This is a genomic window from Streptomyces sp. TAA486 (assembly GCF_000426165.1).
In genome coordinates, this window is sequence record NZ_AUEV01000009.1 from 286,994 (window position 1) to 344,664 (window position 57,671).

A 57,671-nucleotide genomic window follows, 5' to 3' on the forward strand; every position below is an offset into this window, starting at 1 on the left:
GCGACCTGGTAGGGCGGTTCGGGCCGCGGGACGTGCTGCTGTCCACGAAGGAGGGGCGGCTGGTCTGCATCGCCGCGAGCGGCGACCGCGACGTGCTGGAGCATTTCGTGCGCCTGGCGGAGAAGCCCGGTGCGGGCTATCCGGCGGCGCGGCGCATTGCCGTCGGGCGTGAGCACTCCGGCGCGGGCGGCGTGGTGAACAGCTACGAGGAGGCGCTGGGCGCACTCGAACTCGCCGAGCGCCTGGCCCTCGACGCTGTGCGGCTGAACGCCGCGGAGCTGCTCGTCTTCCCGGTGCTGCTCCGCGACCGCGGGGCGATGGCGGACCTCGTCGGCACCGTGCTCGGGCCGCTGGCGAAGGCCCGCGGCGGAGCGCGGCCGCTGCTGGAGACCCTGACGGAGTGCGCAGCGGCCGGCTACGTCAACGCGGAGGCGGCCCGGCGGCTGGGCCTGAGCGTGCGCACCCTGTCGTACCGCCTGGAACGCATCCGCACCCTCACCGGCTATTCGCCGAGCGACCCGTTGCAGCGGTTCACGCTGGAGGCCGCGGTCATGGGCGCCCGGTTGCTGGGGTGGCCCGAGAAGGAGCTGTGAGACGAACCGCGCCACGAGGGAGGCGGCCGACGCGCGGTCAGTTCGGCACGTCGACGTCAGACCCTCGTGATGAGGTGATCCGGCGCGCGTGGGACGGGTGGGTGATCAGGTTGCTCACAGGACGTCAAAAGCGCGTAATGATTGCCGGGTTCTGGCAATGTGTGCCCGCGGCCTCCGGTGTCACGATGAGCGTGCGCCGCCAGGGTGCACAGGCACCGAGTCGATGCCCTCGACGGGGGTGAGGGCATCGACTCGATGCGTTCCGTGGAGGTTGCCGGGCGCCGGGAAGACTGCCGGATGTCGGCACATGCACGGACTCGGCGGGGCGCCCCGCAGGGGGAACGAACGGTCGGTGGAAGGCACACCGCGGCCCGCGCCCTCGGGGGAAGGAGCGCGGGCTGCGGATTCTGGGGCAGGCAGCGGCCTGAGTCAGCCGACCTGCAGCTTCTGACCCGGCTGGATCAGATCGACGTCATTGATGACGGACTTGTTGTCCTTGTGCAGCTTCTTCCAGTCGACGCCGTGTGCCGCGGCGATGGAGGAGAGCGTGTCACCGGCCTTCACGGTGTGGTTGCCCTTGTCCTCTTCCTGCGTGTTGTGCTGCGGCGCGCTCTGGGACTCGTCCCCCTGCGAGTCCTGCCCGCCGGAGCCGCCCTCGTCGACGTCGGCCGGCGCGCCGTCGGAGCTCAGGCCCGCCTCACCGGCGCAGGCCCAGGCGCCCGGGCCCTGCTGGTCGAGCAACTTCTCGGCAGTGGTGATCTGCTGTTCCTTGGTCGCCTGGTCGGCGCGCGGCGCGTACTTCGTACCGCCGGCAGCCTTCCAGCTGGAGTTGGAGAACTGCAGACCGCCGTAGTGGCCGTTGCCGGTGTTCGCCTGCCAGTTGCCGCTGGACTCGCACTCGGCGACCTTGTCCCAGGTACTGACGGAGGCAGCCTGAGCGCCGGGCGCAGTCACCATCGGCAGGGCGACAGCGGCGCCGGCGACGCCGGTGACCACGGCGAGACGGGTGGCCTTCACAGGCCCACGGTTACGGCCGTTGCCGGAAAACAGCATCGTGAGTGTTTCCTAACGATCGAGGAGTTCGCCACATGTTCCGTGGCGAACGTGTCGAGCGGTGGCGACCGTAAGCACACTCTCCCGGGTGGGCAAAAACCGACACGAGTGATCATCAAGAGCGCGGAAGCCTCCATGGGCAACTATCGCCGCAGGTCATGCGGAGAGGTGTGAACCGGACAACCGGGCCTTCCCGGTACGTACGGAGAGAAGGGTCACACCGTGACGGGCCCGTCCCGGACCGCCGACGCCACCCGTTTGCCGCCGACGGCCGTGCAACGGCACTCAGTTGGCGCGCTCCCGTACGACGCGTGCGATGTCGAGTCGCCGGACGGCCCGCAGCGCGGGGATCTGCGAGAGCAGCGACGCGCCCAGGACCGCGGCCGCCGCTCCCACCGCGACAGGCCAGCCGATCTCGAGCCGCACGGAGAACATGTCACTCGAGAAGGAGTTGAGGGACTCCCGCGCCGCCGCGAAGCCCGCCGCCAGCCCTGCCGGCAGAGCGAGCGCGGTCGCGGTGAGATTCTCCGCCGCCAGCAGTCCGGCGATGCGGCGCAACGGCACACCCGCCGCGCGCAGAGTGGCCAACTCACCCGTGCGTTCAGCGATGTTGACCGTCATCGTCACGTACACGACGGTCAGGGCCAGCACCCCGCCGAGAAGCAGCATCACCCCGACGAACACCCGGAACAGCGTCATGTAGCGGTCGACCTGCCGCTCGACGGCCCGGGAGTCGGCGTAGGCGACGACGCCTTCGAGAGCCGTGACGTCCTCGCGAACCCGATCGTGCGACGGGGCAGCCGGTCCCGAGGCGAACCGCAGCGCAAATCCGTTGGGTGCGGCTCCTGTTGCCGCCTCGACTGTGGCCTGCGTGCCGTACAGCGCCGAACCCATCGGCTCGTCGACCAGCCCGGCCAGCCGCACCTGCCTCTCCCGGGAGCCTCCGCTGCCGGAGGTGCGCAGGGTGAACCGGTCGCCGGGGGAGATGTCCAGGCGGGCGGCGAGAGCCTTGCCGGCCAGTACGGAGCCGTCGGCGGGCAACCCTCGCTCCCCTCCGCCGGGTGTACGGAATCCGTGCATCGTGGTGTGCGGCCGGTACCCCGTCAGCGGTGTGCCGTAGGACTCGCCGTCGGCGATGGCGGTGACCTGAGCCGTCGTCACCGGCTCTACCGCGCTCACCCCGTCGACGGCGCTCAGCGCCTTCCTCGGGCCTGGCGCCCGCGCGTCGGCCGTGACGGTGGCGTCCTCGCGCTGCACCGTGTCGAACTGCACGTCCAGCGCGGCCTTCATGCTCGTCGCCATCCCCGCGGAGGAGAGCACCAGCACGAGCGCGAGCACGCTGCCGAGCATCGTGGCCAGCGTGCGGCGCCGGCTGCGCCCCAGTTCGCGCAGAGCCAATCGCAGGGTCAACGGGAGGCGCCGTGCCCGTGCGAGTGCCGTGCTCCAGCGGCCCGGCGGGCTCAGGGTGCCGCCCTCGCCCCGCATGGACTCGGCCGGTGCTGTGCGCGTCGTCGCCCACGCCGGGGCGGCACCGCCCACCAGCCCGACCAGGACACCGAAGAGCAGACCCGTCAGCATGACCGCCGGGCGGCGTTCGACGAGCGTGTACGGGATGCCGAGTTCGGCGGTGTAGGCGTGCGTCATCGCCGTGGTGGCAACCGCGCCGAGGGCCACGCCCAGTACGGCACCGCCCGCACCGGCGAGCACCCCGTGACCGAGGTAGTGCCGCGCCACGGTGCCGCGCGGGGCCCCGGCCGCCAGGAAGGTGGCGATCACCTTGCGCTCCGCCAGCACCAGCCGCGTGATGAGCACGTACGCGGCCACTGCCGCCGCCGAAAGGAACAACACCGGGAAAGCGACGGAGAGTTGGGAGAAGCCTTTCAGGTCCTCGTTCAGAGTGGCGTCGGACGGCTGCTCCGAGCGCGGCTGCACCTCCACGGCTCCCGCGGCGCGCAAACGGTCGGTGACGCGTGCGGCACCGCCGTCCTCGCGGGCGCGGTCACTCAGCCGTACGAGGGTCTGCACGGTGGACGCGTCGTGCGCGGTGCGCGTGAGTTTCCGCACCGTCGCCTCGGGCGCGAAGAGGACGGCGAAGTTGTGCGGGTCACCGAGGACTTGCTGCCGGCTGAGCGCCGGCCACAGATACTCGGGCGAGTCGGCCACACCGCGTACGGTGAGCATCCGCCAACGTGAGCCGTCGTGGACCTTCGTGGTGTCGCCGGGGGAGAGGCCGAAGGTCTTCGCGGTGTGCCTCTCGACCAGTACGCCGCCGGCGTCACCGCTTCGCGGGTAGCGACCCGAGACGACGTCGACCTTGTTGACCCGCGGCTGCTTCGCGGCGGGCAACCCCGTGAGCCTGCCGAGGACTTCGTCTCCGCCGAGGTTCACCGGCAGCCGGCCCTGGGTGCGGGTGGCGACGGCTTCGACGCCGTCGGACGCGCGGGCGGCCGCGGCGACCTTCGCGGCGTCACCTCCCGAGGCCGTCAGATCGGCGAACCCCATCTGCGAATAGGTGTGTTCGTAGCTGGAACCCAGGTTGCGGAAGGCGTCGTAGCTGGCGACGAAGAGCAGCACGCCGACCATCACGGTCACCCCGACGGCCGCGAACTGGGGCAGGCGGCGCCGCAGATCGCGCCGCGTCTTCCTGAGAAGAATCCGGTTCACGCCGCTCACCAGTCCACGTCCGCGACATCGGCCGGGACGGCGTTCCGCTCGACCGACTCCACACGTCCGTCCCGCATCGTCACCACGCGGTGGGCGGTCCGCGCGACCGCGGCGTTGTGCGTCACCATGAGCACGCCGCGGCCCTCGCGGTTGGTCCGCTGGAGGAGCCTCAGCACCGACTTGCCCGTGGCCACGTCGAGGGCACCCGTCGGTTCGTCCGCGAACAGGAGGTCCGGGTCGGTGGCGAGGGCGCGGGCGATCGCCACGCGCTGCTGCTGCCCACCGGAGAGCTGCGCGGGGAAATTGTCCAGCCTGTCGCCGAGGCCCACGGACTCCAGCAGCCCGGACACCTCGCTCCGCTCGCCACGCCCCGTCAGCTCGACCATCACCTCGACGTTCTCCCGTGCCGTGAGGGTCGGCACCAGATTGAAGAACTGGAAGACGAAGCCGATGTGATCCCTGCGGAACGCGGCGAGTTCGCGCGGGCGCCGGCCGGTCAGTTCCACTCCGGCGACGTTCACCGAGCCGCCGTCGGGGGGTTCGATGCCGCCGAGAACGTTCAGGAGCGTCGTCTTGCCCGAGCCGCTGGGACCGAGCACGACCACCAACTCGCCCGCGCCCAGGTCCAGATCGACCCCGTCGAGAGCTGTCACGGCCGCGTCCCCGGCCCCGTACGTCTTCGACAGGCCACGCAGTCGCGACCCGCCCCGGAGCGTGCTCCCGGATCCGGTCCGGGCTGTGCTGGTGTGCGCCACGGATTCCTCCTCTCGCCGGGCCCGGCTTCCCGATCGGGCCGGGCTGTCTGCGGGCCGGTGCCGGGCCGGTCGCCGCGTTCGCGAACGGCCGTGCCCTCCGAAGCCGCCGTGACCCGGACGGATCGGTCAGGGGCACGGCCGGTGCCTCAATCGGTGACGGGCGTGACCTTGGCCAGTCGCGCCAGCGGCCCCGCCACGGAGATCCGCGCGATGGACGGGTCGATGAGCCGGTGCAGTACGAGCCCGTCGATCGCCGCGCCCAGCAGCAGTGCGGTCGCTTCCGCGTCGTCCTCGGAGCCGCCCGCGTCCCCCGAACCGCCCGGCAGCGCCGTGGCGTTGGAGACGCGCAGCCACTCGGCGACGCCCGTGCGCCACTCGGTCATCAGCTCCGCCAGCTGTGTGCGCAGCGGCTCCAGACGGGTCGACGCCAGCAGCATCTCGCTGAAGAGCACCGTCGTCGGATCGGTCCCGGTGTACTCCGACACCGCCTCCAGCACTTTGGCCACGCCCTGCGAGGGGTCGTCCGCCTGAGAGATCGCTTCGGTCGCCCGGGCCATCTCACGCCTCGCCGAAGCCAGCGCGGCTTCGATCAGCAGGTCGGTGACGCTGGAGAAGTGGTAGTGCACCAGCCCCGGCCGCAGTCCGGCGCGGTCCGCCACCCGTCGCGTGGTCACGGCGCCCCAGCCGTCCTCGACGATCAGCTGCGCCGCCGCGTCGAGCAGCCGCTGCCGGGTCTCGTGACCGCGTTCCGCGGATGTCGGTGTCATTTCACTCCACTCGGTTCTCGGACGGGTCGGTTCTTGGACGGACGAGCCCTTGCGGCCCGGTGCGGGACGGACACGCAACGCGGATCGGCCGAACTACTTGGGCAATCGACTTGGTCGTACGTCCAATCTCCCCCCACTGTACGCTCTCGGGCGGCTGAGGAGAACCCGGTCCGTCGAGGGAGCCGGAGCGGCGCGGGCAGCGGCCGACCCGCCGGCGGCACCCGCGTGGCTGAGCGCCGCCCCGCGGCCGGGGGGCATCCTGGAGCCGACGGATGACGACTGGACGGCGGCGACGGGGGTGCGTCCGGAGTGACGGAGACGGAGATCCGCACGTTCGCGGAGTCGGACCGCACCGAGTTGCGGCGGCTGTTCCGCAAGGCCGGCGAGGGCGGCCCGACGGCTTCCCTGTGGGGGCACGAGGAGTCCGAAGCGGAGATCTACCTGCGGGCCTACATGGATCTGGAACCGGAATCGCTGTTCGTCGCGGTCGTGGACGGCGCGTTGGTCGGCTATCTGGCAGGGAGCCTCGACCACTCGACTTTTCCCAGCGAGAGCGAACGCATCGCGACGGCCATCAGGAAGTACCGGCTCGCCCTCAGGCCGCGGCCCGCGGCGTTCCTCGTCCGCAGCGCGCTCGACCTGGGCCTGGCAGCCGTGCGGCGTGAGTCGACCGCGTCCGACGTCGCCGACGAACGGTGGCCGGCACACCTGCACATCAACGTCGTCGCGGCGGCGCGCGGGACGGGCGCCGCCGACGGGCTCATGAACGCCTGGCTCCAGCGGCTGCGGGACAGCGGCTCACCCGGGTGTCATGTGCTGACCCTGGCCGAGAACACCCGGGCGGTGCGGTTCTTCGAACGCATGGGTTTCACCAAGTACGGTGCCACGCCGCTGGTTCCGGGCATCCGCCATGCAGGAAAGCGGGTCCACCAGCAGACGATGGTCTGGAGCCCGTAGTCGCGGACCGTGCTGCCCCCCGTGGCGCGGACCTCAGCCGACGGCGGCGGTGGGCCCGAAGTTGCGCCGCACCTCGCGGATCTCGGCGGCGTTCGGATACGAGTTGGTGCAGGCCGCCCCCGGGGACTTGCCCGACATCACGCTGGAGCACGGTCCGGGCTGCTTGTCCTCCAGCCCGAGTATGTGGCCGAACTCGTGAGCCACGACGCGTATCGCATCGTGGCCCTGGGCGAGGGCCCTGCGGCCGATGGTGACGGTGCCCTTCCCGAGACCGGGTCCCTCGGGGTCGGCGCCCGGCCAGCCCTTCGAGACGACGATGCGGATGTCCGGCTCGGTGCCCGTGCGCGCGGGCTGCAGATTCACCTCGCTGACCCTGTCGTTCCACGAGTCGGCGGCCGCGCGGATCGCTGCTCCGAACCCGTCCCCGGCGCCCGCGTCATAGGTCAGGGTCACGGCGTCCCCGCGGCCCGTGCCGCCCGCTCCTCCGCCCCGCACGGGCAGAGGTATGGCTCCGGTCACGTCGTTCTCCGGCCACTGCCGGGCGGCGGCGGGTCCGCCTTCCGGCCCCGGGCCGCCCGGGCCGGCCGATTCGCCGACCTCCGACGTCCCGCGCGGGCCGGAGTCCCGTGAGGGGATCTCGCCCGATCCCCGGCCCGAGTCCCCGGTCGAGTCGTTCGTGGCGGAGACCTTCGTCTCGTCCACCTGTGACGCCGCGTCGGATTCCGGACCCCCGCAGGCAGTTGCCGCGAACAGAGTCAGAGGCACACAGGCCGCCGCCCATCTCTGGAGTCGGATACGCATCGTGCATCTCCCTGCGTGGTGATGAGGTCCGGTTGAGGGGGTGCCTCACCCGGACTCCGTCCGGGAGGTGCCCCCTGCGGGCGTACGAATGGTGCCCGATGTCGGGCGTCCGCGCAGACGTTTCCTACTCACGCGTAAGGGATTGGGTGCCGTTCCTCGTCACATGGGTGATGTGCATGACATGTCAGGCGCCTTGAACTTACCGTGAGTCACACCGGTCGACGACCGAACGCCGCGCAGCTCACGGCCCTGACCTGCGAGGCCCGGCAACATCGGTGCGCGGGCGGAGACCGGCCGGACGGAATCGCTCAGTGGCGGCTGGCGGGGCGCCGTCCCGGCGGCTGCTTCGGTTCGGGGCGCTGCGGCGCTCGCGCAACCTTCCGCGTGCAAGGCCGCCCGCTCTGCACCGTGAAGCGTTCGCCGTAGTGGCAGATCTCCATCGGCGTACCCTCCACGAGCGTGTACGTGGCCGTGGAGTCGCTCATCTCGACCCGCAGCCGCCGCCCCAGCATCTGGACGGTGAAGGCGAGACGGGACAGCCGTTCCGGGAGCTTCGGCGCGAACTCCAGGGTGCCGGAGGCGTGCCGCATGCCCCCGAAGCCCGCGACCAGCGCCGTCCAGGTGCCGGCGAGGGACGCGATGTGCAGGCCGTCGCGTGTGTTGTTCTCCAGGTCGAACAGGTCCATCAGGGCGGCCTCGCCCAAGTAGTCGTAGGCCAGGCGCAGATGGCCGACCTCGGCCGCCATGACGGCCTGCCAGCACGCGGAGAGCGAGGAGTCCCGCACGGTCAGCTGCTCGTAGTAATCGAAGTTGCGGGCCTTCTGCTCGTCGTCGAACTCCTCCCCGTGGCGGCACATGGCCAGCACCAGGTCGGCCTGCTTGACGACCTGCTTCCGGTACAGGTCGAAGTAGGGGAAGTGCAGCATCAGCGGGTACTCGTCGGGCCGCGTGTTCGCGAAGTCCCAGATCTGGTGCCCGGTGAAGTCGGCCGACTGCTCGTGCACGCCTAGGTCTTCGTTGTACGGGAGGACGATGGCGTCGGCCGCGTCCCTCCAGGCGGCGGTCTCCTCGAGATCGACCTTGAACGCGCGGGCCTGGTCGGGGTGGCGGTCGACGGCGTTCGCGGCCTCCCGCAGGTTCGCCCGTGCCATGAGGTTCGTGTAGATGTTGTCGTCCGCGACGGCGCTGTACTCGTCCGGGCCTGTGACCCCGTCGAAGTGGAAGCCGCCCTGGTGGTCGTGGTGGCCGAGCGAGTGCCACAGCCGGGCCGTCTCCACGAGGATCGGCACTCCTGTGTCGCGCTCGAACTCGTCGTCGCCCGTCGCGGCCACGTACCGCACCACCGCGTCGGCGATGTCGGCGTTCACGTGGAAGGCGGCGGTGCCGGCAGGCCAGTACGCCGAGCACTCCGAACCGTCGATCGTCCGCCAGGGGAACGCGGCGCCGCGCAGGCCGAGTTGCTGCGCACGTGCCCGTGCGGCGGGCAGCGTGTCGTAGCGCCAGCGCAGCGCTTCGGCCACGGACTGCGGCGAGGTGTAGGTCAGCAGTGCCAGTACGAAGGTCTCGGTGTCCCAGAAGGAATGGCCGTCGTAGCCGGAGCCGGTGAGGCCCTTGGCGGGAATGGCGCGCTGTTCGGCGCGCGCACCGGCCTGCAGAACGTGGAAGAGGCCGAAGCGCACGGCCTGCTGGATCTCCGCGTCGCCGTCGACCTCGACGTCGGAGCGCGCCCAGAAGTCGTCGAGGTAGGAGGCCTGCTGGTCGACCAGCCCGTCCCAGCCGGTGCTGCGTGCCCCGGCGAGGGCGGCGTCGACCTGGTCGCGCACCGCGGGCAGGGACCGCACGCTCGACCAGCCGTACGAGACCATCTTCTCCAGCCGCAGGGGGATGCCCGGCTGAAGCAGCGAAGTGACCGTGAGGCGGCTGACGTTGGGGCCGCTCTCACTCGAAGTACGCGTGGATTCGGGGCCGTTCACGACGTGGTCGGCGGCGGCGGCGACGCGTAGCCCGCTGCGGCGGGTGCTGTGCACCAGACGCAGCCGGTTCCCGGAGGCAAGGTGCTCCTCCGGCTCCAGCGGCGATTCGAGTGCGGCCGCGGCACGCGGATCGCCGGGAAGGTGGGGGAGCTGTTCGTTGGCGACGAGTTCCGACTGGATCACCACGCGGACCTCACCGTCCAGCGGTTCCACCTCGAACGCGACGGCGGCGATGGCGCGCTGCGTGAAGGAGACCAGTCGCGTGGAGCGCACCCGCACGGTGCTGCCGGCCGGCGAGGTCCACTCGCAGGTGCGGTGGAGCAGCCCGCTGCGCAGGTCCAGCACGCGCTCGTGGGAGCGCAGCCGCCCGTAGCGCACATCGAAGGGTTCGTCGTCGACGAGCAGACGGACGATCTTGCCGTTGGTGACGTTGATGACGGTCTGGCCCGACTCCGGGTAGCCGTAGCCCGCCTCGGCGTACGGGAGCGGGCGCAGCTCGTGGACGCCGTTGAGATAGGCGCCGGGCAGACCATGCGGTTCGCCCTCGTCGAGGTTGCCGCGCCAGCCGACGTGGCCGTTGGAGAGCGCGAAGACGGATTCGCTCTGCGGCAGCACGTCCAGGTTCAGCCCGGTCTCGCGCAGAGTCCAGGGCTCACAGGCGTACGCACGCTGGGTGATCACGCGGAGTCCTCCTGCCCGTCGTGGTCCGGAAGGCCGGCGAGGTCGGCGAGGTCCGTCACGACGACGTCAGCGCCGTGCCGGCGCAACTCCTCGGCCTGGCCGACGCGGTCGACGCCGACGACGTAACCGAAGCGTCCGTCGCGTCCGGCCTCCATACCGGCCAGGGCGTCCTCGAAGACGGCACATCCGCCGGCTTCCACGCCGAGGTCGCGGGCCGCGGCGAGGAAGGTGTCAGGTGCGGGCTTGCCGGGCAGGCCGCGCTCATCGGCGACGTTCCCGTCGATCCGTACCTCGAACAGCCCCTCGATGCCGACGGCGACGAGGACGTCGCGGCAGTTCTTGCTGGAGGAGACGACGGCGGTGTGAAGGCCGGCGTCCCGCACGGCCTTCACGTAGCGGACGGAGCCGGGGTAGGCCTGGACGCCCTCCTTGTGGATCTTCTCCAGCAGCAGGTCGTTCTTGCGGTTTCCCAGACCATGCACGCTCTCCCGGCCGGGGGGATCGTCGGGGCGACCCTCGGGCAGCTCGATGCCGCGGGAGGCGAGGAAGCCGCGCACGCCGTCGGTGCGCGGCCGTCCGTCGACGTACTTGTCGTAGTCGCCGGAGCTGAAGGGACGGAAATCCTTCCCCTCCCGGCCGCGCAGGAAGTCGTCGAACACTTCTTTCCAGGCGGCCGCGTGCACCACGGCCGTCCTGGTGAGCACGCCGTCCAGATCGAAGAGGCAGGCGCGTACGGACTGTGGCAGACCGAGGGGCATCACCGGCATCGGGTCCCCCGTCGTGGGCCCGGCATGCCTCTTACGCCCGCCCGGGCGTGTACGCGTGCTGCCGCGCCCCATGCATGCCCCTGCTGGGGCCCGGCTGACGGGGCGGGGTCGGCCCGGCTCAGCCGAGCAGCTCGATCTCCGACAGCGCCGTGGAGCCCCCGGCGGGCACGAGCCTGTAGTGCCGGTACGCGCCGGGACGTGCGACGTCGAAGACGCGGGTCTGCCTGTCCCAGGTGAACGATTCGCCGCGCCGGCGGTCCACCGCCTTCCACTTCTCGCCGTCCTCGGAGCCCTCCAGCACCCACCCCTTCGGGGCGTCCGCGCTGTCCGCCGAGGTCAGCGTGTAGGACTTCACCGGCTTGTCCCGGGAGTCCGGTTTCACCTCCATCGCGGCCTCGGAGAAGACGGCCCTGGTGGCGGAGGTGTCGTCCAGCAGCGGCCGGCTCTTCACCGGCACGGTCACGTCGCCGGGCGGCGAGGGCACCTTGTCGTCCTTGGTGATGGAGGACGGCGCGTTCTTCTCGCCGGTGCCCCACCGGGACGGCTTCGGACCCATGTCGAACTCGAGGGTGCCGCCGCGGGCCAGCAGCTTGTGGGGCAGCGAAGTGGAGTGCCACGCCTTGCCGTTGACGCGCAGCCCCTGCACGTAGATGTTGCGCTCGCTGTTGCGGGGCGCCTTCACCACCAGCTTGCGGCCGCCCTCGAGATGAACGGTCGCCTTGGTGAACAGCGGGGAGCCGACGGCGTATTCGGGGGATCCCATCACCAGCGGGTAGAAGCCGAGCGCGCTGAAGACGTACCACGCCGACATCTCGCCGTTGTCCTCGTCCCCGGGATAGCCCTGCCCGATCTCGCTGCCCAGGTAGAGGCGGGAGAGCACGTCGCGGACCTTCTCCTGGGTCTTCCAGGGCTGACCGGCCGCGTCGTAGGTGTAGGCGATGTGGTGCGAGGGCTGGTTGCTGTGCCCGTACATGCCCATGCGCACGTCGCGGGCCTCGGTCATCTCATGGATGACGTCGCCGTAGGAGCCGGCGAACTCCTTCGACGCGGTCTCGGGGGTGGAGAAGTACTTGTCGAGCTTCTTCGCCAGGCCCGCTCGTCCGCCGTACAGGTTCGCCAGGCCCCGGGTGTCCTGGGGCGCGGTGAAGGCAAAGCTCCACGCGTTGGTCTCGGTGTAGTCGTGTCCCCACACGCGTGGGTCGAACTCCCCTGGCGGCAGGCGCCAGTTGCCGTCGCCGTCCTTGCCCTGGAAGAAGCCGATCCGGTCGTCGAAGTGCTTGACGTAGTTGCGGGCGCGGCCGAGGAAGTACTCCGACTCGGCCTTGTATCGGGCCTTGTGGGTCTTGCGGTACAGGGCCTTGCCCATGCGGGCGATGCCGAAGTCGTTGAGGTATCCCTCCAGCGCCCAGGACATCCCCTCGCCCGTCGCGGTGCTGGTGTAGCCGAGGAAGGGCGAGGTGGCCATGCCCTTGCGTCCCACTCCGGAACGCGGCGGCGCGACCGTGGCGTTCTTGACCGCCGCGTCGTACGCGGCCTCCGCGTCGAACTTCACGCCCTTGCCGTAGGCGTCGGCGAAGGCCACGTCCGAACTGGTGCCGGTCATCAGGTCCGCGTAACCCGGGGACGACCAGCGCGATATCCAACCGCCGTCCTTGTACTGCTGGACGAAGCCGTCGGCCATCCGCCCCGCCAGCTTAGGCGTGAGGAAGGAGTAGGCGGGCCAGGTCGTCCGATAGGTGTCCCAGAAGCCGTTGTTGACGTACACGTCCCCGTCGACGATCTTCGAGCCCGTGTGCGTGGGGGTGTCCTCACCCGTGGGCTCCGCGAACGGGCTGGCGTAGCGCTTGCGCGAACCGACCTGCTCCGCGCCCGAGTTGGGGTACAGGTACAGGCGGTACAGGCTGGAGTAGAGCGTCGTGAGCCGGTCGCGGCTCGCACCCTCGACCTCGATGCGGCCGAGCAGGTCGTCCCACTTACCCTGCGCGCGCCGCCGCACCTCGCCGAAGGACGCGTCCGCCGGGATCTCGCGTTCCAGGTTGGCCTTCGCCTGGTCCACGCTGATGAGGGACGTGGCGATGCGCATCGTCACCGTACGGTCCGAGCCCGCCTTGAAGCGCAGATAGCCGGTGACGTCCTTGCCGCCACCGCCCTCCAGCCGGCCGCCGCCCGTGACCGACGAGTCGAAGCGTGCGTAGACGAACATGCGGCCCGCGCCGACCGACAGCTTGCTCTTGACGTCGGAGAAGCCGGTGACGGTGCCCTTGTCCTCATCGAGGGTGAGACCGCCGCGGTTGTCGACGTTGTCGAAGATGAGGTTCGCGTCGTCGCCGGGGAAGGTGAAGCGCATCATCGCGGCGTGGTCGGTCGGGGTGATCTGCGTGCGCAGCCCGCTGTCGGAGGTGACGCCGTAATAGTGCGGCCTGGCCGTCTCGTTGGCGTGATGGAAGGGCAACGCGCGGGCCTTGCGGGACGCGTCGGGCTTGCCGGACGCGGCCGACGGCATCACCTGGAAGGTCTGCCGGTCGCCCATCCAGGGGCTGGGTTCGTGACTGGCGCTGAAGGCCTGCAGGGTGGGCAGGTTGTCGTCGTTGTTCTTGCGCGCGTACTCGTAGAGCCAGTCCGTGGAGCCCGCATTGGTCACCGGGGTCCAGAAGTTGAAGCCGCCGGGGAGCGCCGTTGCGGGGAAGGTGTTGCCCCGGGAGAAGTCGCCGCTGGAGAGGGTCCCCCGAGTGGTCTCGGCATAGTCGGAGAGGTGCGCGAGGCGCTTCTCCGGTGCCTTCGTCGCGATCGAGACGTCGTCCACCCAGCCGCGGAACGAACTCGCGCCCTTGGGGGAGTCGTAGGCGACCAGGATCCGGTCGACGGTCTTGCCCGCCGCGACGGCGCCGATCCGCGACTCCCTGTTGTTCCACTGGTTCGCGTACATCGTCTTCGCGGACGCCTGGCCCTGTGGCGTCAGCGCGGTGCCGTGCTGGTCCCTCGCGCCCAGATCGCTCAGATAGGTGCCGTCGGTGAAGGCGAGGTCGAGGGAGGCGTGCGTCGCGGGGTAGTCGAGGTCGGTCTTCGGCAGCTCCGGGAAGATCTTGTAGGAGAGCGAAGTGCGGGCCCCGACACGGACGTCGACGTCGAAGACGCGGTTGTAGGAGTAGCCCTGGCCGCTCGCCGTGTGCTCGCCCGCGTAGCGCAGGGAGTGTCCGCCGCTGAAGCCCGCGCCGTTCTTCGAGGTGGGGCTCTTTTCAGGGCCGGTGCCGGTGTGGCTGCTCATGCCGGGCGTGCCGGGAGCGGAGTCGCGGTGGACCCCACGGGTCTTCTTCTCCCCGTCGGGCGTGGTCTCGACGCTGTCCTTCCAGTCGGGCGCGGGGTCGTCCGCTTCGAAGGAGGAGCTGAACGAGCCCCCGGGGCCGCCCGGTGCGTGGGGCTGCCCGGGCGGACTCGCCGAGGCGGCGCCCTGCCCCGTCATCACCAGCAGCGCCGTCACCACCAGGGCGGCGCAGGCTCTGCCGGGCCCGCCGGGTCTCCGGGATCTCGTCCGTCTGCCGGGGCCGCCTCGTCCGCTGCGTGCCTGAACCTGACGCACGTGACCGCTCCCCGGAATGTTGACATCGTTGTCCGCTGGTGACACAGGGAACCAGTAATGTCCGTGCGCACGGTGATGTCAAGGGTGCGCTTGGTCACGGTTGGTGCCTGGCCGGCCGGTCATGGATGGAATCCGGACGGCCCGGCCGGAAGGCTGCACGGCCGGGCCGTCCGGAAGTTCAGAGCCAGCCGCGCTTGCTCGCGATGCACGCGGCGTCGAAGCGGTTCCTGCCGCCCAGCTTCTTGATCGCGCTGGAGGTCACATTCCGCACGGTGCCGGGAGAGAGGAACAGTTCCGCGGCAATTTCCCTCACCGGGGCTCCGCCCGCGGTGAGCCGTAGTACCTCTTTTTCTCTGGTGCTGAGTGATCTGCCGCCGCACGCAGGTTGGCGGATAAGAGCCGTATCGATCGGGCCACCGGCATGCTGGGGCGGTCCGCCACCAGGATTGGCAGGGGTGCCGGTATTGCTCGCCACGAGTCCCCGTATGGCATTCACCAGATGCGGCAGGGCCGCGTCGTCCGGTACGACGCTCAGTAATCCCGGCGCCGCCGCCTCCTGCCTCTTGGCGGGGGAGCCCGGCGTGCTGCCGATGACGGCGATCCGGCACCGCGGGACGGCCGCCCGCAATTCATCCGTCAGGCAACGTCCGTTGCGTGCCGTCGTGTTGGAGCCCAGCACAGTCACTGTGGGAAGTTTCCGCAGAACGGCGGGAACTATTTCCTCGCGGTTGTTCACTGTCGCCACGACTTCGAAATCCTGGACAAGATTGAGTGTCGTCGCGATGGCTTCCGAGTAAAGACGTCTCTCGTCGCCGATCACAATACGAGTCTGCATTTCGACAAAGCCCCCGCTTCGGCTTCAAAGGTCATGCCCCAACGGCCGTAGAGTTCCATGCGTCAACCGCCGTGGTCAATGGCCTCTGAGTCCATCAACTGCCCGAGTGGGGCGTGCTTCTGCATGTATGACCGATTTGGAAAAGACATTTTGAGGCGCGTTTGAGGTTTCACTTGTCAATACCACTGAAACCTGTGAAAGCCGATGAAGCCCGCATTGTGAAGATCGAAGAAACGGGAAGGGCCGCAGACCCTCATTCCCCTCGGCAGCGCCCTCAATCCGATTCGGGCAGGGCGGGTCCCGGGGCAGGTCGGTAAGGCCCCGGCGCGGCCCTCGTGGGCGCCTGGGGGCTCGGTGAGGCGCCGGAGCAGGCGTCGGTCCGGGCGAGGGGCGCGTCCGTCGTGCGGGCACGCGGCATGCCCGCGGCACCGGTTCGGGCGATGGTTCGAGTCCCGGTGCGATGGCGGGCGCGGGCCGGTGCGGCAGCGAACTGTCAGCGCGCCGCGGCTTCATGGCCGGATCCGGCCGTGGATTTCCCCTCGGAGCTCGGGGATCCCTGCTCCTGCGACGGCTTCTGCCTGCGCAGGAACAGGAAAAGCACGGGCACCGTGTAGAGCACCCACACACACGCCTGGACGACGGTTGGATCAGGCTGGAAGTTGACGGTGCCCTTCAGCAGGATGCCGTACCAACTGTCCACGGGAACCGCGGAGCTGACGTCGAAAGCCTTGTTCTCCAGGCCGCCGAGGAACCGCGCCTCCTGAAGGTCGTGCACCCCGTAGGCGAGGACGCCCGCGGCCACGATGATGAGCAGCCCGCCCGTCCACGTGAAGAACCGGGCCAGGTTGATCCTCAGGGCTCCCCGGTAGAACAGCCAGCCCATGACGATCGCGGTGAGGATGCCCAACAGCGCACCCACCAGGGGCCGTACGCCGTCGTCGGCGGCGTCCACCGACCTCCACACGAACAGGGACGTCTCGATGCCCTCGCGGCCGACGGCGAGGAACGCCGTCACCACCAGCGCGCCCCTGCCCATGGCGAGAGCCGCGTCGAGCCGGCCCTCGAGTTCAGCCTTCAGATGGCGGGCGGTTCGCCGCATCCAGAAGACCATCCACGTCACCAGGGCCACCGCGGCGATGGACAGCGAGCCGCCGATCGCCTCCTGAGCGGTGAACGTCAGCTCCTGCGTGCCGAATTGAAGCCCCGCACCGAAGGCCAGGCTCACTCCGACGGCGATTCCCACGCCGGCCCAGACGGGCGCCAGCTTGGCACGGTTGTCCGTCTTCACGAGGTACGCGACGAGGATGCACACGACGAGGCTGGCCTCCAGCCCCTCGCGCAGGCCGATCAAGTAGTTGCCGAACACGCCGGGTTCCTTCCGGGTACGAGGTCAGGAGAAGAGCTGCCGGGCCCACCAGTCGCCGGAGTCGCGGACACCGGGCGGCACCGCGAACACGGCTGAACCCACGTGCTGGATGTACTCGTTGAGTTCCGTGTCGTCGCGGGCGAGGTGCCGCTGCAGCGGAACGAAGCCCTCGCGCACATCGCGCTGGTAGGCGAGGAAGAACAGTCCCGCCTCCAGACGGCCCAGCCCGTCCGTGCCGTCGGTGAAGTTGTAGCCGCGGCGCAGGATGCGGATGCCGTCGTTGGTCTCCGGGTGCGCCAGCCTCACGTGCGAGACGGGGGCCATCGCCGACAGCTTCACCGGGTCGCGTTCGCGCCGGCGGCCCGCCGGAGCACCCTCGCCCTTGCTGCGGCCGATGATCATCTCCTGCTCGGCCAGCGGAGTACGGTCCCAGATCTCGATGTTCATGCGGATGCGGCGCGCCACGAGATAGGAGCCGCCCGCCATCCACGCGGTGCCGTCCTTCTTCCCCGCCCACACATGACGCTTCAGCGCCGCGGCGTCGTCGCCGGAGATGTTGCGGGTGCCGTCCTTGAAGCCGAAGAGGTTGCGCGGCGTCTGGGCGGAGGGCGTCGTCGAGGAGGTCTTGCCGAAGCCGAGCTGCGACCAGCGCACCGACACCTTGCCGAAGCCGATGCGCGCCAGATTGCGGATCGCGTGCACCGCGACCTGAGGGTCGTCCGCACACGCCTGCACGCACAGGTCGCCGTCGCTGCGCTTCTCGTCCAGGGCGTCGCCGGGGAAGTGAGGCAGGTCGGGCAGGGCGGCCGGCCGCCGCTTCTTGATGCCGAAGCGGTCCTCGCCCTTGTCGTTCTCGAAGAGGGACGGGCCGATGCCGAAGGTGAGCGTGAGCCGGGACGGCTTGAGCCCCAGGGCCTCGCCGGTGTCGTCGGGCGGCGCCTCGGACGGGCCGCCGACGGCGCCTGTGCCCACGGTGTCGCCCGCCGTCATGCGGGCCGCCGCACGCGTCCACTTCTGAAGCAGGTCCATCAGCGCGGCACGGTCGTCCGTGAGGACGTCGAAGGCGGCGAAGTGGAGCCGGTCCTGCACGGGCGTGGCGATGCCGGCCTGGTGCTCGCCGTGGAAGGGCACGGCACCGGCGGAGTCCGCGGCGACGGACTCGGCGTCGCTCCCGTACTCCAGCGCCGCCGTCGTGCCTCCCGCCGTGGCCGCACCGAGGGCCAGGCCCGCGCCGCCCCAGCCGAGGAGCGCGCGGCGCCCGGGGTGGGCCTTGCGCGGCTCCTCGCCGCCGGAGCCCGCCGCATCGCCGGGCCGTTCCCCGGAGTCCGGTGCGGCCTTGTTGTTCCCGGAGTCCGGTGCGGGCTTCCCGTCCTCGGAGTGTTCTGCTTCCGCTGTCACTGTCTTCCCCTCACGACGCGACGGCGGCGGCGAGCCGCGAGAGCGGTTCGGCGAGTGCGTTCACGCCGTCCGAGAGCTTCTTGCGCTCGCTCTTGCCGACCTTGTCGTACGAGACGAACCCGTCGCCGTCGCGGTGCTCGTCCAGCAGCTTCCCGATGGCGGCGAACTGCTTGTCCAGGTCCTTGGCCAGCTGCGGGTCCTTCTTGGCGGTCACCGGCTTGAGCAGTTCGTACGCCTTCTCGGCGCCGTCGACGTTGGCCTCGAAGTCGACCAGGTCCGTGTGGCTGTAGCGCTCTTCCTCACCGGTGACCTTGCCGGTGGCCACCTCGTCGAGGAGCTCCTTGGCGCCGTTGGCCATGCTGGTGGGGGTGATCTCGGACTTGCCGACGCGGTCCCGCCACTCCTTCAGGTCCTTCATCAGGCGGCCGGCGAGCTTCTTGTCGTGCCCCGAGATCTTCTTCTTCTCCCAGAGCGACCTCTCGAGCTTGTGCCAGCCCGTCCACTTCTGGCCCTCCTCCAGGCCGTCCTCGCGCACGTCGACCTTCGGGTCGATGTCGCCGAACGACTCCGCGACGGGCTCGGTGCGCTCCCAGCCCACACGGGAGACCGCGTACTCCTTCTTGGCCGCCTCGACGTCCCCGTCCTCGACGGCGTCGGCGAACTTCTGCGCGGCCGGAATCGTTTCGTCGGCCTGCTTCTGCACGTAGGTGCGGTACGAGGCGACGGCGGCGTCCAGCTTCGGATCACGCTCGGCAGCCGCTCCCTTGCCGCTGGCGGTGACCTTCTGGCGGATGCCGTCACCCTTCATGCCGGGCTTGCAGGCGATCTCGTACTTGCCCGCCTTGACCTCGGTGGTGATCTCGGCCTTGGTGCCGGGGCCGATGTTCTCCCGCTCGGTGACGATGCGGTCGCCGGGGGCGTAGACGTAGACCTCGGTGACCTTGGAGCCCTTGTTCTCCACGTGGAGCTTCAGGTGCCCGGCGGGGAACTCGTCGTCGGAGACCTTGCATGCCGAGTCGTCCGCGGTGACCCGCACCCCGCCGTCCCCGCCGGCCTTCGACTTCTCCGCGCAGCCGGTCAGAGCTGCGGCGGCCAGCAGCGGAACGGCCGCTCCGGCTATGAGAGTTCGGCTTCGGGCGGAGGCGGACATGTGGACTCCCGGTGGACTGACGGATCGGGCGGGCGGATGGTCACCGTGCGCTGCAGGGCACCAGTTAAGCAAGGCTTACCTAAGTCGGGAAGATAGCAGGGGCGGCGCGAGGGTGCGGGGCGGGGTCGTACGTGGAACGGACCCCGCGGAATGGCGGGCCGGAGGCACCTGGGCTCTAGTGAGGAGGAGAGCCCGTGCAGAGGAGGCCCGATGAGAAGCGGCGTCAGAAGGGCGGCGACCGTCGCCTCCGCCGCGTCGCTGCTCCTCCTGGGCAGCGCCTGCGGTAACGGCGGTGACGGCGGTTCGGGAGCCTCCGAGTCGCCGAGCGAGCACGGAGAGAGCTCCACGAACGCCAAGACGGTGGACGCCCGTTCGGACGGCGGCCTCGGGAAGTACCTGACCGGTGGTCAGCACAAGACCCTCTACCTGTTCGAGAAGGACAAGAGCCCAAAGTCGACGTGCTCGGGCGCCTGCGCGCAGGCGTGGCCGCCGATGATCGTCAAGAGCCGGCCGGTCGCGGGGGAGGGCGGCGTGAAGAAGGACCTCCTCGGCACGTCCAAGCGCGGCGACGGCAAGACGCAGGTCACCTACGAGGGCCGCCCGCTGTACTACTACCAGGGCGACCAGAAGGCGGGGCAGGCCAACGGCCAGGGGCTCGATCAGTTCGGGGCCAAGTGGTACGTGCTCGGCACCGACGGAAAGGCCATCAAGAAGAAGGCCAAGAACGGCGGTGGTGGCGGCGGCTACTGACCACAGGCGCCCCGCGCGCGCCTCGCACCGTTTCCTGCGGGCCCTCGCCAGAGTGCTGGCCGCGGCCGGTCTCGCCGTGAACGCATATGTGCACGCGCACCTCGCGCCCACGTTCGACGGCGTCGCCGCGTCCGTCAGCCAGGGCGACCTCTTCCGTCTCGAGGCCGCACTCGGAGCGCTGGCGGCGCTGCTGGTACTCGTGTGGCGGCGGCTGCCGGCGGACTTCTTCGCCTTCGTCGTGGCCGCCGGCGGGCTTGCCCTGCTGCTGATCTACCAGTACGTCGACGTGGGAGAGTTCGGCCCGTTCCCCGACATGTACGACCCGTCGTGGAGCGGGAACAAGTCGGTCGCGCTCGTCTCCCAGGCGGTGGCCGTACTCGCCACCGCGGTGCTCATGCTCACCACGAAGCGCCGACGGCGTCCCGGTGCCCGGGACCGGTCCATGGAGTCCGGCGGATTCACCGGATGATGTCCTCGATCATGATCGGCATCTTCCGGATGCGGCGGCCCGTGGCGTGGTGAATGGCGTTGGCGATGGCGGCGTTCGCTCCGACCTGCCCGATCTCGCCGACGCCCTTAACGCCGAGCGGATTGACGATCCGGTCCTCGACCTCGACGAGTTCGACCGTGACGTCGGGCGCGTCGGCGTTCACCGGAACCAGGTACTCGCCCAGGCTGTTGCAGACCCAGCGGCCCGTGCCGGGATCCATGCGGTTGAACTCCAGGAGCGCCTGCCCCAGGCCCCAGAGCATCCCGCCCATGAGCTGGCTGTGCACCGTACGCGCGTTGAGCACACGGCCCGGCGCGAAGGCACCGGTCATGCGCCTCACCCGTACCAGGCCCAGCTCGGGATCGACGGCCACCTCCGCGAACTGCGCGCCGAAGGTGAGCATGGCGTACGGGGTGTCCATGCCCGGCGGGTTCCACGTGCCCGGAGCCTCGGCGTCGGGTCGGAGGGTGCGCCGCAGCAGGTCCGCGTACTGCTCGGAGGACGTGCCCGCGCTCATGGTCCCGTCCCGCACGACGACGCTTGCCGGGTCCGCGCCGTGCAGCGGTGAACCGCTGTCGGCGACGGCCTCGCCGATGAGCTGCTCGCGCAGAGCCGTCGCGGCGGCGTGGACCGCGGCGCTGATCATCCCGGCGCCCGCCGAACCGACAGCGGAGGCCATGCCGGGGAAGTCGGTGTCGCCCTTCTCGAACCGGCAGCGCTCCACGGGGACTCCGAGGACGTCTGCGGCGACCTGCGCCATCACGGTCGCCACCCCGGTCCCGAACTCGGGGGTCGCGCCCTGCACCACGACGCTGCCGTCGGCGTAGATGCGCGCCCTGGCACGCTGCGGGGTACCGGGCGGCGGAGCCGGATAGCCCGCCGCTGCCACGCCCGTGCCGATCAGCCAGTTGCCCTCACGCCGCGAACCCGGCGCCGGGTCGCGGTCGTGCCAGCCGAAGCTCGCGGCCCCGCGCTCGTAACACTCCTTCAGACCGTTGCTCGACCAGGGGTTCCCCGAGACCGGGTCCGCGTCGGCGAAGTTGCGCAGCCTCAGCTCGATCGGGTCGATGCCGGCACTCGCGGCGAGTTCGTCCATGGCGCACTCGAGGGCGAACATGCCGGTGGAGTCGCCGGGGCCGCGCATGAAGGTGGGGGTCATGGTGTTGGCGCGGATGAGCCGGTAGACGCCCTCGTAGTTGGGACAGGCGTACATCTGTGCCGCCGAGTTGAGGGACGGCTCGGCCCAGTCGTCGAAGTGCGAGGTGGGGGAGAGCTTGTGATGGCGCAGCGCGGTCAGCCGGCCGTCGTTCGTCGCCCCGAGGGTGATGCGCTGCTCCTGCTCCTCGCGGTGGCCGCAGGCGGTGAACATCTGCTCGCGCGTGAGAGCCAGCTTCACGGGACGGCCCACCTCTCGTGCCGCCAGCGCTGCGAGTGCGGGGTGGTGCCAGACCATGGCCTTCGAGCCGAAGCTGCCGCCGACGAACTGGCTGAGAACGCGGATCTTCGAGAGCGGGATCCCGAGGAGGGCGGCCACCGTGAGCTGGGTGGCGTTGACGCCCTGGGTGCCGTCGTACAGGAGCAGCTCGTCGCCGTCCCAGATCGCCGTGGTGCCCGAAGCCTCCAGCGGATTGTGGCTGTTGGCGGCGTAGTCGAACGTCGCCTCCACCACGATGTCCGCCTTCTCGATCCCCTCCTCGATGTCGCCCCGCGCGCTGCGGCCGGGAAGGAAGCCCCCGAAGATCTTCTCGGCCTCGTACGCCTGGTCCCGGCCCCGGTCGATGGTGGTGAGCGGCTCGGACGCCTCGTACTCGACGCGCAGCAGCGACGCCGCGTGCTGGGCGCGTTCGTGGGTGTCGGCGACGACGAGGGCGACGGGCTGGCCCCCGTAGTGCACGACGTCGTCCTGCATCGGGAAGAACGTCTCGCCGGGTGCCGGGCCGCCGAAGAGGGAGGGGACGAGCGGAGGCTGGCTGGCGATCCGCGGCAGGTTCTCGTGGGTGAGCACCGCGAGGACACCGGGCTCCTCCCGGGCGTCCGAGGAGTCGACCGACCTGACGCGGCCGCTGGCGATGCGTGCTCCGACGAGGCAGGCGTGGGCCATGCGGGTGGCCGGGATCTCGGTCGAGTAGCGCGCGGAGCCGGTGACCTTCTGGCGGCCGTCGACCCGTTCGAGCGGCGCTCCGATCGCCGTGGTCATGAGGTTCTCCCGTTCGCCGTGAGGGTTTCCAGGACGCGTACGATCACGCGCTGCGCCAGCTCGGTCTTGAAGGCGTTGTGGGCGGTGGTCCGGGCGTCGGCCAGCTCCATGCGTGCCGCCTCGGCGAAGCTGTCCCTGCCGGCGGGCGCCCCCAGCAGGACGCCTTCGGCGCGGTGGGCGCGCCAGGGCTTGGTCGCCACGCCGCCCAGTGCCAGGCGTACGTCCGCGATCGTGCCGTCCACCAGGGACAGCGCGCAGGCGGCGGAGACCAGCGCGAACTCGTAGCTCTCGCGGTCGCGGACCTTCAGATACACCGAGCGGCGGCCGATCGGCGCGGACGGCACCTCGATCGCGGTGATCAGCTCGCCGTGCTCCAGGGGGTGTTCGCGGTGCGGGGTGTGTCCCGGCGTCAGGAAGAAGTCGTCGACGCCGTAGGCCTGTTCGCCGCTGGTGCCCCGGGTGTGCACGCGCGCGTCGAGGGCGGCGAGTGCCACAGCGACGTCGGACGGGTGAGTGGCGATGCACTGGTCGCTCGTGCCGAGCACGGCATGACCGCGGCTGAAGCCCTCGATGGCGGAGCATCCGGTGCCGGGCTCCCGCCTGTTGCAGGCCGAGACGGCGTCGCGGTAGTAGGGGCAGCGCACCCGCTGCAGCAGGTTGCCGCCCATGGAGGCCATGTTGCGCAGCTGCGGCGAGGCTCCCGCCTCCAGCGCCTCGGCGATGACCGGATACCTCTCCCGTACGAGGGGGGAGGCGGCCACCTCGCTCATGCGGGCGAGGGCGCCGATGCGCAGCCCGCCGTCGGGTGCCTCCTCGATGCCGGTGAGCGGCAGGTCGTTGATGTCGACGAGCCTGCGGGGTGTGAGCACGTTCTGCCGGAGGAGGTCGACCTCGGTGGTGCCGCCGGCGAGGAACTCGCTCGTGGGGTCGGTGCTGACGGCCGTGATCGCGCCGGCGGCGTCGGCGGCGCGGGAGTAGGTGATGAGCCGCACGGGACGTACTCCGTTTCTCGGGTCTCAGGACTCGTCGCGGACGGCGCGGACCGCGGCCCGGATGTGGGGGTAGGCGGCGCAGCGGCACAGGTTGCCGCTCATCCATTCCTTGATCTCGTCGTCGCCGGTGTGGCCCTCGGCGGTCAGTGCCACGGCGGACATGATCTGGCCGGAGGTGCAGTAGCCGCACTGGAAGGCGTCCTCGGCAATGAACGCCTTCTGCATGGGGTGCAGTTCACCGTTCGGTCCGGCCAGGCCCTCGATGGTGGTGACCTCGCGGCCCTCGCAGGAGAGCGCGAGAGTGAGGCACGCCAGCACGCGGCGCCCGTCCACCCAGACGGTGCACGCGCCGCATGCGCCCTGGTCGCAGCCCTTCTTGGAGCCCGTCATATCGAGGTGCTCGCGTAGCGCGTCGAGCAGGCTGACCCTCGGTTCGATCTCCAGCGGACGCTCGGCCCCGTTGACCGACAGCGTCACCGGCACCGGCCCGGGGCCGCGTTCTCCGAGACCCGGACCGCGCTCGGTGATCGAGGGGCCGCGTACGGACATGTGCACCTCCGGGAGGGCTCTGACGAATACCACCGCGAGGGGCACATACTAGGGCAATACTGCTCAAATCAGACTGCGTTGCGACCCGTGGGACGCATTACAGGGGAAGCCGGTGACAGGGACGAGCGACGGCGCGACGCCTCGACAGAAGGCGGTGACAGTGGTCTTCAGCTGGGAAGTCGCTCCCGGGAAGCACGCGGAGTTCGAGCGGTGGGCCCACGGGATCGAGGCCGTTGCCGCGGCCTTCCCAGGCCAGCAGGGAGTCACTTGGCTCAAGCCCGAGGGTGACAGCACGCGCTACCACGCCGTCGTGCGGTTCGCGGACACCGCGAGCCTTCAGCAGTGGATGGAGTCGCCCGAGAGAGCCGAATGGCAGGACCGGGTGCAAGACCTCGCCCGGGACGTCGGGCCGCAGACCGCGACGACCGGGCTGGAGGCCTGGTTCGACGTCCCCCGTCTCGTGGCGCGGCCGCCCGCCCGCTGGAAGATGTCGCTGACCACCATCCTCGGCGTGTATCCGTTCGCCCTGCTCTACGACGCCGTCTTCGCCGAGTACTTCCGGGAGTGGCCGCTGTCGGCGAGCACGATGGTCTTCCCCCTCTTCCTTGCCCCGCTGCTCACCTACGCCGTCATGCCCGGACTCAGCCGGGTGCTGCGGCGCTGGCTCTACCCGGGGTCCTGAAGCCGGGGCCGGGGTAGGGGCGCTCAGCCGCCCGTGAGCCGCTGGAGCTTCACGGCGGTGGCCCGCAGCAGTTCGAGATGGGCGCGGGCCTGCTCGTCGTCGCAGCGGAACGAGGGCATCGAGACCGACATGGCGGCAACGGCCTCTCCGCCGGGGCCGAGCACCGGCACCGCCACGCACCGGCAGCCCTCGACGTACTCCTCGTGGTCCTCGGCGTATCCGGCCTCGCGGACGGAGTTCAGAACGTCCATCAGTTCGTCGACGTCCGTCACGGTGCGGCCGGTGAGCCGGGGGAGCTCCGCCGCGGTCAGCCGGCGCCGGGCCTCCTCGGGGGAGAGGCCGGCCAGCAGCATCTTGCCCACGCCGGTGGCGTGCGCGTGCAGCCGGGAGCCGACGTGGGAGACGAGCTTCATCGGCCGGGGCGAGTGGGCGATGGCGATGTAGACGTTGTGGACGCCTTCCAGGCGGGCCAGTTGGACGGTCTCGCCGCTCTCCGTCGCCAACTCCTCCATGAGCGGGCGGGCGTGCCGTTCGAGGTCGCCGTGGCCGGAGTACGCCTGGCTGAGCCGCCAGGCGCTCAGGCCCAGGCCGTAGCGCCTCGTCTCCTCGTCGAACTCCAGGTAGTTGCGGGCGGCGAGCGTCGCCAGCAGCCCGTGTGCGCTGGAGCGGGGAAGGCCGAGGCCGGATGTGACGTCGGTGAAGCGGATGGGGCCGCGGTCGGCGACGAGGTCGAGGATCGCCAGCACCCTGTCGGCGGATTTCACCGCGCTCGTCTGGTCGGCCATGGAATCCCCCTCGGGTCTTGACAGCGCGGGACGCCGTCACGTCACATGAAACTGTTCTTGGATGAGAACCGTAGTTCATGTAGGAGAACTTTCTCAAGAGCCGGAGAGCAGCGATGACAGAGACCCGGGCCACCGGTGAGCCTGAGGTGGCCTCAGCAGTGGCCAAAGCGATGCGCCGCCTCGTGCCGTTCCTGCTGCTGATGTACGTGCTGGCCTTCCTGGACCGCGTCAACATCGGCTTCGCCCAGGAGTCGTTCCAGGCGGACACCGGGCTCGGCGACGCCGCCTACGCCTTCGGCGCCGGCGTCTTCTTCCTCGGCTATGTGCTGCTGGAAGTACCGAGCAACCTGCTGCTGCGGCGCTTCGGCGCGCGGAGGTGGATGGCCCGCATCATGATCAGCTGGGGCCTGGTCTCGGCAGCGCTGATGTTCGCGCACACGGCTCCCGTCTTCTACGGGCTGCGCTTCCTGCTCGGCGTCGCCGAAGCGGGCTTCTTCCCCGGAGTGATCTACTACCTGACCCTCTGGGTGCCCGCGGCCCACCGGGCCAGGGCGATGGCGCTGTTCTACTTCGGCGCCCCGCTCGCGTTCATCTTCGGCAGCCCTCTGTCCGGGCTGCTGCTGGAGATGGACGGCATCAGCGAACTGCACGGCTGGCAGTGGCTCTTCCTCGTACAGGGCCTGGCCACCGTCGTCGTCGGGCTGATCGCGCTGCGCGTCCTTCCCGACTCGCCCGGATCCGCACGCTGGTTGACGCCCACGGAGAAAGCAGCCCTCACAACTGCGGTCGCGGCGGAGGACGGCGAGAAGGAGGAGAGCAGCGTGCTGCGGGCGCTGCGCAGCGGCCGGGTGCTGTACCTGTCGCTGATCTACTTCGTCATCCAGGTCTCCGTCTACGGTGTGACGTTCTTCCTGCCCACCCAGGTCGGTGAACTGCTCGGCACGACCGTCGGGTTCGAGGTCAGCCTCGTGACGGCGGTCCCCTGGGTGTGCGCCATCGTCGGCTCCGTCGTCGCCGGCCGCGTCAGCGACCGCACCGGGCGGCGCCTGCCGGTGGCCGCCTGCTGCCTGATCGCGGGCGCTGCCGGTATCTCCGGATCGGCGTTGGCCGGGTCCCCGGCGCCGGCGCTGGTCGCGCTGTGTGTGGCGGCGGCCGGATTCATCGCCGTGCAGCCCGTGTTCTGGACCCAGCCCACCGCGTTCCTCACCGGCGCCGCGGCAGCGGGCGGCATCGCACTCGTCAACTCACTGGGTTCGATCGGCGGGTTCGTCGCTCCGAACGTCAAGACCTGGGCGGACGGGGTGGCCGGTTCCCCCAGCGCCGGGCTCCACGTCATCGCCGGATTCACCCTGTTCGGTGCCGTGCTGATCGCGGGACTCGGCGCATGGCAGCGCGGCACCCCGGAGCCCGCGGCGAACCGGCCCGGTGAACGGCTCGTGGAGACCGAGAAGGAAAGCAGGATCCGCTGATGCGCGCGCTCGTGATGAAGGACCACTGGCAACTCGAGGTCGAGGAGCTTCCCGAACCCCGCGCCGCCGAGGGCGAGGTGGCGATGTCCGTTCTCGCCACCGGCATCTGCGGTTCCGACATCCACGGCTTCACCGGTGAGAACGGCCGCCGGTTCCCGGGCCAGGTGATGGGACACGAGACGGTCGGACGGATCACGCAGCTCGGCGACGGCGCGGACCGGGCGAGGAGTCTGGCCGGCCAGGAGGAGCTCGCCGTCGGGCAGCTGGTGACCGTCAACCCCGTGATCTCCTGCGGCAGTTGCGAGGCCTGCCACGCCGGGGCGCAACAGCTCTGCCCGTCCCGCCGTGTCATCGGCGTCGACCCGGCGCTGCGGTCGGCCTTCGCCGAGACGATGACCGTTCCCGCCGCGAACGTCGTCGTACTGCCGGAAGGCATACCGCCGGAGTACGGCGCACTCGTGGAACCCCTCGCCGTCGGCCACCACGCGGCCGTACGCGGCGGGTGCGGCCCCGACGATCTGGTCCTCGTCATCGGCGGCGGTCCCATCGGGCAGGCGGCAGCGCTGGGAGCCCTGCGGCTCGGGGCGCGGCGCGTGGTCGTGAGCGAACCGCACGCCGGGCGGCGCGTCCTCCTGGAGAAGCTGGGTCTGCAGTCCGTCGATCCCCGGGACGGTGAACTGGAGCCGCGCGTACTGGAGTTGCTGGGAGGGCGGCCCACCCTGGCCCTGGACGCGGTCGGCGCGGAGGAGACCGCCGGTCAGGCCCTCGGCGTCACGGCGCTCGGCGCCAGGATCGTCCTGGTGGGCATGCACGCGCCGCGGATGGCGCTTCCGGCGTACTCCCTGAGCACCCAGGAACGCTCGCTCATCGGCAGCTTCTGCTACACGGCGGACGAGTTCACCCGCACTGCCCTGTGGGTGGCCGGGACGGAAACCGATCTGTCCGTCCTCATCGAGGGGCGGGTGGACCTGTCCGGCGCGGCACGCAGCTTCACGGCCCTGGCGCGGGGCGAGGACCAGGCGAGCAAGGTGCTGGTCCACCCGCGCGGAGTGCCCGCATCCACCACCACCGAGGAGGTCTCCCAGTGAGCACCCGTACCCCGCGCATCCGTCATCTGCGCGCCTTCACCGTCGACGCGCAGGGCGGAGCCGACTACCACGACCAGCCGGCCGGCCACTGGATCGACGACCACATCGCCACCCCGATGTCCGTCTACCCGGAGTACCGGCAGAGCCGCCAGAGCTTCGGGATCGATGTCCTGGGCTCGCTCGTCGTCGAGGCCGAGGCGGACGACGGGACCGTCGGGTTCGCCGTGACCACCGGAGGTGAACCCGCCGCCTGGATCATCGAGAACCACCTGGCCCGCTTCGTCGAAGGCGCACCCGCCCGTGACCTGGAGCGGATCTGGGACCAGATGTTCCGGTCCACCCTCTTCTACGGCCGGAAGGGCCTGGTTCTCAACGCCATCAGCGGAGTCGACCTCGCGCTGTGGGACCTCCTCGGGAAGCTCCGCGAGCAGCCTGTCTGCGAAATGCTCGGGGGGCCCGTCCGCGACGAGCAGGTCTTCTACGCAACGACTGCGCGCCCCGACCTGGCGGAGGGCATGGGCTTCATCGGGGGCAAGCTGCCGCTGCGGCACGGCCCCGCCGAGGGCGAGGAGGGGCTGCGCGCCAACGTCGAGGTGATGCGCTCCATGCGCGAGAGGGTCAGCGACGACTTCTTCCTCGCCTGCGACTGCTGGATGTCGATGGACGTCCCGTACGCCACCCGTCTCGGCCACCGGCTGGACGGACTCGGAGTGCGCTGGATCGAGGAGGCCCTGCCACCGGACGACTACTGGGGCTACGCCGAACTGCGGCGCAACCTGCCGCCGGGGATGCTCACTTCGACAGGTGAGCATGAGGCGGGGCGGCTCGGCTTCCGGATGCTGCTGGAGATGGGATGCGCCGACATCCTCCAGCCCGACGTCGGGTGGTGCGGCGGGCTCACCGAGCTGCTGAAGATCTCGGCGCTCGCGGACGCGCACGGAAAGCTGGTCGTGCCGCACGGATCGAGCGTGTACTCGTACCACTTCGTGATCACGCGCCACAACAGCCCGTTCGCCGAGTTCCTGATGATGGCTCCGCAGGCGGACGAGGTCGTGCCCATGTTCAGCCCGCTCCTGCTGGACGAGCCCGTACCGGTCGGCGGACGGCTGACGCTGCCCGACACCCCCGGGTTCGGGGTGCGTCTCAACCCCGAGTGCGCGCTGCGGCGGCCCTTCCAGCACTGACACTCCTTCACGGTGTGCCGGGGCGGCACGTGAGTGCACGCCGCTCCGACCGAACGACCGAGCGACCGAACGACCGAGCGACCGAATGACCGAGCAAGGAACGTAGATCTTCATGCGTCTGATCCGCCTGGGAGAACCCGGCGCCGAGCGCCCCGCCGTTCTCGACGACGACGACCGGGCCTTCGACCTGACACCGCTCACCCGCGACATCGACGGCAGCTTTCTCGCGGGGGACGGCATCGCCAGGGCCCGTGCGGCCCTCGCCGCGGGGGAGCTGCCCGCACTCGAGACCGCCGGGCTGCGCATGGGCGCACCGGTGGCCCGCCCGGGCGCCGTCCTGTGCATCGGCCAGAACTACGCGGCGCACGCTGCCGAATCGGGCGATGCGCCGCCGCAGCAGCCCGTCGTCTTCTTCAAGACCCCGAACACGGTGGTCGGCCCGTACGACGACGTGCTGATCCCCCGCGGGGCGGAGAAGACCGACTGGGAGGTGGAGCTCGCCGTCGTCATCGGCCGCCGGGCCCGTTACCTCGACTCGCCGGAGGAGGCGCTGGCGCACGTCGCCGGGTACGCGGTCTCCAACGACGTCTCCGAACGCGCCTTCCAGATCGAGGAGTCCGGAGGTCAGTGGTCCAAGGGCAAATGCTGCGAGACCTTCAACCCACTGGGTCCGTGGCTGGTGCCGGCCGACGACGTGGGCGACCCGCAGCGGCTCGGGCTGCGGTCCTTCGTGAACGGTGAGCCCCGGCAGGACTCCTCGACCGCGGACATGATCTTCTCCGTCGCCTTCCTGGTGCACCACCTGAGCCAGTACCTGGTGCTGGAGCCCGGCGACGTCGTCAACACCGGCACCCCGCAGGGTGTCGCCCTCTCGGGGCGCCATCCCTACCTGGCGCCCGGGGACGTGATGGAGCTGGAGATCGACGGACTGGGGGCCCAGCGGCAGGAGCTCGGCACGGCGTGAACGGATGTGCGGCCGGCCCGGACATCCGGCTCCGGTACGTGACCCTGGTGTGACGCAGAGGCGCGCGGGGGAGAAACCCCGGGCGCGGGAGATCGCGCTCGGCGCCGACGGAAGGCCGGTACATGGGGGACGAGTGCACGGTCGGCACCGGGGATCGCGGGGCCGGCCCCGTCGATCCCGGTGACCTGAGGATGGACCGGCCGCACATCGCTCGCGTCTACGACTACTACCTGGGCGGCAAGACCAACTACGAGGTGGACCGCGAGGCCGGTGACCAGGTGATGGCGGTCTGGCCCGGCGTGCGCATCTGCGCCCGTACCAACAGGGCGTTCATGCACCGCGCGGCCCGCGTGCTCTGCGCGGAACTGGGACTCGACCAGTTCCTCGACATCGGTACGGGCATACCGTCCGAGCCGAATCTCCATCAGATCGTCCAGGGCCAGAACCCGCGGGCCCGCGTCGTGTACGTCGACAACGACCCGCTCGTGCTCGCACACGCCCGCGCTCTGATGAGTTCGCCGGACGGGCGCACGGCCTGTCTGGAGGGCGATCTCACCGATCCCGACTCCATCCTGCGGTCGCCGGAGCTCGGGCGGGTCCTGGACATGACGCGCCCGGTCGCGCTGAGCGTGCTGGCGCTGCTGCACTTCGTACCGGACGCCCAGGACGCGCACGGGATCGTGCGGCGTTTCGCCGCTGCGCTGCCGTCCGGTTCGGCCCTCGTCCTCACCCACGGCACGAGCGACTTCGCGCCCCTGGAGACCGGCCGGGCCGGGCAGGTCTACACGCAGCGCGTGGCACGGGCGCAGACACGCGGCCGGGAGGAGTTCGCCCGCTTCTTCGACGGCCTGGAACTCCTCGAGCCGGGCATCGTGGTGCCGCACCGCTGGCGTCCGTACCGGCAGGCGGGGGCCTGCATCGGCGGCGACCAGGACGTCTCGGACGCCGAGGTCGGGCTGTGGGCGGGGCTGGCGCTCAAACCCTGAGCGGAGCCGGGGCAGGCACACCTGGCGCCCGGTGCCCCCGACCGGCTCAGCTCCACGGGCCCCTGGCGCCGGGTGCCCGTAGGTTCGCGGCAGAGGGCCATCCGCGACCGCTGCCCGGGAGGCGCTGACACATGTCGCTGCACAAGGGCCGTATCGCTGACCGCACCGGCGACGGGACCGGCGACGGGAAGCGGACCCGTGCGGAACCCCGCGCGGTCTCCGTCAACCCCTTCTACGGCGCGGCCGACCCCGTCAGCGGAATGACCACGGAGCCGCCCCGCCACCGGCTGCCCGACGAACCCATGGCACCCGAGGCTGCCCGTCAGCTCGTGCACGACGAGCTGATGCTGGACGGCAACTCCCGCCTGAACCTGGCGACTTTCGTCACGACGTGGATGGAGCCGCAGGCAGGCGAGCTGATGGCCCTGTGCCGCGACAAGAACATGGTCGACAAGGACGAGTATCCGCGCACGGCCGAGCTGGAGCGGCGCTGCGTGGCGATGCTCGCCGCCCTGTGGAACGCCCCGGATCCGTCCGCGGCCGTCGGATGCTCGACGACCGGCTCCAGCGAGGCGTGCATGCTCACCGGCATGGCTCTCAAGCGCCGCTGGGCCCGGCGCGCCGGTGACCGCTATCCCGCCTCCGCCAGGCCGAACCTGGTGATGGGCTCCAACGTGCAGGTGTGCTGGGAGAAGTTCTGCAACTTCTGGGAGGTGGAGGCCCGTCAGGTCCCCATGGAGGGCGAGCGGTTCCACCTCGACCCGGAGGCGGCGGCGCGGCTGTGCGACGAGAACACCATCGGGGTCGTGGCCGTCCTCGGCTCCACCTTCGACGGGTCGTACGAGCCGGTCGCCGAGCTGTGCCGGGCGCTCGACGCCCTCCAGGAGCGGACCGGCACCGACGTACCCGTGCATGTGGACGGCGCGTCCGGCGCGATGATCGCGCCCTTCCTCGACCCCGAACTGCTCTGGGACTTCCGGCTTCCGCGGGTCGCCTCGATCAACACCTCCGGTCACAAGTACGGCCTCGTCTACCCCGGTGTCGGCTGGGCCCTGTGGCGCTCGCAGGAGGCGCTGCCGGAGGACCTGGTCTTCCGCGTGAACTACCTGGGCGGCGACATGCCGACCTTCGCGCTGAACTTCTCCCGGCCCGGTGCGCAGGTCGCCGCGCAGTACTACACGTTCCTGCGGCTGGGGCACGGCGGCTTCACCGCCGTACAGCAGAACGCCCGCGACGTGGCCCGGTCGCTGGCGGTCCGCATCGGGGAGACGGGCGACTTCCGGATGCTGACCCACGGCGACCAGCTCCCGGTCTTCGCCTTCACGACGGTGCCGGAGGTGAGGAGCTACGACGTCTTCGACGTCTCCCGTCGGCTGCGTGAGCGGGGCTGGCTGGTGCCCGCCTACACCTTCCCGCCGAACCGGGAGGACCTGTCCGTGCTGCGGATCGTGTGCCGCAACGGCTTCACGGCGGACCTCTCCGACCTGTTCCTCGACGACCTGACGGAGCTGCTGCCCGAACTGCGAAGCCAGGGCGGCCCGTTGGGACGCCCGCCCTCCGAGGCGACGGCCTTCCACCACTGAGCGCGAGCCGGGCGAGGGCCGGGCGTCGCGCGGGCGGCGGCCAGCGCCGGGACGGGACGTCCGGTCACCGGCAGTGCCGGCGCACTGACATCGCGTGCGGAGCCCCTGACATCGCGGTGGCGGCATCGACGCCGCACGGCCCCGCGAGGACGCAGGCCACCGGGAGCGCACGGCGTGAACCGCGCCGAAGGGGTACCCGGCGGCACGAGGCACCGAGGAGCCGCGCTCGGCTCGTGCGGAAGGAGAGCGAGGACATGGCCCGCCCGATATGGAGCGGAGTGATCACCTTCGGTCTGGTGACCGTTCCGGTGCAGCTGTTCGCCGCTGTGGAGGATCACGCGGTCCACTTCCATCAGCTTCAGCGCGGTACCGGCGACCGCGTGCGCAACCGGCGCGTGAACGAGCGAACGGGCAAGCGCGTCGACTACGAGGAGATCGTCAAGGGCTACGACGTGGGCGACGGCGAGTACGTCGTCGTCGAGCCGGAGGAGCTGGAGGAGATCGCACCCGGCAGGTCGCAGGTGATCGAGGTCAGCGGCTTCGTCGACCTGGAAGAGGTGGAGCCGGCCTTCTTCAGCCGCACGTACTACCTGGCGCCGAGGAGCGACGAGTACTCCAAGGTCTACCGGCTGCTGCGCACCGCCCTCGCCGAATCGGGAAAGGCCGGAGTCGCCACCTTCGTGATGCATGCCAGGGAGTACCTCGTCGCGCTGCGCGCCGGCGACGACGCGCTCGAGCTGCACACCCTGCACTGGGCCGACGAAGTGCGCGACCCGGAGGGGGAACTCCCCAGGCTGCCCGGGCGGGAGCCGGCCGGGAGCAAGGAGCTGGACAGCGCGAGGCAGCTCATCGACGCCATGGCGGTCGACTGGCGCCCCGAGGACTACGAGGACAGCTACGAGAAGAAGGTGCGCCGGCTCGTCGACGCCAAGCGCGACGGCAAGGAGGTCGTCGCCGAGCAGGAGCCTCCCCAGGGCACCAACGTGGTCGACCTGGAGGACGCCCTGCGCCGCAGCGTCGACCAGGCCGGCTCGCGGAAGGGATCGGGCAAGGGCCCGCAGAAGGAGTCCCGCCCGGCGGGGCGCTCCCGGCGGCGGACGGGTTCGGGCGCCGACGGCGGGCGGGGGCTGTCCGAGCTGAGCAAGCGGGACCTGTACGAGCGCGCTACCGACCAGGGCATCCAGGGCCGCACGCGGATGAACCGGCAGCAGCTCATCCAGGCCCTCAGCGGCAGGCGGTCCGGGAAGGCATCCTGACCCGCACGGTGCACCGACCGCTCGGTCCGAGATGCACCTTTCGTCACTCGATGCGAAGCTCTGGGGAGAACCCGCCGTGCGTCTGCCGGGGGGAGGATCCGGCCGAGCACGCAAGGTGGTCCCGCGATGAACACTCCCGCCGCGTACTTCGAGCAGCTCTACAGCGACTCGTCGGACCCCTGGAGCCTCTCCGAGCGGTGGTACGTACAGCGCAAGTACGACCACACGCTCGCCGCCCTGCCGCAGCTCCGCTACCGCAGCGCCTTCGAGCCCGGCTGCTCCGTCGGCGTCCTCACCACCGCGCTCGCCGAACGCTGCGACAGCCTGCTGGCGACCGACCGCGTGGCCGCCGCGGCCGAACTCACCGCCGCCCGCACCCGGCACCTGCCGCACGTCCGGGTAAGACACCTGGCCGTCCCCGAGGCGTGGCCCGAGGGTCGCTTCGACCTGATCGTGCTCTCGGAGCTTCTCTACTACTTCGACGACCGCACCCTGCGCGACGTGCTCCATCGCACCGTCGAAGCCCTCGAACCCGGCGGCACCCTCGTCACGGTCCACTGGAACCACCCGGCGCCCGAACACTTCCGCACGGGCCGCTCCCTCGCTCCCGTACTCAGCGCGGTCCCCGGCCTGACGCTGCTGACCGACTGCCGCGATCCGGACTTCACGCTCCATGTGCTGGGGCGCCCGGACGACGTCGGCCGCGGCCCGTACTCGACGGCGGCGCGCGAAGGGCTGGTGTGAGGGTGAGGCCCACTCAGTGCGCGGTTGCGGTCACGGCAGCGGCGTGCCCCCGGTGGCGTTGACGATCTCCGCGGTGATGTAGCTCGACTCCTGCGAGGCCAGGAAGACGAACGCCGGCGCCATCTCGGCAGGCTGAGCGGCACGTCCGAGCGGGCTCTGCTTCCCGAACTCGGTGGTGTCGGGAAGCGTCGCCGGGATCAGGGGCGTCCACACCGGTCCCGGGGCCACCGCGTTGACGCGGATCCCGGAAGAGGCGAGGTCGGCGGCGAGTCCGTGCGTGAACGTGACGATCGCTCCCTTGGTCATGGCGTAGTCGAGAAGGTGAGGGCTGGGCTTGTACGCCTGCACCGAGCTGGTGTTGATGATGCTGCCGCCCTCGGGGATGTACGGCAGTGCGAACTTGCAGAGCCAGAACATGCCGTAGAGATTCGTGTGCACCACCCGGTCGAACTGTTCCGTGGAGATCGACCCCAGCCCGTGCGGCTGCGACATCTGGTAGGCGGCGTTGTTGACCAGCACGTCGATGCGGCCGAACTCCTTCACCGCGCGCTCGATCAGACGCTTGCACTCCTCCTCCGTACGCACATCGGTCGGCAGCGGCACCGCCCGGCGCCCCGCGTCCTCGACCAGACGTGCCGTCTCGCGGGCCTCGTCCTCCTCCTCGGGCAGGTACGTCAGCAGCACGTCCGCGCCCTCGCGGGCGAACGCGAGGGCCACCGCGCGGCCGATGCCGGAGTCCCCTCCGGTGATGACGGCCTTGCGGTCGCTGAGCCTGCCGCTGCCCCGGTAGGTGGCCTCGCCGTGGTCGGGCCGTGGTTCCATGCGCCCCGTGAAACCCGGGTGCTCGTCGTCCTGCGCGGGGAAGGGCGGCTCGGGATGGCGGTGCGCGGGATGTTCCGTACCGGATCCGGAGGACATGCGGCGGCTCCTTCGGGCGTGGCTTCGCGAGTGGTACGGCAACCGCGGTACCCGTGCTGCGCACCGGGTAACAGCCTCTGCCGGGAGGCCGCCCGCCCGGCAGAGGCTGGGCAGCCGGGGGGCCAGCAGCAGCTGCCTGCTGCGCAGCGTCACTCGACGCGGTCCCCGAGGTACCAGCGGCTCAGCGCGACGCGCAGCCGCTCGACGCGCCCGTCCGCGTGCCCGTCCGCCTCGCGTTTCCGCGCCGGCTCGAGGGGACGGGGCGCCTCACGCATCAGCAGCGTGTAGCGCTCCTGGACCGGGATCGGACGGTGCTCGGGTTCCATGCCGCCCTCGATGGTCTGCCGCACCTCGCCCGTCTCCTCGCCCTCCCGTACACGTTCGAGCTCGTGCGCGCGCAGCGCCAGGCACAGCCGCCGGGTGACCATGAACGCGATCACCGGGGCGAGTACGAGTGCCACGCGGAAGGTCCAGGTCAGACCGTTGAGCGAGACGCCGAAGAGCGTGGCGATCACATCGTTGCCGCCGCCCAGCAGCAGTACGACGTAGAAGGTGATCCCGGCGACGCCGAGGGCGGTACGGGCGGGCCGTTCCCGAGGGCGGTCGCACACGTGGTGCTCCCTGTCGTCCCCCGTCAGCCACCTCTCCAGGAACGGATAGAGGTAGATGCCCATGAAGAGCAGCGCGGGCAGGATCACGGTGGGGACGAGGACGTTCCACATGAAGGTGTGGCCCCACAGCGTCGTCTCGAACCCCGGCATCATGCGCAGCGAACCTTCGAGGAAGCCGATGTACCAGTCGGGCTGGGAGCCGGTGCTGACCTGGTCGGTGCGGTAAGGGCCGTAGTTCCAGACCGGGTTGATCTGCGCCACGGCGCCCAGCACGGTGATCACCCCGAAGACCATCAGCTGCAACCCGGTCGACTTGGCGGCGAACTGGGGGAACATCGGCTGCCCCACGACGTTGTTGTTCGTCCTGCCCGGCCCGCCCCAGTGCGTGTGCTTGAGATAGACGATCAGGATCAGATGGACCACGAGCAGGGCGACCAGGAGCGCCGGGATGAGCAGGATGTGCGCCGTGAACAGCCGCGGGATGATCTCCGTGCCCGGGTACTCGCCGCCGAAGAGGAACAGGCTCAGGTAGGTGCCGACGACCGGGATGGACAGCAGCAGGCTCTGGACGACCCGCATTCCGGTACCCGAGAGCAGATCGTCCGGGAGCGAGTAGCCGCAGAAGCCCTCGACGATCGCCAGCAGGAACAGCGTGACTCCGACGACCCAGTTGATCTCCCGGGGCTTGCGGAAGGCGCCCGTGAAGAACACCCGCATCATGTGGACGCCGATCGCGGTGATGAAGACCAGCGCAGCCCAGTGGTGCACCTGACGGATCAGCAGCCCGCCCCGCACGTCGAAGCTGATGCGCAGCGTGGAGTCGTACGCCTCGGAGACCAGCTGTCCCCTCATCGGTGCGTACGAGCCGGTGTAGCGGATCTCCGTCCCCACGGGGTGGAAGAAGAAGGTGAGGAAGACGCCCGTCAGGATGAGCAGGACGAGGCTGTAGAGCGCCAGTTCGCCGAGCAGGAACGACCAGTGGTCGGGGAACGTCTTGCGCAGGAGAGAGCCGCCCTCGGTGGCCGGCAGCCGGGCGTCGAGGTACGTGAAGCCGCCCTTCGCGGCCCTGCCCGCCCTGGCACCGGGTTGCACCCTCTTCCGCTGCTGGAGCATGCGCCGTCCTCCTCACTTCTCGTACGGGCGGATCAGCGGTCGTTGTGCTGGAAGACGAATCCGGCGACGCCGGGGGCGACGATCCCGATCCCGATCAGGAAGAGCCACATGCCGAAGATCACCCCGAGTCCGGCGATCGCCGTGCCCAGGGCGGTGAAGACGGGGTAGTAGCTGCGCGGCGAGAAGAAGGCGAGCGGTCCGGCGCCCTCCCGTACGTCCGCGTCGGGGCGGTCCTGCGGGCGGTCGCCGTGCCGCAGGTACTGCACCCACAGGAAGAGGGAGATGAGAGAGGACATCAGGAAGGAGACCAGCAGGGCGGCGTTCCCCGCGGCGTCCCGGGAGAAGGGCACGTAGCAGGCGGAGACCACCGCGAAGAAGGTGGCCACGCCGGTGAAGAGCAGCGCCTCGACCTTCATCGCGCCGCCCCCTCCGCCTCGCGCGGCCCTGACGTGGTCCGCGCCATCTCCGGGTGGTGCAGGTCGAAGGCGGGCGATTCGGAGCGGATGCGCGGCAGGGCCTCGAAGTTGTGCCGGGGCGGCGGGCACGACGTCGCCCATTCCAGGGACCGTCCCCAGCCCCAGGGGTCGTCCTCGGTGACGCGCTTGCCGTACCTGGAGGTGTGCCACACGTTGTAGAGGAAAGGGAGCGTGGACAGGCCGAGGACGAAGGCGCTGACCGACGAGACGGTGTTGAGCGCGGTGAAGCCGTCGGCCGCCAGATAGTCGGCATAGCGGCGGGGCATCCCCTCCTCGCCGAGCCAGTGCTGGACGAGGAACGTGCCCTGGAAGCCGGCGAAGAGAGTCCAGAAGTGGATCTTCCCCAGGCGCTCGTCCAGCATCTTCCCGGTCATCTTCGGCCACCAGAAGTAGAAGCCGCCGAACGTCGCGAAGACGATGGTGCCGAAGAGCACGTAGTGCAGATGGGCGACGATGAAATAGCTGTCGGTGAGATGGAAGTCCAGGGGCGGCGAGGCGATGAGGACTCCCGTCATCCCGCCCAGCAGGAACGTCACGAGGAAGCCGACGGCCCACAGCATCGGCGTCTCGAACGACAGGGACCCGCGCCACATCGTGCCGATCCAGTTGAAGAACTTCACGCCCGTCGGCACCGCGATCAGGAACGACATCAGCGAGAAGAAGGGCAGCAGCACCGCGCCCGTCGCGAACATGTGGTGGGCCCAGACCGTGGCCGACAGACCGGTGATGGCGGCTGTCGCGGCGATCAGGCTGATGTACCCGAAGATCGGCTTGCGGCTGAAGACGGGCAGGATCTCGGTCACGATCCCGAAGAACGGCAGCGCCACGATGTAGACCTCGGGATGCCCGAAGAACCAGAACAGGTGCTGCCAGAGGATGGCGCCGCCGTTGGCGGAGTCGAAGATGTGCGCGCCGTACTTGCGGTCCGCCTCCAGGGCCAGCAGCGCCGCAGTCAGCACGGGAAAGGCGAGCAGCGCCAGGATCGAGGTGAACAGCACGTTCCAGGTGAACAGCGGCATCCGGAAGACGGTCATGCCCGGCGCTCGCAGGCAGATGATCGTGGTGATGAAGTTGACGGAGCCGAGGATCGTGCTCAGACCCGCCACGGCGAGCCCCATCGTCCACAGGTCGCCGCCCGAACCGGGCGAGAACGTCGCGCTGTTGAGCGGCGCGTACGCGAACCAGCCGAAGGACGCGGAACCCTCAGGGGTGAGGAAACCGCTGAGGACCATCAGGCCGCCGAAGAGGAAGACCCAGTACGTAAAGGCGTTCAGGCGGGGGAAGGCCACATCCGGCGCGCCGATCTGCAGCGGCATGATGACGTTGGCGAACCCGGTGAACGTGGGCGTCGCGAAGAGCAGCATCATGATCGTGCCGTGCGTCGTGAACAGCTCGTTGTACTGCTGCGCGGAGAAGATCTGCAGCCCCGGGCGGGCCAGTTCGGCCCGCATCAGCATCGCCATCAGACCGGCCACGAGAAAGAACGCGAAGGACGTGGCCAGATACATGTTCCCGATCACCTTGTGATCGGTGGTGCTCAGATAGTTCAGCAGCCTCTTGCCGAAGGTGAGCCGCCGGCTGGTCGCCGGCGGCCTCGCGTCCGATGAGCTCCGTGCTGTGTCGTCCTCAGCTGCTGTGCTCACCCGGCGCCCTCCCCGCCCGCCGTCCGCGGAGCCGAGTGTCCGAAGAGGTGCGATCCATGCTGGAACACCCTGGAGAAGGCGTGCGGGCACGCTCGGCTGCCACGCCGGTGGGCGGGGCGGGGGTCACCCGGACGCGGGTCCGGGTGACGTAAGGGCCTCAGCCCAGGTGGACGGTGAACTCCGGTCGCTGGACGCGCAGAACCGTGCGGCCGCCCTCCCGCGAGGACTTCGCGCCCTGGCAGTCGGCGCCGCCGTCGACAGCGACGACGGAGTCCGTACCGCCCACGGCGCGGAAGGTCACCCTGCCCTTCTCCACACCGGTGATCTCGGCGGTGGCGTACGCGATCCGTCCACCGCCCGCCTCCAGTCCGAGCGGCAGCATCGCGCCGCTGCGTCCGGGGATCCGCAGCTTCTCGCCGCCGAAGAGCGCCTTGCCCTTCTCGGAGACGGTGAACTCCTGGTCCAGCCCCGACGTGACGTTGAGCGCGTGCAGAAGACGCCCCGCGCCGCCGTCCTTGCCGCCGACCGAGCGGGTGGTGAGCAGGAAGAGACCGGGGTCGGTCGCGCTGTGGGTGATGGCGGGGCTCGCACCGAGCGCCTTGAGAGCGCTTCGCCAGAAGTCCAGATCGCAGCGGTAGTCGGTCGTGATCACGACGGCCCGGCCCTTGCCGACGGGGATGTCGAAGCCGCAGCCCTTCCCGGTGGAGACCTCCCGCAGCACCGTCACGCCCCTGCTCGGGGTGCACAACTGCGCCTTCGCCACGCGGATTTCGGCGCGGGGCGCCGCCCAGCCGTGCGAGGTGGCCGAGAGCCAGAAGCGGTCGGCGTCGGTGAGCGTCTTGCCGACCTTCAGGCCCACCGCGTCGCGCAGTTCCGTACTGGCCTTGCCCGCCATGTCCTCCTCAGGCACCCGGCCGGAGAGCAGCAGCCTCCCGCCGGCCTCGAGATAGCGGACGAGTTCGCGCTGCAACTTCGTCGCGAGGTTCTTGCCGGTCGCCAGCGCCAGTACGGGCGTACGGGACGGGTCGAGGCGCCCGGACTGGAGGTCGAGGGCCCCGTAGCGGAAGCCGCCGAGCAGCATGGCGCGGGAGAGGGCGCCGCGCGGACCGAAGCCCCGGATCTCCTCGATGTCGGAGAGGATCGCGTCGACGCTCGCGCGCCCGGGCGGGTGGTACTCCGTCAGATAGTGGTCGGGGACGAAGCCCAGTGCCAGGTCGTCGTACTCGGGCACCATGTCGGCGAGGACACCGGCCAGGCCGCCGACCGCGTGCACGGTCTCCTTCAGCGGCTCGTAGCTGAGGTTGCGCCGGCCTTCCGGGTCGACGGGTGCGGAGAAGCCGTGGCGCTCGCCGGTGATGCCGATGCGGTCGTTGCCGTCGCCCACGGGCTTGTCCAGCCTCGGGTTGAAGCCACCCGCGAAGAGGTAGTAGTTGATCATCTTCACGCCCTGCGCGAGGCAGAGCCGTGTCTTCAGGTCGCCGCTCTCGGCGTCCTCCTGGTTGTCCAGGTTGTCGCCGTAGTCAGCGTGGCCCGCGTCGAACTCCAGGGCGCTGAGCGGCTGGTCGGCGTTCTGGACGGACTCGGTGAAGGCGTTGATGAGGTAGAGGTCGGTGACGTTCTTGACCGTGAGCCCGCCGAGGTAGAAGTCGGAACCGGCGAATATCCCGGACTCGCCCGACCAGGTCTCCATCAACTGGCTGATGCCGATGGGGAACTTCCTCGCCCCGCCGTCCGATGTGCCGTGGATGTTGATGAGGAACGGGATGCCCTTGAGCCCGTTGCCTTCGGCGGACTTGCGGAGCGCGCCGACGTAGCGCGCGAAGCGGCCGCGTGTGAACGCACCGAGGTCGTGCATGAGAGCGGCCGCGTAGGAGTCCTTCGGCGCGCGGATGGCCGCGTCGCGCTCGTCGGCCGGCTTGTCCGCGAACGGGTAGCGCTCGCCGAGCTTCGGACCGTAGGTCTCATCGAGCCATACGTTGAAGGCCTTGAGCGTGCCGTCGGTGAGGGCGGGATGGTTGCTGACCCATGGCAGCATGCCGATCTCGTTGTCGAGCTGGCAGGCGATGACACCGTGATTGCCCTTGCGGTGCTTGCGCTTGGCGATCACCGGTATCACCGCGTCGTACCAGCGCCGCACCTCCTTGAGGAAGGCGGGCGCGAGATAGTCGATCGTCTGGGCGGTGTCCTTGCTGCCGTCCCAGCCCTTCGGGACGATCTCCGGGTGCTCCTCGCGTACGCGCCGGGGGATGCCCTCGCCCTTGAGCTCGGCCATTGTGAACGGGCCGGGGCGGGCGATGACATGGAAGCCGTTGTCGATGCACAGGTCCAGGAACGCGCCCAGGTCGCGCTCCTTGCGGGTCCTGCCGGTCACGTCGATCGAGCCGCCCGCCGTCTCGTGCCACATCCAGGGGATGTAGGTGGCGATGGTGTTGAGCCCGGCCTCCTTGGCGAGGTCCAGACGGGACTGCCAGTCGGAGCGCTTGAGCCGGAAGTAGTGGATCTCGCCTGCCAGTACGAGCACGGGCTCGCCATCGATCAGCAGCCGTTTGCGGTCGTACGACACGGACGGGCCGGAGGCGGTGGGCCTGTTCTGCGCCCCTCCCGTCGCGGTGGCGGCGAACGCGGGCGTGTCACCGAGGCCGGTGCCTCCCGCGGCGGCGACGGCGAGGGCCCCGGCGCCGCCGAGTACGGCGCGGCGGCGCATGTCTGCCGGATGTGACGTCATGACGGGCTCCGTGAGTCAGTGGGCGTGCGTGTGGCGTGAGACGCGCGGCGTGTGGCGTGTGCGACGGGAGATGGCTGCTCGGCGCGGTGCGCCGAGACTGTATGCGCTTACAGGAAGCGCATACAAGAGGTCGGAGCGAAGGAGTTCGCGGCCTGCCGCGGCGTCAGAGCGCGACGCGGAAGCCGGTGTTCCCCGAGGAGGAGTCCGGCGTGTTCCCCATGCGCGCCGAGGTGCGGTAGCGCAGGCAGTACGACTCGTGGCACAGATGCGAACCGCCGCGCAGCGCAACCGCGTCGGAGCCGTCGACGAAGGCGCCGTCGCACCATTCCCAGACGTTGCCCGTCATGTTGAACAGGCCGTACCCGTTCGGCGGGAACGCGTCGACGGGGCAGGTGCCGGCATAGCCGTCCGCCGCGGTGTTGCGGTCGGGGAAGGAGCCGCGCCAGATGTTCATCCTGAACTCGCCTGCCGGGTCGCGCTCATGGCCCCACGGGTACGGCATGCCGCTCAGCCCGCCACGCGCTCCGTACTCCCACTCGGCCTCGTTCGGCAGGCGTGTGCCGGCCCAAGAGCAGTACGCGAGCGCGTCGTTGTGCGACACGTGCACCACCGGGTGGTCCTCGCGGCCGTCCAGGCCGGACTGCGGGCCCTCCGGGTGCCGCCAGTCAGCTCCGTGCACCTGCCGCCACCACGGGGCGGCGGCCGCGGCGCGCGTCGCCGGAAAGCCGGGCGGCAGGAAGCCCCCGAACACGAAGGACCAGCCGAAGTGTTCGGCGTCCGTGCGGTGGCCGGTCGCCTCGACGAAGGCTGTGAACTCGCCGGCGGTGACAGCGGTCGCCGCCAGCAGCAGCGGAGGCAGCGTCACCTCACGCACGGGACCTTCGCCGTCCGCCGGGTACGGGGCGGCCTCGCAGCCCATCAGGAAGGTGCCGCCGGACAACGGACGCCAGCCGCCGAGCGGGCCGGGGACGCCCTCGGTGCGGTACACCGCAGCGAGGTGGGGGCGTGCGGAGGCCGCACGGGAGGGCGTGCAGCACGCCCGCGGCGCCCGTCTCTCCGGGCCCGCGTCGGTCGTGTCCGTCACTGAAGCTCTCTCCCTCCGCCTTGCGTCACTCCCGCACGGGGAGCACTCCCTCGGGGGTGTCCCCGTAGCTGCGCTGAAGTTCTGCGAGCTGCTCGGTCAGCTCCTCGGCGACGGCGGCGTATTCGGGGTCGCCGTAGCGGTTGTGCAGTTCGTCGGGATCGCGTACGAGGTCGAAGAGTTCCCACTCCGGCTCGCGCCGCTCCGCTCCGGCGCCCGAGGCTCCGGAGCCGTGCCCCGGGTAGTGGATCAGCTTGTGCGTGCGGGTGCGGATGCCGTAGCAGGCCTGCACGTTGTGGTCGTGGTCGAGGTGCATGTAATAGCGGTAGTAGACGCCTTCGCGCCAGTCGTCGGGCGTCTCTCCGCGCAGCAGCGGCACCAGGCTGCGTCCCTGCATGCGTTCCGGGGGCTCGATCCCGGCGAGGTCCAGGAGCGTCGGCGCGAAGTCCACGTTCGCCACCAGGTCTTCGTTGACGGAGCCGGGCGCGGCCACGCCGGGCCACCGCATCACCAGCGGGATGCGCATCGACGGGTCGTACATGAACCGCTTGTCGAACCAGCCGTGTTCACCGAGGAAGAAGCCGTGGTCGGAGGTGTAGGCGACGACGGTGTCATCCGCGAGGCCGGAGACCGTCAGATAGTGCAGGACACGGCCGACGTTCTCGTCCAGCGCCGCGACCACCCGCAGGTACTCCTTGATGTACCGCTGATACCGCCACTCGCGCTCCCCACGTTCCGAAAGTCCTTCCGGCACGGGCTCCTTGAGGTCATCGGGCACGAGATCGGCCATCCGGAGCCGCGCCTCGGCGGCCGCGGTGGCGCGCTCGCTCAGGTCGTCGTGGAGGGTCGGGGGAGCGGGGATGTCCTCGCCGGAGTAGAGGTTCCGGTGACGTCCGGCCGGTTCGAAGTGCCGGTGCGGTGCCTTGTGCTGGACGAGCAGCGCGAAGGGGCGGTCCCGGTCCTGCCCGTCGAGCCAGTTCAGGGCCAGGTCCGTGATGATGTCGGTGACGTAGCCGGTGTACGTGCGCTCGCCGTCGGCGGTCAGGAAGGTCGGGTCGTTGTAGACGCCGTGCTCGGGCAGGATCTCCCAGTGGTCGAAGCCGCGGGGGTCGCTGCGGCCGCCGTGGCCCAGATGCCACTTGCCGACGATGGCGGTCCGGTAGCCGGCCTCGCGCAGCATCTCGGGGAAGCTCGGCTGCCTCGCGTCGAAGGTGTGGTCCGGCCCCTCCAGCGAGGTCATGCCGTTGACGTGGCTGTAGGTGCCCGTCAGCAGGGTCGCGCGGGCCGGTGAGCAGATCGCGTTGGTGCAGAAGGTGTTGTCGAACCGCATTCCCTCGGCGGCCAGTTGGTCCACAGCCGGGGTCCGGTTGATCACGCTGCCGTACGCCCCGATGGCGGGGACGGCGTGGTCGTCCGTCATGAACAGCACGATGTTGGGGCGCGCGTGCTGTCCAGAGGGAAGTGTGGGCGGCGTCACGGAATCCTTCCCGGGGGCGGTGCGGTGCGGGGGCCGTCCACCGTCGTGCGGGCCGGGACAGCGCCGGGGATGAGCCGGCGGCGCTGCCCCGGCGTTCCGGGGCGGCGGGCAGCCGCGTGAGCTGCCAGGGGGTGTCTGACAAATCCCGTCTGCTCCACGGTGGCTTGCACGCACGCTTGCGACGTTGTCGGTCGTCGGCGCAGCCCGCTGCGCTCTCCTCCCTCCGCCTTGCATTCGCACGCACCAGTCACCGTGGAGCCCGCCCTGACGGGCGGACGACGCCATTCGTCAGACACCCCCTGGGGGATCAGCCTATGCCGAAGTCCTCCTTGGCCAGCAGCGGGCGCACGTTCTTGGCGAAGCCGCCCGAGCGGAAGGCGCTCTGCAGCAGGCCGGGGCTGAGCACCTGGGCGAGTCCGGCGGCGACCATGCCCTGGTCGAGCGCGAGCATGAAGTCGCTGACCGTCCCCTCCTTCACGTCGACGGAGTCGCGGAAGCCCAGACCGTCGTGGTACGCGCCGAAGTCATCGGCGATCTTCACCAGGTTGGCGACGGACGCCCCCGGCTCGAACTGCATTGCCAGGAACGACGCGTGGGGCGTCACGACGCCCTTGGGGAAGTAGCCCTCCACCGTCATGCCGATGGCGTCGACGCCGTACTCGCTGTAGCCGCCCGCGGGGATGTTGGCGGGGGAGAAGCCCCAGTACCCGTACTTCTCCTCCTCCAGGCCGTGCTCGATCTGGCTGCGGATGTAGCGCTTGTGCGTCACACCCCAGGCCTTGGGGGCCCACTCGCCCTCCGGCACGAACAGCGGCACCATCAGGGCCTCGAACATCGAGCCGCCCCAGGTGGGGATGAGCTTGCGGCCGCGGTAGGTGTAGTGGCCGCGGAAGAGGCGGACGCCGTCGACCGTGACGTACTCGCCCTCGGGCTGCTGCTCCTGCTCCCACTCCGGGAGCATCGTGCGGAAGGTGCGCCAGTAGTGCTCGCCCGGCAGGCTGCCGTCCCCGATGCCGAGGTAACTGGCCATGCGGGGCTCGGTGTTGAGCGCCCCGTACCAGTGCCCGGTGAAGGTGTTGTCGTCCGTCCAGTAGCCGCCCTTGATCTGGCCGGGGTGCTGTGCCGGGTCGCTCTCGTCGTACGGGGTGTAGTAGAAGGACCAGTCGGCGTCGGCGAGGAGCTTCTTGACGCGTCCCGCCAGCGAAGGGTCGGCAGCGGCCGCGATGCGCAGCCCCGTCACGAGCCAGGCGTTGTCGACGGACGAGAGGAACGGCCGCACCTCGTCGCCGGTCTCCGGCCACTTGGTGAGCACCTCGCCCGTGGCGGCGTCGTACCAGTTGAACCAGAAGCCCTTGGCCCGCTCCAGCTTCTCCACCGCCGAGACGGTGCCCGCCAGCCGCTTGCGCATGGTGGGACGGCTGATCACGCCGAGCCCGGCCGCCGCGACCGTCGACCAGAGCCCGCAGCCGATGTTGGTCGGTGAGGTCTGTACGCTGCGCTTCGGCTTGGCGCCGCTGACGTCGATCTTGTCGGCGGCGAGGCCCATGTCCGAGTGCATGGCCTCCATCGAGGCGTACGTGTCACGGAACCAGCGGTGCAGCAGGGCCGTGGTGGCCCGGCTGCGCGCGGAGGCCGGGGTGGCCGTGGCGCCGCCGAGGGCGAGCGCGGCTGTCGCACCCGCTCCGGCGGTGAGGATGGTCCGTCGTTTCATGGTGTGCGACTCCTTCGTCTTTCGGTGGACGTGCAGTCGTTGGGGCCCGTACGGAGCCGGGGGTCTCAGCTCCTGACGAGGCGGAGGGCCCGGATGCCGGGCATCGGCAGATCGACGGTGAGGGAGAGCGAGCCGTCGCCGTCGGCGGTCACTGTGCCGCCGCATTCCTCGAACAGCTCGTCGGCGGTGTGGAGTTCGTCCCACTGCCGCTCGTTGGGCCAGTCGCTGTGGCCGCCGTTCATGGCGTCCCACACGGCCTTGATGTTGGAGTGATTCTCATCCACGCGGCGCACGGTGACCGCGTAACTCGCCCCCGGGGCGAGCCCGTTCACCTCGACGCGTGCGTCGCGGTTCAGCGAGGCGGCACCGTCGATCTTCGTCTGGTCGAGCGTGCCGTTCCAGCACAGGACGTCGACGCTCGAGGCGTCGTCCGTGCGCGTCGCGAGGGATTCCACCAGTGCCTCCGCGCCGTCACCGGAGACCGCCGCCGGGATGCGGCCGCCCTCCAGCTGCGAGAGCATGCGCAGCGCCCAGAAGCGCGGCTTGCGCAGATTGCCGACGGTCAGCAGCCCGAAGCCGCCGTGGAAGAGCTTCGGCGGCCGGCCCAGCTCCTCGAAGTGGTCGGTGGCCACCCAGTAGGCCAAGGCGTCCGTCGAGGCCAGCGCGCTCTTCATGCCGCGCAGCACGAACGGGGCGGAGAAGACCGAGTCGCTGACGCGGTGGAAGTGGGTGGGAGTCACGCCCCACTCCGTCCACAGGATCTCCGGCTCGGGCAGGCCCGTGGCCTCCGCGAAGGAGCGCGTCTGGGGACGGAAGTCCAGCGGGGCGTTGCCGTAGGTGTGCGTCGAGACGAAGTCGATCGGCACGTCGTGCTCGCGGCAGTGCTCCAGCAGCGGGCCCACCCACTTGGCGGCGGCCGAGCCGGGACCGCCCACCCGGATCCGCGGGTCCACGCTCTTCACGGCGCGCACCGCGGTCTCGTAGAGGAGGTGGTACTGGGCCTGGGTGCCGTTCCAGAACACCTCCAGGTTGGCCTCGTTCCAGACCTCGAACTCCCAGGTGGCGACCTCGTCCGCGCCGTAGCGCTCGCGCAGGTGCACCGTCAGCTCGCGGCAGAGTTCGCTCCACCGCTCCCAGCTGCGCGGTACGGAGGCGATGCCCTTGTACTCGAAGATCGTGTATTCGGGGTCGAGCGCCAACTCGGCGGGCATGAAGGAGAGTTCAACCACGGGCTTGAGCCCGGTGGCCAGGAAGCGGTCGTAGACCTCGTCCGTGCCGGAGAAGTCGAAGGAACCGTCCTCGCGCACAGTCACGCACTCGGGGAGGAACGTGCCGTGCGCCCGCACGGTGCGCACCCCCAGCTCGTCGCGGACGATGCCCAGCGCGTCGGCGTACTCCCGCGCGACGTCCGCGCCGCCCGGACCCGGCTCGTCCCACACCAGCATCGACAGGTGCTCGGCGCCGATCATCCGGTTCCACACGGGCGGCAGCGGCACGGGCGTGGAGGAGGCGTCGACGGTCACGGTGACGGCGGGCGGCCTGGTTCCCGGGGCCCTGGGGCAGCCGCGCACGGGCTCGGCGGTGAGGGGTCCCGCACCCGCGTCCGTCCAGGAGGCGACCTTGTACCAGTAGCCCTGTCCGGGCTCGACGAGCGAGTCCGCGTACGGCGGTTCGGGCACCGCCAGTACGTCGCCGCCGCGGTGGTCGAGGGGTTCGTACGGGCCGTCCACGGTGTCCGCGCGGTGCACGAGATACCCCAACGCGCCCTCCACCGGCTGCCAGTCGAGCAGCACATGGCCGGTGCCGTCCTCAGAACGCAGCCCCGCCGGCGCCGGCAGGTCGGCGGTGCCGGTCAGCGGCTGGTCGCTGGGGAGGCCGATGCGCTGCTCCCAGTCGAGGCGAGCGGCGTTCTTCTCGGTCATGTCGGGGTCACCTCTCGATGGATGCGCATACACGGGGTGCGCTGGTGTGGTGCTGTGTCGTGCGGGGCGGTGCGCGGTCCTGCTGTGCTGCGGTCCTGCTGTGCTGCGTCCCTGCTGTGCTGCGTCCCTGCGTTCCTGCGGCCGGTCGTGCGGGCCTACTTGAGGCCCGCGGTGGCGATGCCCTGTGTGAAGTAGCGCTGCAGGAGAATGAAGACCAGCAGCACCGGCAGGACGACCAGGAACGCGCCTGCCATGAGCACCCCGTTGGAGCCGTTCGTCTTCGTGGGATCGATGGCGAAGGTCGCCAGGGCCACGGGGAGCGTGTACTTGTCGGCGTCGTTGGTGGCCACCAGCGGCCACAGGAAGTTGTTCCAGGACTGCAGGAAGGTGAAGATGGCGAGCGTCGCCAGGGCGGGCTTGACCAGCGGCATCGCGATCCGCCAGAAGATGAACCACTCCCCGGCGCCGTCGATGCGTGCCGCCTCCAGCAGTTCGTCCGGGATGGCCGTCATGAACTGGCGCATCAGGAAGACGCCGAAGGCGCCGGCAGCGAACGGCAGGATCAGTGCCGCGTAGGAGTCGATCAGGCCCATCTTGCTGACCATCACGAACATCGGCATCAGCATCAGGTTGCCCGGCACCATCAGCGCGCACATCACCAGCGCGAACACCGGCCGCTTCCCTGCGAAGTTCAGCTTCGCCAGCGCGTAGCCGAGCATCGAGCAGAAGACCAGGTTGCAGACCGTGACGACGACGGCGACCAGTGTCGAGTTGAAGAAGTGGGCGCCGATGTCGAGCAGCTTGACCAGCTTCTCGAAGTGGATCAGCGTCCACTCGTCCGGGATCCATACCGTCGGGCTCGCGCCCAGGTCCTTCTCGGACTTGAAGGCGGACACCGCCATCCACAGGAACGGTGCGATCATCACGATCATCCCGGCCCACAGGACGGCCAGGAGGAGCCTGCGGCGTGTGGCCTCGCCCTGGTGCAGGCGCGGTGCCGAGTCTGATGCGTTGGCGGGGGCCGTCATTTCGTCTTGTCCTTCAGCAGACGGAGCTGGAGCAGGGTGACCGCGAGAATGATGGTGAACAGCACGTACGCCATGGAACTCGCGTAGCCCATGTGGAAGTAGCTGAAGCCTTCCTTGTACATGTCGAGCGAGACGGTCAGCGTCGAGTTGTCCGGCCCGCCCTCGGTCATCACGAACGGCTCCTCGAAGACGTTGAGGAAGCCGATGGTCGTCATGACGCTGACGTAGAGCATCGTCGGGCGCAGCAGCGGCACCGTGATGCTGCGGAACTCCTGCCAGATGCCGACGCCGTCCAGCCGCGCGGCCTCCCGCACCTCGGTGGGTATGCCCTGCAGGCCGGCGAGGAAGAGGACCATCGCCGTGCCGAGGTTGCGCCACACGGCCATGATGATCAGCGACGGCATCGCGAGGACGTTTGAGCCGAGGAAGTCCGGTGAGTTCAGGCCGACTTCGGAGGCGAGCCCGGAGATGAGCCCGTCCGCCGGGTCCAGTACGAAGCGCCACACGACGGCCACCGCGACGATGCTGGTGACGACGGGCGCGTAGAAGCCGACGCGGAAGACGGTCCGCATGCGGCCGATGCCCCGGTTGAGCAGCACGGCAGCGAGAAGCCCCGCGCCGACTGTGAGCGGCACGCCCAGAAGGACGAAGTAGAAGGTGTTGAACAGCGACGTCAGGAACTTCTCGTCCTCGAAGAGACGGGTGTAGTTCTCCAGGCCGATGAACTCGGCGGAGAAGGGGTCCGCGACGTTCCGCAGTTCGAACTGGGTGAAGCTCATGAGGAACGTGGCGACGATCGGCACCGCCATGAACGTCAGGAACAGCACCAGGAAGGGTGTGGAGAACAGCCATCCCGGGCCGTTCTGCACGCTGAGCCGGTCCCGCCGGAGCCTCGGCCCCCGCTTCCGGCCCGTTCCGATTCCGGCCCCGGCCCCGGACCGCACCTTCGAGGTGCGGTCCGGGACCCCCCGCCGGGATGGGGTCGTGGTCGCCATCGAGTCAGTCCACCAGGCCCTCGGTGGCCTTCTGCATCCATGCAGCGGCCTTCTTCGGGGACTCGCCCTTCTGGGAGACGCGAGCGACGCCTTCGTCGATCTTGGCGGAGAACTCCTCCCACTTGGCGAGTGGCGGGACGGTCTTCGCCGTCTTGAGCTGCTTCTCGAAGGCGGCGAGCTGCTCGGGCGCGTTCTTCAGCTGCGGCTCGTCGAAGGCGGACTCGTTGGCGGGCAGGGACTTGGCCATCTCGTACCAGGCCGCCTGCTGCTTCGTTTCGGTGAGGTACTTCGTGAACTCCTTGGCGGCGGCCTTGTGCTCGCTGTCCTTGAAGGAGACGAGGCTCGCGCCGCCGACCCAGGAAGTGCTCGACTCGCCGGCGGGCAGCGGGGCGGTGGCGTACTTGCCCTTCAGCTGCGGCTGCTGGTCCTGGATGTTCTGCACGATCCAGGGGCCGGAGATGAACATCGGGGCGTCACCGGTGCCGAAGTCCTTGACCACGTCGTAGTCGGGCGGCGAGCTCTTCCTGGAGAGGCCCTGGTCGAAGTAGGCCGCGTACTCCTCGAGCGCCTTGACGGACTCGGGAGAGTCGAGGGCGGGCTTGCCGGAGCTGTCGAGCAGGTCGCCGCCGGCCGAGTAGAGGAAGGGGAGCCAGGTCTGCCAGGCGCCGACGTTGGCGGGCTGGTTGTACGTGCCCCACTTGGTCTTCGCCTTGTCCTTGTAGGCCTTGGCGAGGTCCATCTGCTCCTTCCAGGTGGCCGGAGGCTTGTCGACCCCGGCCTTGTCGGCCAGGTCCGTGCGGTAGTAGAGGGCGCGGGTGTCGACGTACCAGGGGACTCCGTAGGCCTTGCCGTCCTTCACGGCGCCGTTCCAGGCGGCGGGGAAGAAGTCGTCCTTCTTGAAGGTCTTCTCGTCCACCGGCTCCAGGGCGTCCAGCTCGATGAACTCGCCCATCATGGTGCTGCCCATCTGGGCCATGTCGGGAAGCTCCCCGGCGGCGACGGCGGAGACCAGCTTCTGGTGCACGACGTCCCAGCCGACCGGGGTCACCTTGACGGTGATGTTGGGATGCTTCTTGGTGAACTCCTTGCCGATCTTGGCAAGGTGCTTGCCCTCCTCACCCATGCCCCAGACGGTGAGGGTCTGCTTGTCCTTGGCTGATGTCTGCTCCTCGCCGCCGCTGCCGCAGGCGGAGAGCAGCAGCGCGAGGGCGGTCGTTGCCGCGGTGGCGGCGGCGATGCGTGGTATGGGCTGCATGGAGGGTCTCCTCCTCGTTCACGGAGCGGCGGTGGCGCCTTGACGTGGCCTGAAGTGACGGGCCGGACAACCGGGCACGGAAGCTTGGCTGTAAGCGCATACATACTCTGTGAGTGACGGTCCGGGCGTGCAAGGGCCGAGGAGATTACGACTGTGTAACGGAAGCGCGTCCGGCGGTGCCGTCAGTGGCCTACGGAGCGTTCCGGGGCGGGCATCCGCAGCTGGCCCGGCGGACCACCGAGACCGGCAGCACCTGCGACACCGGCTCCCGCGTGCGGTCCTCGAGCCTCGCGACCAGCAGCTCCACCGCTTCCTCGCCGATACGCCGCATCGGCTGCCGCACGGTCGTCAGCGCCGGCGTCACCAGACGTCCGAGCGGAATCCCGTCGAAGCCGACGACCGCCAGGTCCTCCGGAACGCGCACATCGCGCCGGCGCAGCTCCGAGAGCGCGCCGACCGCCATCTGGTCGTTGGCGAACGCCACGGCCTGCGGCAGCTCGCCCCCGCGGTCGAGGAGCTGTGCCACGGCGCGCTCGCCCTCCGCCTGTGTCAGGTCGGACCGTACGTCCGGGCCATCGGGGACCGGCAGGCCGGCCTCCAGGTGCGCCGCCTGAAAGCCACGGAAGCGGGCCTCGCCGTCGGGGGAGTCCTCCGTGCTGCCGGCGAAGGCCAGCCGGGTCAGTCCGTGATCGGCGATGAGGTGCCTGGTGAGGGCGAGTTCGCCGTCGAAGTTGGCCACTTCGACGTGGTCGAGGTGGTCCAGCGGCGCGTCCTCGCGCGGGCCCGCGAGCATCACCACGGGCAGCCGCCGCGAGATGACTTCGAGCTCCTCCGTCGGGACGGTACGGGCGAGCACCGCGAAGCCGTCCACGCGTCCCGCGACGTCGGCGACCAGGCTCGCGGGGCCCTCGGCGAGGGAGGCCGCGATGAGCAGGGCATAGCCGTGGCGGCGGGCTGCCCGCTCCATGCCGCGGATTATCTCGTCGGAATAGAGCATCAGCTCGGCGTCGTCGCCCAGGTCGGCGTCCGGGTCCTCGGCGTCCGGGTCGGCGTAGTCGGGGAAGCACAGGCCCAGCACGCGCGTGTTGCGGCTGGCCAGTCCCCGTGCGTTGCCGCTCGGTACGTAGCCGAGCTCGCGAGCGGCGGCCAGGACCTTCTCCCGCGTACCGGCGCGCACGGAATCGGGGGCCCGATAGACTCGCGAAACCGTCGCGATCGAGACGCCCGCTTGTCCGGCGACGTCATACACGGTGGGAGCATTCACGCGACCATGCTCTCCTGCCTGGCTCAGGCCGTGGGGGCCGCTGGATTGAAAGCGCATTCATCGTACGCCGCGTGCGGAAGCGGCGGCAAGAAGTCCCCTCCTGAGCTCCCGGGACACCCCAACTCACCCACGTCAGGGCTGATTTCGGCCACGGCCCACGGTCTGCCGACCCCCTCTGACCACGTGCGGGGCCGCGCCGGTGCCCGTACCAGGGGGCGTGAGTACCGGAAAGCGCGTACCTACTCCCGGTAACCCCAGCTCATGCGGTCCAGCTCAGGGGTGTGCGGACGGCCGGGGCTCCGGTCTTCACGCGGCCTCCCGGATCCAACGGCCGGGGTTCGGCGGAAAGTTGTCTGCGCGAAACCTTGCCGTGCAGGCCCGGTGTCCATAACCTGACTCGCCAGTAACTCTTCCGCACAGCAGGGTCTCCTTCTGTGCGATCCCCCCTCGCACCACGCACGGGCTTCACATCCCCCACGCAACGGTCACGACGCCAGTCATTTCACAAGGGGACACACCATGAAGGATGCGCACGGCAGAAAGCTGACGGGACGCACGAGCTGGCGGAGATTCGCCGTCCTGTGCGTGCCGGGCTTCGCCGCGACCGCCGCGCTCGCGATCGCACTGGCCAACGGGGCGCTCGCCGCGTCGTTCGCCGTTTCGGGACAGCAGTTCAAGGTGTCCGCGTCCAGCCTGGACGGAGACGGCTTCGCCCAGTACGGCAGCGTCGACCGCAACGCGCGGGGCAAGCTGATCCCCGTCGCGGTCACCGCCATCAAGACGGCGAAGATGAACGACCTGTGCCAGTCGGTCGTCACGGACCTGCCTGTCATAGGCAGCATCTCGCTGAACCTCACCGCAGGCACCGGCAGCAAGCCGGTCGAGGCCACCGACCTCTTCGTCGACGCCACGCAGCTCTCCGGCAACGCGTCCTTCAACAAGATCGAGATCGGGCGCGACGCCTCCACTCTCGACAAGGGACCGAAGGGCGGCCAGGGGCTGCAGGACCTGTTCGGACAGCAGGCCGACGACGTACGGATAACCAAGCTGGAGCAGACGGCTTGGGCCACCAACGCAGGCAAGTTCAGGCTCAACAACCTGAGCATGAAGGTGAACAAGGGCACCAAGGAATGCTTCTGATCTGGCGCAAGTGGCGCGGCTGGCGCCGTGGACGGCCCTTCTGGGGCGGCCTGCTCACCGTCGTCTCGGGTGTGGAGATCGGTGTGCTGCCGCTGGCACCGATGAAGGTGATGCTTCATGAGGGGACGGCCGGCTTCCCGTCGGTCGTCCTGGCGGCCATCATCGTCGTGCTGGGGCTGAGCGGCTGGTTCGCGCCCCAGTTCCGCGCGCTCGCGGGCATCATCACCGTCCTGCTCGCGGCCGCCGCCCTGGTGATGTCGAACCTGGGCGGGTTCATGATCGGCACGCTGCTGGGCGTCATCGGGGGCGCCCTGATGTTCGCGTGGCGGCCCGACCCGGCGGAACCGGCCGGGAAGCCGGCGAGCGGGGACGAGGGCGGCGCGGCGCACGCACCGGCAGCCGCCGAGACCGCGGTCCTTCGCTCGGAGGCGCCCGAGTCCCGTACGGCGACGGTCAGTTCGGGAGTCGCGACCTCAAGCGGCACCACGGGCACGACCGGTACCTCGGACACGTCCGGTACATCCGGCACGACAGGGACCTCCGACACGTCCGGCAAGGCCGGGACCTCGGGCCAGGCCGACTCCGCGAACTCGTCCCTCGCGGAGGCCTTCGGAGTCGACGACGACCCCTTCCCACCGCCCCGCGGCAGCTGACCGCGGACGCGAAGGGCGGGACTGAGCGCACGAGTGCCATCGCATCTCCCTGCACCACCCCCATGAATGCAGTGAAGGAGCCCATGATGAGCACGCGTCCTCTGCACACCGTGTCCTTACGGGTCGCGGTGACCGCCGCCACGGCCGCCGCCGCGCTCCTGCTCGCCGGCTCGGCGAACGCGAACGCCACCGTCACCGGTCTCTCGGGCGCACCCGCGAAGGCCGGTGACGCGGCGGCCGCCGGGTCGACCACCGTCACGCCCGCCGGTGACGAGTACGCCGCCGAACTCACCGGCGGCGCCTCGTTCACCGCGGGCTCGGTGACGGTGACCTGCACCGTCTCCGAGGCCTCGGGCAAGATCCCGGCCGCCCCGGACAACCACAACGACGCCGGGCCGGTCACGTCGGCCGTGAACGCGCCGACGTACGACTCCTGCACGGCGAGCCTGCCCGGCGTCGAGGCGTCCGTGACGACGAGCGGCGACTGGACCGTGTCCATGCAGCACGGGGACCCCAGCACCGCGGGACTCACCATGCCCACGGGCGGATTCGTGCTGAAGACGAGCGGCCTGGCCGAATGCACCGTGACCGCCGCACCGGACGGCGCGGCCACCGCCACCGGCAGCTGGGCCAACGGCTCACCGTCGACGCTCACCTTCGACGCGGCCGAGGTCCCCGTGAAGGTCGAGGGCGGCTTCGGCTGCCCGACCAGCGCCACCACTTCCGAGTTCAGCGCCGTCTACGAGATCACCGATACGACGGACACCGGCGCGGACGTGGCCGTGAACTCCTGACCACGCCGCAGCGGCCCGGTCCCTCCCCCTGACCCCCGCTTCACCGGGGAGCCGCAGGGGTGGCCCCCCAAGCCGGTGCCGCCGCGTGGACAACGGCCGTCCGTTCTCCGGCCCTCCTTCGCTCCCGTGCCCGGGGCGACGGGGGGCCGGAGGGTTTCCGGGGCTGAATGGCACGACGGAACGCGCTGGATCTCGAGGACCGAGCGGGACGGAAGGCGACTGAACGAGCCGGACGGAAGGGCAGTTGCAGCGTGAGCAAGGGGGAGCCGGCTACCGGTCCTCTTCGTCTTCGCCCTGCTCGTCGTCCAAGTCCTCGTCCTCGTCGGCGTATTCGTCACCGGCCTCGTCGCCCTCTCCGTACTCCTCTTCCTTTCCCTCTCCCTGCTCTTCCTCGTCCTCGGCGAGCACGTCCTCGTGGCTGCGCACGACTTCGCCCTCGCGGATCTCACCGCGCCAGCCCTCCGGCACCTCCTGGACGCCCAGCGTCACGTAGCGCTGGAAGTGCTTCAGGTCCAGACGGAGTCTGCGGCCCTGCGCCCGCCACAGGTTTCCCGTCTTCTCCAGGAATCCGCCGGGGGTGTATTCGATGACGACCACGACCCGCGTGAGGCTGGGCGCGAGTTCGTGGAAGGAGACGGCGCCATGCGTCTTCGTCTCGCCCTTCGTCTCCCAGACGATGCGTTCGTCGGGCACCTGCTCCAGCACTGTGGCCTGCCAACTCCGCTTGGACGGCCCGACCTTGAGCGTCCAGTCGGACACCTCTTCGTCCTCGTCCGAGCGCGAGGCCTCGACCACGCCCTTCATGAAGCCGCTGAACTCCTCGAACTCGGTCCAGTGGTCGTACACGCGCCGCAACGGCAGTCCCACGTCGAGCACTTCGACGATGTTCGTGACCTTCTTCTCCCCGGCCTTGCCACCACCCGAGAAGAGTTCCTGGACCTTCCCGACGGTCTTGTCCTTCACCGTCTTGGCCATCTGGCCGCCGACCGCCTTGGCCGGTGTCTCGCCCTTGAGCATCTTGCCGACCGGCTCCGCGAGTTTGCCTCCGTCCCCTCCCGAGACGGCCTTCTCCGCGAACTCGCCGGTCTTCTTGCCGGCAGTGCTGACGAGGTTGTTGGCCTTCGCCATCACATACTTGGAGAGTTCCTCGCGCACCCTGTCGAGGCCCCCGCCCGAGTCCCCGTTGCTGCCCTTCTTGGCTGTTTCCGGCATGGGCTTCTACCTCCGGCGACGGGTCGACTCGGCAGGCGGCTTCCGGGCGGTCTTCCTGGCTGCCTTCCTCGGGGGCGCCGTCTTCGCTGCCTTCTTCGCGGGGGCCGAGGACGCCTCGGCGTCGCGGCGCGGCCTGCGGGGCCTGGCGCGATTCTCCGCCGGTTTCGCGGCGCTGCGCTCCGCACCTTCTTCGCCCTGCCCCTTCTCGCCCTCCTCTTCGTCCTCTTCCTCTTCGCTCGCGGCTTCCAGGATCTGGCTCATCGACTTGGTCCGGTCGGCGAGCGCATCGGCGAGGCGGCCGAGTCGCTGGTCGGCCATTGCCTTGAGCGCTTCCCGTCCGACACTCAGCACCTCACCGCGCACCTGCTCGACGAGTTGCGACAGCTCCGGTGATTCGCTGAGCCTCCCGGCGCCCGCCGCGAGAAGTTCCCGTGGTTTGGTCTGGAGTCTTCTGCTCGCCAAGTACGCGGCGAGGGTCATCGCGAGCTTCGCCTTGCGGCCACGTCCCAGGACGTAACCGAGGGCGACGCTCGCGGCCAGGGCAGCTTTCGTGCTCTCACTCATGCGCACCCATCCCGTCGTGCCCTGCGCCGTGGT

Annotated in this window: 47 protein-coding genes (1 of these 47 cut by a window edge); 16 read left to right on the plus strand and 31 right to left on the minus strand. The window is 70.0% G+C overall.

Features of this window, described 5'->3' with window-relative positions; all coding sequences use genetic code 11:
- A protein-coding gene (locus I004_RS0115780) for a helix-turn-helix domain-containing protein (protein WP_028436297.1) crosses the window boundary here: on the plus strand, positions 1 to 593 show its 3' portion. Its footprint begins 538 nt before the window's first position; only the last 593 of its 1,131 coding nucleotides appear in the window; the start codon falls outside the window, past its left edge; the stop codon is at positions 591 to 593.
- Positions 594 to 1,022: 429 nt separating this feature from the next.
- Here I004_RS0115780 and I004_RS0115785 read toward each other — a convergent pair whose 3' ends face one another.
- The 4 genes from I004_RS0115785 to I004_RS0115800 all read right to left on the minus strand — a co-directional run bounded on the left by I004_RS0115785 (position 1,023) and on the right by I004_RS0115800 (position 5,832).
- Positions 1,023 to 1,646 (minus strand): LysM peptidoglycan-binding domain-containing protein, encoded by a 624-nt coding sequence (locus tag I004_RS0115785; protein ID WP_028436298.1) that lies wholly within the window; start codon positions 1,644 to 1,646, stop codon positions 1,023 to 1,025.
- Between the two features lie 285 nt (positions 1,647 to 1,931).
- On the minus strand, positions 1,932 to 4,310 hold the full coding sequence (locus tag I004_RS0115790) for an FtsX-like permease family protein (RefSeq protein ID WP_106965360.1): 2,379 nt from the start codon (positions 4,308 to 4,310) through the stop codon (positions 1,932 to 1,934).
- Positions 4,311 to 4,315: 5 nt separating this feature from the next.
- Positions 4,316 to 5,065: an ABC transporter ATP-binding protein gene (locus tag I004_RS0115795; RefSeq protein ID WP_028436334.1), complete on the minus strand. Its 750-nt coding sequence runs from the start codon at positions 5,063 to 5,065 to the stop codon at positions 4,316 to 4,318.
- A gap of 146 nt (positions 5,066 to 5,211) precedes the next feature.
- Entirely contained in the window at positions 5,212 to 5,832 is a 621-nt protein-coding gene (locus I004_RS0115800; RefSeq protein ID WP_028436300.1) for a TetR/AcrR family transcriptional regulator, read from the minus strand.
- A gap of 309 nt (positions 5,833 to 6,141) precedes the next feature.
- On the opposite strand from I004_RS0115800, the gene I004_RS0115805 reads away from it, so the two are divergent.
- Positions 6,142 to 6,789, plus strand: a complete 648-nt coding sequence (locus I004_RS0115805) for a GNAT family N-acetyltransferase (RefSeq protein WP_028436301.1) — start codon at positions 6,142 to 6,144, stop codon at positions 6,787 to 6,789.
- A 33-nt stretch (positions 6,790 to 6,822) separates the two neighbouring features.
- On the opposite strand, the gene I004_RS37570 is transcribed toward I004_RS0115805, so the two are convergent.
- The 8 genes from I004_RS37570 to efeO all read right to left on the minus strand — a co-directional run bounded on the left by I004_RS37570 (position 6,823) and on the right by efeO (position 19,337).
- Positions 6,823 to 7,590, minus strand: a complete 768-nt coding sequence (locus tag I004_RS37570; RefSeq protein ID WP_078511257.1) for a snapalysin family zinc-dependent metalloprotease — start codon at positions 7,588 to 7,590, stop codon at positions 6,823 to 6,825.
- A 308-nt stretch (positions 7,591 to 7,898) separates the two neighbouring features.
- Entirely contained in the window at positions 7,899 to 10,244 is a 2,346-nt protein-coding gene (locus tag I004_RS0115815; protein ID WP_028436302.1) for a glycosyl hydrolase family 65 domain-containing protein, read from the minus strand.
- Positions 10,241 to 11,005, minus strand: a complete 765-nt coding sequence (locus I004_RS34175) for a beta-phosphoglucomutase family hydrolase (protein ID WP_106965361.1) — start codon at positions 11,003 to 11,005, stop codon at positions 10,241 to 10,243. Before I004_RS34175 ends, I004_RS0115815 begins: the two co-directional genes overlap by 4 nt.
- Positions 11,006 to 11,129: 124 nt before the next feature.
- On the minus strand, positions 11,130 to 14,471 hold the full coding sequence (locus I004_RS0115825; protein ID WP_037976461.1) for a GH92 family glycosyl hydrolase: 3,342 nt from the start codon (positions 14,469 to 14,471) through the stop codon (positions 11,130 to 11,132).
- A gap of 295 nt (positions 14,472 to 14,766) precedes the next feature.
- Positions 14,767 to 15,408 carry a response regulator transcription factor gene (locus I004_RS38210; RefSeq protein ID WP_486580013.1) on the minus strand — a complete coding sequence of 214 codons (642 nt, stop codon included), beginning with the start codon at positions 15,406 to 15,408 and terminating at the stop codon, positions 14,767 to 14,769.
- Positions 15,409 to 15,916: 508 nt separating this feature from the next.
- Positions 15,917 to 16,789: an iron uptake transporter permease EfeU gene (gene efeU, locus I004_RS34185; protein ID WP_037976339.1), complete on the minus strand. Its 873-nt coding sequence runs from the start codon at positions 16,787 to 16,789 to the stop codon at positions 15,917 to 15,919.
- 24 nt (positions 16,790 to 16,813) lie between these two features.
- Complete coding sequence (efeB, locus tag I004_RS34190; protein WP_078511259.1) at positions 16,814 to 18,187, minus strand: iron uptake transporter deferrochelatase/peroxidase subunit; 1,374 nt, start codon at positions 18,185 to 18,187, stop codon at positions 16,814 to 16,816.
- 10 nt (positions 18,188 to 18,197) lie between these two features.
- The gene (gene efeO / locus I004_RS0115845; protein WP_051345065.1) at positions 18,198 to 19,337 is read right to left on the minus strand and encodes an iron uptake system protein EfeO; all 1,140 of its coding nucleotides are present in this window, start codon (positions 19,335 to 19,337) and stop codon (positions 18,198 to 18,200) included.
- A gap of 210 nt (positions 19,338 to 19,547) precedes the next feature.
- Between efeO and I004_RS0115850 the strand changes: the two genes are divergently transcribed.
- Together I004_RS0115850 and I004_RS34195 are read left to right on the plus strand one after the other, a co-directional pair.
- Complete coding sequence (locus I004_RS0115850) at positions 19,548 to 20,087, plus strand: hypothetical protein (RefSeq protein WP_028436305.1); 540 nt, start codon at positions 19,548 to 19,550, stop codon at positions 20,085 to 20,087.
- The gene (locus I004_RS34195; RefSeq protein ID WP_486580014.1) at positions 20,071 to 20,556 is read left to right on the plus strand and encodes a hypothetical protein; all 486 of its coding nucleotides are present in this window, start codon (positions 20,071 to 20,073) and stop codon (positions 20,554 to 20,556) included. Before I004_RS0115850 ends, I004_RS34195 begins: the two co-directional genes overlap by 17 nt.
- Here the strand turns inward: I004_RS34195 and I004_RS0115860 are convergent.
- The 3 genes from I004_RS0115860 to I004_RS0115870 are packed head-to-tail and all read right to left on the minus strand — an operon-like array spanning position 20,546 to position 24,315.
- On the minus strand, positions 20,546 to 22,774 hold the full coding sequence (locus I004_RS0115860; protein ID WP_028436306.1) for a xanthine dehydrogenase family protein molybdopterin-binding subunit: 2,229 nt from the start codon (positions 22,772 to 22,774) through the stop codon (positions 20,546 to 20,548). The genes I004_RS34195 and I004_RS0115860 overlap by 11 nt on opposite strands.
- Positions 22,771 to 23,766 (minus strand): FAD binding domain-containing protein, encoded by a 996-nt coding sequence (locus tag I004_RS0115865; RefSeq protein ID WP_028436307.1) that lies wholly within the window; start codon positions 23,764 to 23,766, stop codon positions 22,771 to 22,773. The genes I004_RS0115860 and I004_RS0115865 overlap by 4 nt, the downstream gene beginning before the upstream one ends.
- A 24-nt stretch (positions 23,767 to 23,790) precedes the next feature.
- A complete protein-coding gene (locus tag I004_RS0115870) occupies positions 23,791 to 24,315 on the minus strand; it encodes a (2Fe-2S)-binding protein (RefSeq protein WP_028436308.1) in 525 nt (174 codons plus the stop codon).
- Positions 24,316 to 24,427: 112 nt separating this feature from the next.
- On the opposite strand from I004_RS0115870, the gene I004_RS0115875 reads away from it, so the two are divergent.
- Positions 24,428 to 24,997, plus strand: a complete 570-nt coding sequence (locus I004_RS0115875) for an antibiotic biosynthesis monooxygenase (RefSeq protein WP_028436309.1) — start codon at positions 24,428 to 24,430, stop codon at positions 24,995 to 24,997.
- Positions 24,998 to 25,020: 23 nt separating this feature from the next.
- Here I004_RS0115875 and I004_RS0115880 read toward each other — a convergent pair whose 3' ends face one another.
- On the minus strand, positions 25,021 to 25,782 hold the full coding sequence (locus I004_RS0115880) for an IclR family transcriptional regulator (RefSeq protein ID WP_028436310.1): 762 nt from the start codon (positions 25,780 to 25,782) through the stop codon (positions 25,021 to 25,023).
- 113 nt (positions 25,783 to 25,895) lie between these two features.
- On the opposite strand from I004_RS0115880, the gene I004_RS34200 reads away from it, so the two are divergent.
- From I004_RS34200 to I004_RS0115920, 8 genes are all read left to right on the plus strand, one after another.
- Positions 25,896 to 27,251 carry an MFS transporter gene (locus I004_RS34200; RefSeq protein ID WP_051345067.1) on the plus strand — a complete coding sequence of 452 codons (1,356 nt, stop codon included), beginning with the start codon at positions 25,896 to 25,898 and terminating at the stop codon, positions 27,249 to 27,251.
- The gene (locus tag I004_RS0115890; RefSeq protein WP_028436311.1) at positions 27,251 to 28,339 is read left to right on the plus strand and encodes an alcohol dehydrogenase catalytic domain-containing protein; all 1,089 of its coding nucleotides are present in this window, start codon (positions 27,251 to 27,253) and stop codon (positions 28,337 to 28,339) included. The genes I004_RS34200 and I004_RS0115890 overlap by 1 nt, the downstream gene beginning before the upstream one ends.
- Complete coding sequence (gene rhmD / locus I004_RS0115895) at positions 28,336 to 29,523, plus strand: L-rhamnonate dehydratase (RefSeq protein WP_028436312.1); 1,188 nt, start codon at positions 28,336 to 28,338, stop codon at positions 29,521 to 29,523. Before I004_RS0115890 ends, rhmD begins: the two co-directional genes overlap by 4 nt.
- Before the next feature lie 112 nt (positions 29,524 to 29,635).
- Positions 29,636 to 30,487: a fumarylacetoacetate hydrolase family protein gene (locus tag I004_RS0115900; protein WP_028436313.1), complete on the plus strand. Its 852-nt coding sequence runs from the start codon at positions 29,636 to 29,638 to the stop codon at positions 30,485 to 30,487.
- Positions 30,488 to 30,609: 122 nt separating this feature from the next.
- Positions 30,610 to 31,473 (plus strand): SAM-dependent methyltransferase, encoded by an 864-nt coding sequence (locus I004_RS0115905; RefSeq protein ID WP_078511261.1) that lies wholly within the window; start codon positions 30,610 to 30,612, stop codon positions 31,471 to 31,473.
- A gap of 131 nt (positions 31,474 to 31,604) precedes the next feature.
- Positions 31,605 to 33,056, plus strand: coding sequence for a glutamate decarboxylase (gene gad / locus I004_RS0115910; protein WP_028436315.1), 1,452 nt, complete (start codon positions 31,605 to 31,607; stop codon positions 33,054 to 33,056).
- A 254-nt stretch (positions 33,057 to 33,310) separates the two neighbouring features.
- Positions 33,311 to 34,312: a non-homologous end joining protein Ku gene (gene ku / locus I004_RS0115915; RefSeq protein ID WP_028436316.1), complete on the plus strand. Its 1,002-nt coding sequence runs from the start codon at positions 33,311 to 33,313 to the stop codon at positions 34,310 to 34,312.
- A gap of 126 nt (positions 34,313 to 34,438) precedes the next feature.
- Positions 34,439 to 35,056, plus strand: a complete 618-nt coding sequence (locus I004_RS0115920; RefSeq protein ID WP_028436317.1) for an SAM-dependent methyltransferase — start codon at positions 34,439 to 34,441, stop codon at positions 35,054 to 35,056.
- A gap of 30 nt (positions 35,057 to 35,086) precedes the next feature.
- On the opposite strand, the gene I004_RS0115925 is transcribed toward I004_RS0115920, so the two are convergent.
- From I004_RS0115925 to I004_RS0115985, 13 genes are all read right to left on the minus strand, one after another.
- Positions 35,087 to 35,974, minus strand: coding sequence for an SDR family oxidoreductase (locus tag I004_RS0115925; protein ID WP_028436318.1), 888 nt, complete (start codon positions 35,972 to 35,974; stop codon positions 35,087 to 35,089).
- Between the two features lie 149 nt (positions 35,975 to 36,123).
- Complete coding sequence (gene qcrB, locus I004_RS34205; protein WP_037976474.1) at positions 36,124 to 37,698, minus strand: cytochrome bc1 complex cytochrome b subunit; 1,575 nt, start codon at positions 37,696 to 37,698, stop codon at positions 36,124 to 36,126.
- Positions 37,699 to 37,730: 32 nt separating this feature from the next.
- Positions 37,731 to 38,114, minus strand: coding sequence for an aa3-type cytochrome oxidase subunit IV (gene ctaF / locus I004_RS0115935; protein WP_028436319.1), 384 nt, complete (start codon positions 38,112 to 38,114; stop codon positions 37,731 to 37,733).
- The gene (gene ctaD, locus I004_RS34210) at positions 38,111 to 39,727 is read right to left on the minus strand and encodes an aa3-type cytochrome oxidase subunit I (RefSeq protein WP_486580019.1); all 1,617 of its coding nucleotides are present in this window, start codon (positions 39,725 to 39,727) and stop codon (positions 38,111 to 38,113) included. Before ctaD ends, ctaF begins: the two co-directional genes overlap by 4 nt.
- A 247-nt stretch (positions 39,728 to 39,974) precedes the next feature.
- Positions 39,975 to 42,542, minus strand: coding sequence for a beta-galactosidase (locus tag I004_RS34215; RefSeq protein WP_051345069.1), 2,568 nt, complete (start codon positions 42,540 to 42,542; stop codon positions 39,975 to 39,977).
- 163 nt (positions 42,543 to 42,705) lie between these two features.
- The gene (locus tag I004_RS34220; protein WP_051345088.1) at positions 42,706 to 43,530 is read right to left on the minus strand and encodes a formylglycine-generating enzyme family protein; all 825 of its coding nucleotides are present in this window, start codon (positions 43,528 to 43,530) and stop codon (positions 42,706 to 42,708) included.
- Positions 43,531 to 43,651: 121 nt separating this feature from the next.
- Positions 43,652 to 45,100, minus strand: a complete 1,449-nt coding sequence (locus I004_RS0115955; RefSeq protein WP_486580015.1) for a sulfatase family protein — start codon at positions 45,098 to 45,100, stop codon at positions 43,652 to 43,654.
- A gap of 307 nt (positions 45,101 to 45,407) precedes the next feature.
- A complete protein-coding gene (locus I004_RS0115960; RefSeq protein ID WP_028436321.1) occupies positions 45,408 to 46,811 on the minus strand; it encodes a glucoamylase family protein in 1,404 nt (467 codons plus the stop codon).
- Between the two features lie 65 nt (positions 46,812 to 46,876).
- Positions 46,877 to 48,733, minus strand: a complete 1,857-nt coding sequence (locus tag I004_RS0115965) for a GH39 family glycosyl hydrolase (RefSeq protein ID WP_028436322.1) — start codon at positions 48,731 to 48,733, stop codon at positions 46,877 to 46,879.
- Positions 48,734 to 48,888: 155 nt separating this feature from the next.
- Positions 48,889 to 49,665 (minus strand): carbohydrate ABC transporter permease, encoded by a 777-nt coding sequence (locus tag I004_RS0115970; protein WP_486580020.1) that lies wholly within the window; start codon positions 49,663 to 49,665, stop codon positions 48,889 to 48,891.
- A gap of 92 nt (positions 49,666 to 49,757) precedes the next feature.
- Positions 49,758 to 50,756 carry a carbohydrate ABC transporter permease gene (locus tag I004_RS0115975; RefSeq protein WP_037976344.1) on the minus strand — a complete coding sequence of 333 codons (999 nt, stop codon included), beginning with the start codon at positions 50,754 to 50,756 and terminating at the stop codon, positions 49,758 to 49,760.
- A gap of 4 nt (positions 50,757 to 50,760) precedes the next feature.
- Complete coding sequence (locus I004_RS0115980) at positions 50,761 to 52,011, minus strand: sugar ABC transporter substrate-binding protein (protein WP_028436325.1); 1,251 nt, start codon at positions 52,009 to 52,011, stop codon at positions 50,761 to 50,763.
- 190 nt (positions 52,012 to 52,201) lie between these two features.
- Positions 52,202 to 53,275 (minus strand): LacI family DNA-binding transcriptional regulator, encoded by a 1,074-nt coding sequence (locus tag I004_RS0115985; protein WP_028436326.1) that lies wholly within the window; start codon positions 53,273 to 53,275, stop codon positions 52,202 to 52,204.
- Between the two features lie 519 nt (positions 53,276 to 53,794).
- On the opposite strand from I004_RS0115985, the gene I004_RS0115990 reads away from it, so the two are divergent.
- The 3 genes from I004_RS0115990 to I004_RS0116000 all read left to right on the plus strand — a co-directional run bounded on the left by I004_RS0115990 (position 53,795) and on the right by I004_RS0116000 (position 55,862).
- On the plus strand, positions 53,795 to 54,415 hold the full coding sequence (locus tag I004_RS0115990; RefSeq protein ID WP_028436327.1) for a DUF6230 family protein: 621 nt from the start codon (positions 53,795 to 53,797) through the stop codon (positions 54,413 to 54,415).
- Positions 54,406 to 55,068, plus strand: coding sequence for a DUF6114 domain-containing protein (locus tag I004_RS39870; protein ID WP_199779400.1), 663 nt, complete (start codon positions 54,406 to 54,408; stop codon positions 55,066 to 55,068). The genes I004_RS0115990 and I004_RS39870 overlap by 10 nt, the downstream gene beginning before the upstream one ends.
- A gap of 86 nt (positions 55,069 to 55,154) precedes the next feature.
- Positions 55,155 to 55,862, plus strand: coding sequence for a hypothetical protein (locus I004_RS0116000; RefSeq protein ID WP_028436328.1), 708 nt, complete (start codon positions 55,155 to 55,157; stop codon positions 55,860 to 55,862).
- Between the two features lie 270 nt (positions 55,863 to 56,132).
- Here the strand turns inward: I004_RS0116000 and I004_RS0116005 are convergent, their stop codons facing one another.
- A complete protein-coding gene (locus I004_RS0116005; RefSeq protein WP_028436329.1) occupies positions 56,133 to 57,074 on the minus strand; it encodes an SRPBCC family protein in 942 nt (313 codons plus the stop codon).
- A gap of 6 nt (positions 57,075 to 57,080) precedes the next feature.
- Positions 57,081 to 57,638: a hypothetical protein gene (locus tag I004_RS34230; RefSeq protein ID WP_051345071.1), complete on the minus strand. Its 558-nt coding sequence runs from the start codon at positions 57,636 to 57,638 to the stop codon at positions 57,081 to 57,083.
- Between the last annotated feature and the right edge of the window lie 33 nt (positions 57,639 to 57,671).

Coding starts and splice junctions, on each gene's coding strand:
- I004_RS0115890 (WP_028436311.1), top strand. CDS start 27,251: ATGCGCGCGCTCGTGATGAAGGACCACTGGCAACTCGAGGTCGAGGAG.
- I004_RS0115975 (WP_037976344.1), bottom strand. CDS start 50,756: ATGGCGACCACGACCCCATCCCGGCGGGGGGTCCCGGACCGCACCTCG.
- I004_RS0115785 (WP_028436298.1), bottom strand. CDS start 1,646: ATGCTGTTTTCCGGCAACGGCCGTAACCGTGGGCCTGTGAAGGCCACC.
- I004_RS0115920 (WP_028436317.1), top strand. CDS start 34,439: ATGAACACTCCCGCCGCGTACTTCGAGCAGCTCTACAGCGACTCGTCG.
- ctaF (WP_028436319.1), bottom strand. CDS start 38,114: ATGAAGGTCGAGGCGCTGCTCTTCACCGGCGTGGCCACCTTCTTCGCG.
- I004_RS37570 (WP_078511257.1), bottom strand. CDS start 7,590: ATGCGTATCCGACTCCAGAGATGGGCGGCGGCCTGTGTGCCTCTGACT.
- I004_RS34215 (WP_051345069.1), bottom strand. CDS start 42,542: ATGACGTCACATCCGGCAGACATGCGCCGCCGCGCCGTACTCGGCGGC.
- efeO (WP_051345065.1), bottom strand. CDS start 19,337: ATGTCCGCCTCCGCCCGAAGCCGAACTCTCATAGCCGGAGCGGCCGTT.
- gad (WP_028436315.1), top strand. CDS start 31,605: ATGTCGCTGCACAAGGGCCGTATCGCTGACCGCACCGGCGACGGGACC.
- qcrB (WP_037976474.1), bottom strand. CDS start 37,698: ATGCTCCAGCAGCGGAAGAGGGTGCAACCCGGTGCCAGGGCGGGCAGG.
- I004_RS0115880 (WP_028436310.1), bottom strand. CDS start 25,782: ATGGCCGACCAGACGAGCGCGGTGAAATCCGCCGACAGGGTGCTGGCG.
- I004_RS0115925 (WP_028436318.1), bottom strand. CDS start 35,974: ATGTCCTCCGGATCCGGTACGGAACATCCCGCGCACCGCCATCCCGAG.
- I004_RS0115850 (WP_028436305.1), top strand. CDS start 19,548: ATGAGAAGCGGCGTCAGAAGGGCGGCGACCGTCGCCTCCGCCGCGTCG.
- I004_RS0115825 (WP_037976461.1), bottom strand. CDS start 14,471: ATGACGGGGCAGGGCGCCGCCTCGGCGAGTCCGCCCGGGCAGCCCCAC.
- I004_RS0115860 (WP_028436306.1), bottom strand. CDS start 22,774: ATGACCACGGCGATCGGAGCGCCGCTCGAACGGGTCGACGGCCGCCAG.
- I004_RS0115990 (WP_028436327.1), top strand. CDS start 53,795: ATGAAGGATGCGCACGGCAGAAAGCTGACGGGACGCACGAGCTGGCGG.
- I004_RS0115980 (WP_028436325.1), bottom strand. CDS start 52,011: ATGCAGCCCATACCACGCATCGCCGCCGCCACCGCGGCAACGACCGCC.
- I004_RS34200 (WP_051345067.1), top strand. CDS start 25,896: ATGACAGAGACCCGGGCCACCGGTGAGCCTGAGGTGGCCTCAGCAGTG.
- ku (WP_028436316.1), top strand. CDS start 33,311: ATGGCCCGCCCGATATGGAGCGGAGTGATCACCTTCGGTCTGGTGACC.
- I004_RS39870 (WP_199779400.1), top strand. CDS start 54,406: ATGCTTCTGATCTGGCGCAAGTGGCGCGGCTGGCGCCGTGGACGGCCC.
- I004_RS0115960 (WP_028436321.1), bottom strand. CDS start 46,811: ATGAAACGACGGACCATCCTCACCGCCGGAGCGGGTGCGACAGCCGCG.
- I004_RS0116005 (WP_028436329.1), bottom strand. CDS start 57,074: ATGCCGGAAACAGCCAAGAAGGGCAGCAACGGGGACTCGGGCGGGGGC.
- I004_RS0115870 (WP_028436308.1), bottom strand. CDS start 24,315: ATGTCCGTACGCGGCCCCTCGATCACCGAGCGCGGTCCGGGTCTCGGA.
- I004_RS0115970 (WP_486580020.1), bottom strand. CDS start 49,665: ATGATCGTGATGATCGCACCGTTCCTGTGGATGGCGGTGTCCGCCTTC.
- I004_RS34230 (WP_051345071.1), bottom strand. CDS start 57,638: ATGAGTGAGAGCACGAAAGCTGCCCTGGCCGCGAGCGTCGCCCTCGGT.
- I004_RS0116000 (WP_028436328.1), top strand. CDS start 55,155: ATGAGCACGCGTCCTCTGCACACCGTGTCCTTACGGGTCGCGGTGACC.
- I004_RS0115965 (WP_028436322.1), bottom strand. CDS start 48,733: ATGACCGAGAAGAACGCCGCTCGCCTCGACTGGGAGCAGCGCATCGGC.
- I004_RS0115800 (WP_028436300.1), bottom strand. CDS start 5,832: ATGACACCGACATCCGCGGAACGCGGTCACGAGACCCGGCAGCGGCTG.
- I004_RS0115900 (WP_028436313.1), top strand. CDS start 29,636: ATGCGTCTGATCCGCCTGGGAGAACCCGGCGCCGAGCGCCCCGCCGTT.
- I004_RS0115905 (WP_078511261.1), top strand. CDS start 30,610: ATGGGGGACGAGTGCACGGTCGGCACCGGGGATCGCGGGGCCGGCCCC.